Consider the following 57,671-nt stretch of genomic DNA (forward strand, 5'->3'; position numbering starts at 1 on the left):
AGGCGATGCCCCCTGATGGACACCGGAGTGAGGGGACGCCGAGCCTAGGCGAGGTGCCGTACGCTTGGGGCGAAGCCTTTTGCTTACTTTTCGGCGTCTGGAAAAGTGAGTCGCCGTCAGGGCGAAACCCTAAGTGGCCGTTACCGCAGAAATGGATATGTACACCTGCAAGAGATTGGTCGGCTGTCAGGCCGCCTTCGCGAGCAAGCCCGCTCCCACATTTTTGATTGGGGTACATCTGCGGGAGATGGGTCGGCTGTTAGGCCGCCATCGCAGGCAAACCAGCTCCCACATTTTTGATTGATGTACATCTGCGGGAGATGGGTCGGCTGTCAGGCCGCCTTCGCAGGCAAGCCAGCTCCCACAATTTTGATTGGTGTACATCTGCGGGAGATGGGTCGGCTGTTAGGCCGCCATCGCGGGCAAGCCAGCTCCCACAATTTTGATTGGGGTACATCTGCGGGAGATGGGTCGGCTGTAAGGCAGTCTTCGCGAGCAAGCCCGCTCCCACAGTTTTGATTGGTGTACATCTGCGGGAGATTGGTCGGCTGTCAGGCCGCCTTCGCAGGCAAGCCAGCTCCCACATTTTGATTGGTGTACATCTGCGGGAGATTGGTCGGCTGTCAGGCCGTCTTCGCGAGCAAGCCCGCTCCCACAGTTTTGATTGGTGTACATCTGCGGGAGATGGGTCGGCTGTCAGGCCGTCTTCGCGAGCAAGCTCGCTCCCACAGTGGAACGAGTACATTCATGGAATCCCGGGCAATAAAAAACCCGCTGAAAACACTTCAGCGGGTTTCTCATTTCAACGGCGGGAAGATCAGAAATCCTCCAACCGCCATACCTCGTAAGCCGGCGTCTCATAGGGATGACTCTGCTTCAGAGCCGCCACCACAACACCAATCAACTCATCGCTGACCACAAGCTCAACCTTCCACTCCTCCACCTGCTCGACCAGCCCCGCCTGACCAATAAACGGCTGACTACCGTCCAAAGGCCGAAACTGACCCAACCCAAGCACCTGCCACGAACAGTGATCATAGGCACCGATCCGCCCACCACCGGCAGCGAACACAGCACCCTTGACCACCTCAACATGGCTCTGAGGAACAAAAAAACTGAGCTTGTACACGGCGCTTAGTTCACCCACACACGAGCATTACGGAACATACGCATCCACGGCGCGTCTTCGTTCCACTCTTCCGAGCGCCACGAGTTCTGCACGGCGCGGAACACCCGCTCCGGGTGCGGCATCATGATGGTCACGCGACCGTCACGGCTGGTCAAACCGGTGATCCCGCGCGGCGAGCCGTTCGGGTTGGCCGGGTAGCGCTCGGTAACCTTGCCGTGGTTGTCGACGAAACGCATCGCCACGCAACCCGACAGATCGGCTTGCAGCAAGGCTTCTTCGCTGGCGAACTCGGCATGACCTTCACCGTGAGCGATGGCGATCGGCATACGCGAACCGGCCATGCCCTGCAGGAAGATCGAGTTCGATTCCTGAACCTGAACCATCGCCACACGGGCTTCGAACTGCTCGGAACGGTTGCGCACGAAGTGCGGCCAGAATTCACTGCCCGGGATCAGCTCGTGCAGGTTGGACATCATCTGGCAACCGTTGCACACGCCGAGGGCGAAGCTGTCGGTACGTTCGAAGAAGCCCTGGAACGCATCGCGAGCACGGCTGTTGAACAGCGCCGATTTCGCCCAGCCTTCACCGGCACCCAGTACGTCACCGTAGGAGAAGCCACCGCACGCCACCAGACCTTTGAACTCGTTCAGGTCGACACGGCCGGCCAGAATGTCGCTCATGTGCACGTCGATCGCATTGAAACCGGCGCGGTCGAACGCTGCTGCCATTTCCACCTGACCGTTGACGCCCTGCTCACGCAGTACGGCAACCTGTGGGCGAATGCCTTTCTTGATGTAAGGCGCGGCGACGTCCTGGTTCACGTCGTAGCTCAGCTTGGCGCTCAGGCCAGGGTTGTCTTCTTCCAGCAGCACGTCGAACTCTTGCTCGGCGCAGTCGGCGTTGTCACGCAGACGCTGGATCTGGTAGCTGGTTTCAGCCCACTGACGTTGCAGCAGACCACGCTGACCTTCGAACACGGTGTCGCCGTTGAAGGTGATGCTGATCTCGCTGTTGTTCATCGGCTGGCCGATCACCGACACGCAGTCGCCCAGACCTGCGGCGCTGAACTGCGCAAGGATATCCGGCGTCGAGTCCTGACGAACCTGGATGACAGCACCCAGTTCTTCGTTGAACAGGATCGCGGCGATGTCGGCCGAGGTTTCTGCCAGACCGTCGAGGTTCAGGCTCAGACCGCAGTGGCCGGCAAAGGCCATTTCCACCACGCTGGTCAGCAGACCACCGTCGGAACGGTCGTGGTAAGCCAGCAGGTGACCGTCGGCGTTGAGGCCCTGGATCACCGCGAAGAAGGCTTTCAGGTCTTCGGCGTCATCGACGTCCGGTGCCTGCTTGCCGAGCTTGCCGTGAACCTGCGCGAGGATCGAAGCGCCCATGCGGTTCTGGCCACGGCCCAGATCGATCAGGATCAGGTCGGTGGTGCCCTTGTCCATGCGCAGTTGCGGGGTCAGGGTCTGACGGATGTCAGTCACTGGCGCGAAACCGGTCACGATCAGGGACATTGGCGAAGTCACCGTCTTGTCGACGCCTTCGTCATTCCAGCGAGTGGCCATGGACATCGAGTCCTTGCCCACCGGAATGGTGATGCCCAGTTCCGGGCACAGTTCCATGCCGACCGCTTTCACAGTGTCGTACAGACGCGCGTCTTCGCCCGGGTGTCCGGCAGCCGACATCCAGTTCGCCGACAGTTTGATGTCGGAGATCTTGCCGATGCGCGAGGCCGCGATGTTGGTCAGGGTTTCGCCGATAGCCATGCGGCCCGACGCCGGAGCGTCCAGCAGTGCCAGCGGAGTACGCTCGCCCATGGCCATGGCTTCACCGGTGTAGACGTCGAAGCTGGTGGCGGTGACGGCAACGTCAGCCACTGGAACCTGCCACGGACCGACCATCTGATCACGGGCCACAAGGCCGGTGATGGTACGGTCGCCAATGGTGATCAGGAAGCTTTTGCTGGCCACGGCCGGGTGATGCAGAACGCGTTCGACGCAATCGGCAATGGCCAGTGTCGACGGATCGAAATCGTCGCCCAGTTCGGTTTCACGAACAGCCGAACGGTGCATGCGCGGGGCTTTGCCCAGCAGCACTTCGAGCGGCATATCCACAGGGCTGTTGCCGAAGTGACTGTCGGTGACAGTCAGTTGCGGCTCGGCAGTCGCTTCGCCGACAACGGCGAACGGGCAACGCTCACGTTCGCAGATCGCCTTGAAACGTTCGAAGTCGGCCGGGCCGACCGCCAGAACGTAGCGTTCCTGGGATTCGTTACTCCAGATTTCGTGCGGGGCCATGCCCGGCTCGTCGTTTGGAATGTTGCGCAGTTCGAAGCGGCCACCACGGTCGCCATCGTTGACCAATTCCGGGAAGGCGTTGGACAGACCGCCCGCACCCACGTCGTGGATGAAGCTGATCGGGTTCTTGTCGCCCAGTTGCCAGCAACGGTCGATGACTTCCTGGCAACGGCGTTCCATTTCCGGGTTTTCGCGTTGTACCGAAGCAAAGTCCAGATCGGCCGAGCTGGTGCCGGTGGCCATGGAGGAAGCCGCGCCGCCGCCCAGACCAATCAGCATCGCCGGGCCACCGAGCACGATCAGCTTGGAGCCCACGAGGATTTCGCCTTTCTTGACGTGTTCCTCACGAATGTTGCCCATGCCGCCGGCCAACATGATTGGCTTGTGGTAACCGCGCACTTCATCGCCACGCGGGGTGGTGATGGATTGTTCGAAGGTACGGAAGTAACCGGTCAGCGCCGGACGGCCGAATTCGTTGTTGAATGCAGCGCCGCCCAATGGGCCTTCGATCATGATGTCCAGCGCGGTAACGATGCGCTCGGGTTTGCCGTACGGCACTTCCCACGGCTGTTCGAAGCCCGGGATTTGCAGGTTGGACACGGTGAAACCGGTCAGACCAGCTTTTGGCTTGGCGCCGCGACCGGTAGCGCCTTCGTCGCGGATCTCGCCACCGGAACCGGTGGATGCGCCCGGGAACGGGGCAATCGCGGTCGGGTGGTTGTGCGTCTCGACTTTCATCAGGATGTGCACCGGTTCCTGCACCGCGCCGTACTGGCGGGTCTCAGGGTCCGGGAAGAAACGGCCAGCCACGCTGCCGACGATGACCGAAGCGTTGTCCTTGTAAGCCGACAGAACGCCTTCGCTGTGCATCACGTAGGTGTTCTTGATCATGCCGAACAGGCTTTTTTCCTGGCTCTCGCCGTCGATGTCCCAACTGGCGTTGAAGATCTTGTGACGGCAGTGCTCGGAGTTCGCCTGGGCGAACATCATCAGTTCGATGTCGTGCGGGTTGCGCTTCAAGCCAATGAAGGCGTTGACCAGGTAGTCGATCTCGTCTTCGGCCAGGGCCAGGCCCAGTTCGACGTTGGCTTTTTCCAGCGCGGCGCGACCGCCGCCCAGAACGTCGATTGCCGTCAGCGGCTTCGGTTCGGCGTGACTGAACAGGCCAGCAGCCTGTTCGAGGTTTTCCAGCACGATCTGGGTCATGCGGTCGTGCAGACCGTCGGCGATCAGCTGTGCTTGTGCATCGGTGAATTCACCGGTCACGTAGAAAGCGATACCGCGCTCCAGGCGCTGGATTTTCGCCAGGCCACAGTTGCGGGCGATATCGCTGGCCTTGCTCGACCAGGGCGAGATGGTGCCGAAACGTGGCAACACCAGGAACAGACGGCCGGCCGGCTCTTGTACCGGAACGCTGGGACCGTACTTCAGAAGGCGCGCTAGCACCTGCTGTTCGTCGCCGGTCAGGACGCCGGTGACTTCGGCGAAGTGAGCGAATTCAGCATACAAGCCACTGACAGCCGGAACCTTCTGGCTCAGTTGCTCAAGGAGTTTGCTGTGGCGAAAGGCAGAAAGGGCAGGAGCGCCGCGCAGGATCAACATCTTCGGGACAGCCTCGGAAGGGGGTGTGCTTTGAGGCCGTGCATTCTAGCCTAAACCGCCCGAGACAGCACCCGAAACGCTACACCCGGTATTGTCCGAACGTCGGCCCGGGGCTCAAATCCGGCAATCCATGCTCATCAAGGTCCGTGCCGGGGGTTATTTTGGTTATCACATTCCGGCCTGAGCGCCCGTTCTTGCGGGCTTGCGCCGGGTTTTGCACGCTCTAGCAGACAAGCCCTTTGCTGTCGAGATATGGCGGCCGTGGTCCTTTGCGTATACTGCGCAGATGTTTTCCCCAACGGCTTTGCGTCCGCGATTCGCCAAATGGCTCATCGCAACCGGACTCTTCCTGATGCTCAGTGGCTGTGTTGATAAACCCAACACACTGGAGCGCGTAAAGGAGGATGGCGTGCTGCGTGTGGTTACACGCAACAGTCCCGCCACCTACTTTCAGGATCGCAACGGTGAAACCGGCTTCGAATACGAGCTGGTGAAGCGCTTCGCCGACGATCTGGGGGTGAAACTCAAGATCGAAACCGCAGACAACCTCGACGACCTGTACGGTCAGTTAGGCAAACCTGGCGGCCCGGTGCTGGCTGCCGCCGGTCTGGTCGGCAGCGAGAAACGCAAACAGCAAGTGCGGTTTTCCCACTCGTATCTGGAAGTCACCCCACAGATCATCTACCGCAATGGCCAGTCCCGGCCGACCTCGGCAGCCGATCTGGTCGGCAAGACAATCATGGTGCTCAAGGGCAGCACCCACGCCGACCAACTGGCCGCGCTGAAAAAGAAATACCCCGGCATTGAATACGAAGAATCCGACGCGGTTGAGGTCGTTGACCTGCTGCGCATGGTTGATGAAGGTCAGATCGATCTGACACTGGTCGACTCCAACGAAGTCGCGATGAACCAGGTGTACTTCACTAACGCGCGGGTCGCCTTCGACCTGGGCGACGCCAGCAACCAGAGCTGGGCGGTCGCCGCCGGTGATGACAACAGCCTGCTCAACGAGATCAACGACTTCCTCGACAAGGCCGAGAAGAATGGCACCCTGCAACGGCTGAAAGACCGCTATTACGGGCATGTCGATGTACTCGGCTACATGGGCGCCTACACCTTCGCCCAGCACTTGCAGCAACGGCTGCCCAAATACGAGAAGCACTTCAAGGCTTCGGCCAAGGAGGAGAAAGTCGACTGGCGACTGCTCGCGGCAATTGGTTATCAGGAATCGCTGTGGCAACCGGCGGTCACCTCGAAAACCGGTGTTCGCGGCCTGATGATGCTGACCCAGAACACCGCGCAGGCCATGGGCGTGTCCAATCGACTGGACGCCAAGCAAAGCATCATGGGCGGCGCGAAGTACCTGGCCTACATGAAGGATCAACTCGACGACTCGATCCAGGAGCCGGATCGCACATGGTTTGCGCTGGCGGCCTACAACGTCGGCAGCGGTCACCTGGATGACGCCCGCAAACTCGCGGCCAAGGAAGGGCTGAATCCGAACAAGTGGCTGGATGTGAAAAAGATCCTGCCGCGCCTGTCGCAGAAACAGTGGTACAGCAAAACCCGCTATGGCTACGCCCGAGGCGGTGAGCCGGTGCATTTTGTGGCGAACATCCGGCGCTACTACGACATCCTGACGTGGGTCACGCAGCCGCAGCTTGAGGGCGATCAGGTCGCCCAAGGCAACCTGCATGTTCCGGGCATCGACAAGACCAAGCCGCCTGAAGAAAACCCACCGCTTTAATCAGGACAACCCCCAATCAAATGTGGGAGCGAGCTTGCTCGCGATGGCGTCTTAACATTCAACGAAGATGTTGACTGCAAGACTGCTATCGCGAGCAAGCTCGCTCCCACATGGGTTTTGTGTTTGGTGCTTAGGCTTTTGCTGCGGCGAGGATCAGCGCTTTCATCTCCGAAACAGCCGACTTGAACCCGACGAACAGTGCATGCGCCACCAGCGCGTGGCCGATGTTCAGTTCGTTGATGCCCTTGATCGCCGCGACCGCTTCGACATTGTGGTAGTGCAGACCGTGACCGGCGTTGACGATCAGGCCTTGCGTCAGACCGAACGCCACGCCATCCGCCACACGCTTCAGTTCTTCAGCCACCGCAGTCGGTGTTTCGGCGTCCGCATAACGTCCGGTGTGCAGTTCGATGGCCGGTGCGCCAACGCGTTTCGAGGCTTCGATCTGGCGCTCGTCGGCATCGATGAACAACGACACTTCACAGCCGATTTTCGACAGGCGATCCACCGCCGCCTTGATCCGCGCTTCCTGCCCCGCCACATCCAGACCGCCTTCGGTGGTCAGTTCCTGACGGGTTTCCGGGACCAGGCAAATGTGTGCGGGACGAATGCGCTCGGCGAACGCCATCATTTCCTCGGTGACGCCCATCTCGAAGTTCATGCGGGTTTGCAGCACGTCCTTGAGCAACAGCACGTCGCGCTCTTGAATGTGCCGGCGGTCTTCACGCAAGTGCACGGTGATGCCGTCAGCGCCCGCCTCTTCCGCGTCCAGCGCTGCTTTCACAGGGTCAGGGTAACGAGTCCCCCGGGCCTGACGCAGGGTGGCAACGTGGTCGATGTTCACGCCAAGAAGAATGCGATTGCTGGTGGTCACGGAAGCGCTCCAGAAGAAGAGAAAGTTCGGTGCACAGCATACACGTCAGGCTTATGGCTTTCGAAACAACTCGCGACTCACCAGCGGGCGACCGCCCAAGTGAACGGCCAACGCCTGACGCATCAAGCGCTTGGCGGCGGACAAGGCACCCGGCGCGCTCCAGTCGGCGTCGGCCATGGCCAGCAGTTCGGTACCGTTGAACAGACCGGGCTGCAACAGGTAGACCCGCTCCAGACCTGCATCGACCTGCAAGCGGTACAGGCCGTCGGGCGCGATTGGTTCACCGTGGATATCCGCGTTCAGCGCAAAGCCGTAGCCCAGGTCATCGAGCAGCCGCCATTCGAATGAACGCAACAACGGCTCCAGCGGACGCCCTTCGGCAAGGGCCAGCAAGGTCGCGGCGTAATGATCGAATACCGCAGGATGAGGATCTTCGGACGGCAGCAGGCGAATCAGCAGTTCGTTGAGGTAGAGACCGCTGAACAGCGCTTCACCATTGAGCCAGGTCGAGACGCCGGCGCTTTCCATGCGCCCGACATTCTTCAATTCACCGCGACCACGGAACTCGACTTCCAGCGGCACGAATGGCCGCGCCAGCGTTCCGGCCTTGCCCCGCGCACTGCGCAACACCGCCCGCAGCCGACCTTGCGGCGTGAGGAAGTCCACCAACGCGCTGTTTTCGCGGTAGGCACGGCTATGGAGCACGTAGGCAGGTTGGCCGAGGGGAGCTTGAGACATGAACGTCAGGGTTCTCAATAACGATGTGCAATTCTGCAAACAACCCAAAACCACTGTGGGAGCGAGCTTGCTCGCGATAGCGGCCAGTCAGTCAACATCAATGTTGAATATAGGCCCTCATCGCGAGCAAGCTCGCTCCCACAGTTGGATCTTTGTCTATCCAAGTGAAGCGATTACAGGTCGCCGTAACCCAGCGAACGCAGGGCGCGTTCGTCGTCGGACCAGCCGCCTTTCACTTTGACCCAAAGGTTGAGCATGATCTTGGAGTCGAACAACAGCTCCATGTCCTTGCGCGCTTCGGTGCCGATGCGTTTGATCCGCTCGCCCTTGTCGCCAATGATGATTTTCTTCTGACCGTCACGCTCGACGAGGATCAACGCATGGATGTGCAGGGTTTTCCCCTGCTGCTTGAACTCTTCGATTTCCACGGTGATCTGGTATGGCAGCTCGGCGCCCATCTGGCGCATGATTTTCTCGCGTACCAGTTCGGCGGCGAGGAAACGGCTGCTGCGGTCGGTGATCTGGTCTTCCGGGAAGAAGTGATCGTTTTCCGGCAGGTGACCGGCGATCACCCGCTCCAGCGCGTCGAGGTTGTGCCCGTGCTGCGCCGAAATCGGAATGATCTGTGCGTTCGGCAGTTGTTCCTGCAACCAGCTCAGGTGTGGCATCAGTTCGGCTTTGTCTTCGATGCGATCGGTCTTGTTCAGCGCCACGATCAACGGACCGGTCACGTACTGAACGCGCTCGAGCACCATCTGGTCTTCTTCGGTCCACTTGGTGCGATCAACCACGAAAATCACCACGTCGACGTCTTTCAACGCGGCCGAAGCGGTCTTGTTCATGTAGCGGTTGAGGGCTTTCTCGCCACCTTTGTGCATGCCGGGGGTGTCGACGTAGATCGCCTGCACATCGCCTTCGGTCTTGATCCCGAGCATGTTGTGACGGGTGGTTTGCGGTTTGCGCGAGGTGATCGCCAGCTTCTGACCCAGGATATGGTTCAGCAGCGTGGATTTGCCCACGTTCGGGCGGCCGACGATGGCGACATAGCCACAGCGAGTTGCAGTTGAATCAGTCATGGCCATTCTCCACGCCCAGGGCAATCAGTGCTGCAGCGGCCGCTACCTGTTCGGCAATACGACGACTCACACCCTGACCTCGGCTTTTTTCGTTCAGTAAGGTGATTTCGCATTCGACGAAGAACGTCCGGCAATGCGGCTCACCCTGGATATCTACCACTTCGTAACGCGGCAGTTCACAGGCACGCGACTGCAAGAACTCTTGCAGGCGGGTCTTTGGATCTTTGTTGGTGTCGACCAGCGTCAGGCTGTCGAACTCGGACGTCAGCCAGGCCAGCACGCGTTCGCGCGCCATGTCCATGCCGGCATCCAGGTAGATCGCACCGATCAGCGCTTCGAGGGCATCGGCGAGGATCGATTCCCGACGGAAACCGCCACTCTTCAACTCACCGGACCCCAGGCGCAGGTACTCGCCCAGGTCGAAACCACGCGCTAACACCGCCAGCGTCTCACCTTTGACCAGGCGTGCGCGCAAACGCGACAGCTGGCCTTCGCGAGCCAGCGGAAAGCGGTCGAACAGCGCTTCACCGGCGACGAAGTTGAGAATGGCATCACCGAGGAATTCCAGGCGTTCGTTGTTGCGCCCGGCAAAGCTGCGATGCGTCAGGGCCAGAACCATCAGTTCCTGGTCCTTGAAGGTATAACCGAGCTGACGCTCGAGACGGCTTAAAGAGACGCTCACGGTTTACCCACGCTGAGTTCGTGGTCGACGTCCATCACAGCAACGCTGCAAGGCTCTTGGACAATTAACGCTGTGTTCAAAAATTACATCCTGAATATCGTTGGCTTCATGCATCTGCGGCAACCTTCTGCTGGCTCCAGAAATGCATTCGGCGCTGTGTTCAACAGCGCCGTGGGTGATTACTTGATCAGGCCAACCCGCGAGAAGTTCGGCAGGTGACTGAGTTTGGGTTCCGGCCAGCTCATCCAGACTGCGAAGGCCTTGCCGACGATATTCTTGTCGGGAACCATGCCCAGCAGATCCTTGGGAATACTTGGATCATCCCAGTAGCGACTGTCGTTGGAGTTGTCGCGGTTGTCGCCCATCATGAAGTAGTGCCCGGCAGGCACGGTCCATTGATGGTCCGGGGTTGCACGGTAGCGGCTCATTTCCTTGCGGATCAGGTGCTCGGCGGCGCCGAGTTTTTCCTTGTAGAGCTCGGCACTGCCCAACGTACCCGGCTCGGAGCCGACCAGCTGCTCTGCGATCGACTCACCGTTGACGAACAGGCGCTTGTCGGCGGTGTAACGAATCTGATCGCCCGGCAGGCCCACTACACGCTTGATGTAGTTGACGTTCGGGTCGCTCGGGTAGCGGAACACCATCACATCGCCACGCTGCGGGTCACCGACCTGGATGACTTTCGTATCGAGCACCGGCAAGCGGATCCCGTACGAAAACTTGTTCACCAGAATGAAGTCGCCAACGTCCAGGGTCGGCTTCATCGAACCAGACGGAATCTGGAACGGCTCCACCAGGAACGAACGCAAGACCAGCACGATGAACAGCACCGGAAAGAACGATTTGCCGTATTCGACCAGCATCGGTTCTTTGTTCAGTTTCTCGACCACCATCATGTCCGGCTCGCCGACGCTGCCCTGATAAGAGCTGATGGCGGCACGCCGACGCGGCGCCAGAAAGATCAGATCGAGCAACGCCAACAGACCGCAAACGAAAACGGCGATGACCAGCAACAGCGGGAAATTTAGTGACATAGGACCTAACTATCCAACCTGAGCACAGCGAGGAAGGCTTCTTGTGGAATTTCCACGTTGCCGACCTGCTTCATGCGTTTTTTACCGGCCTTCTGCTTTTCCAACAGCTTGCGCTTACGGCTAACGTCACCACCGTAGCATTTGGCCAATACGTTCTTTCTGAGTGCCTTGACGGTTGTCCGCGCCACAATCTGCCCGCCAATGGCGGCCTGGATTGCCACGTCGAACATCTGCCGCGGAATCAGTTCTTTCATCTTCTCGGTCAACGCACGACCTTTGTAGTGCGCGTTGTCACGGTGCACGATCAACGCCAGGGCGTCGACTTTCTCACTGTTGATCAATACATCCAGCTTCACCAGATTAGCTGATTGATAACGATCGAAATGGTAATCCAGCGAAGCATAGCCGCGACTGGTGGATTTCAGACGATCGAAGAAGTCCAGGACCACTTCGTTCATCGGCAAATCGTAGGTCACCTGGACCTGGCTACCGAGGAACAGCATATCGTGTTGAATGCCACGCTTCTCGATACACAGGGTAATGACGTTGCCCAGGTGCTCCTGCGGCACAAGAATATTTGCCCGAACGATTGGCTCGCGCATGTCTTCAATGGACGACAGATCCGGTAGCTTGGACGGGTTATCGACGTAAATCGTTTCACCGGTTTTCAGCAACAACTCAAAAATAACCGTCGGCGCGGTGGTGATCAGGTCCAGGTCGTACTCGCGCTCCAGGCGCTCCTGGATGATCTCCATGTGCAGCATGCCGAGGAACCCGCAACGGAAGCCGAAGCCCAGGGCATCGGAGCTTTCCGGGGTGTATTGCAGCGACGAGTCGTTCAGGGTGAGCTTTTGCAGCGCTTCGCGGAAGTCTTCGAAGTCGTCGGAGCTGACCGGGAACAGACCGGCATACACCTGCGGCTGAATGCGTTTGAAACCTGGCAGCACGTCGACGTCTGGCGTCGAGCTCAAGGTCAGGGTGTCACCTACCGGCGCGCCGTGAATGTCCTTGATGCCGGCGATGATGAAACCTACTTCACCGGCTTTCAGATCAACGGTAGCAGTGTGCTTCGGATTGAACACACCGACGCTGTCGACCAGGTGGATCTTGCCGGTGGACTTCACCAGGATCTTGTCGCCCTTTTTCACGCGGCCGTGGCGCACGCGAACCAAGGAAACAACGCCCAGGTAATTGTCGAACCAGGAGTCGATGATCAACGCTTGCAGCGGATCTTCGATGTTGCCGGTCGGCGCGGGAATGGTGTGTACCAGGCGCTCGAGCACTTCATCGACACCCAGGCCGGTCTTGGCACTGCACTCGACTGCATCGGTAGCATCGATGCCGATGATTTTTTCGATTTCTTCTTTTACGCGGTCCGGATCGGCCTGTGGCAGGTCGATCTTGTTCAGGACCGGCATCACTTCCAGGCCCTGCTCGATCGCCGTGTAGCAGTTGGCAACCGATTGCGCCTCGACACCCTGGCCGGCATCGACCACCAGCAACGCACCTTCACAGGCCGCCAGCGACCGGCTGACTTCGTAGGTGAAGTCAACGTGGCCGGGGGTGTCAATGAAGTTCAGTTGGTACTTGATACCATCACGGGCGATGTAATACAGGGTAACGCTGTGAGCCTTGATGGTGATCCCGCGTTCACGCTCAAGGTCCATGGAGTCCAGTACCTGGGCTTCCATTTCGCGCTCGGCCAGGCCGCCGCACATCTGGATGAAGCGATCGGCCAGAGTCGACTTGCCATGGTCAATGTGGGCGATGATGGAGAAATTGCGGATATGACTCAAATCACTCACGGATCAACACTCAAAAAGGCTGCAGGCATAGCCCGCCGAAAAATAGCCGGGAATTGTACCTGATACACGACGCAAGCGTCACGTTCACAGGTCAACGGTATTGGATACAAAAACGCCCCGCTCTTGCGAACGGGGCATTTGAGTGTCAGCCGGGGCAGGAAATATCTGCGATCAACCGGCTCGGCGCAGCATCCAGAGACCGGCCACCGCACAGATACTGGCCGGAACCAGCACCGCGAACAATGGCGAGAAACCGAAGACCAGGCTTGAAGGCCCGAGCAAATCCTGAGCGATACGGAAGGTAAAGCCGACCAGTACACCCGTGAATACGCGCTGCCCCAGGGTCACCGAGCGCAGCGGGCCGAAAATAAAGGAAATCGCCATTAGCACCAGGGCAACAGTGACCAGCGGCTGCAACACCTTGACCCAAAACGCCAGCCAGTAACGGCCATTGTTCAGGCCCTGGTCCGCCAGATAGTGGATGTAACCCCACAATCCGCTGATCGACAACGATTCCGGCGTCATGATCACCGTGTTCAGCAGTTGCGGGCTCAACGGTACGTCCCAGCGTTCTTGCGGGGCCGTGACCACTTCGGTACTGCCGTCATGGAACACCGTGGTGGTGACGTCATTGAGCTGCCAATGATCTGTTTCGAACTGCGCACGCTTGGAGAAGCTCGAGGTCAGCATGTGACGCTCGCGGTCAAAACGATAGCGAGTCACACCGTACAGAATGCCATCCGGCTGCACCGAGTTGATGTGAATGAACTCATCACCCTGGCGGTGCCACATACCGTGCTTGGCGCTCTGCGCATCACCAATGCCCTGAGCCAGGGAGCGATTGGCCTGGGCCACGTTTTCCGCAGCGGGCGCAACGTACTCGCCGACCAGCACGCCTGCCAGCATCAACGCCAGCATCGGCTTCATCACCGCCCAGACGATCCGGCCGATGGACACGCCAGCGGCGCGCATGATGGTCAATTCACTGCTGCTGGCCAGGCTGCCCAGGCCGATCAGGCAGCCGATCAGTGCCGCCATCGGCAGCATGTCGTAGACCCGACGTGGCGCTGTCAGCGCCACGTAGCTCAATACATCGGTGAGGGTGTAGGTATCGGTGACATCACTCATCTCGTCGATGAATGCAAACAAGGTTGCCAGGCCCAGAATGATCCCCAGTACCGCCAGGATCGCCATGAAAACACTGCCACCAATGTAGCGATCGAGCTTAACCACGGGCCACCTCCAACGCACTGCGGCGACTCGCCATTTTCAAGCGCAACGGCTCCCAGTAGAGCAGTCCCAGGCCAATGACCAGGAATATTGCGTGAACCCACCACAGGCCCAGTGCCGGGGGGATCTTGCCTTTTTCCAGAGCACCGCGTGCGGCGATCAGGATCGTCAGATAAGCCATATATAGAAGAATCGCCGGCAGCAACTTGAGGAAACGTCCCTGACGCGGATTGACCCGCGACAGCGGCACCGCCATCAACGTCACGATAAACACCAGCAACGGCAGCGACAGACGCCACTCAAGCTCGGCGCGCGCACTCATATCCGGATTGTTCAGCAGGGTACGGGTCGGCATCGCATCGCGATCCGTCACCTCGTCGCTGACATCCGGTTTAGGCAGCAGCACGCCATAGGTGTCGTACTTGATGGCCCGGTAGTCGGCCAGCCCCGGCTGACCGTCGTAACGGTAGCCATTGTCGAGAATCAGGTAGCGGTTGCCGTCTTCCTTGATTTCCTGACGGCCCTTTTCGGCCACCAGTACGGAAATGCCGCGATCCTTCTGATCGGCGGAAAGACGCTTCTCCGAGATGAAGACGCCGCCCAGATTGATCCGGTCATCGGACATCTGCTCGGTGTAAGTCACCCGCGAACCATCGCGTAACGCCTGAAAACGGCCCGGCACCAGCGTGTCGAACTCAGTCATGGCGTCCTGCTTGTTCAGCAGCAACTGGAACTGATTGGCGCCTTGCGGTGCCAGGCTCAGGCTCAGCCAGGCCACGATCACGGCAACCAGCACAGCCGGAAACAGGGTCATGCCCAGCAGACGCTGCTGGCTCATGCCGGTCGCAGAGAGCACGGTCATTTCACTTTCAAGGTACAGGCGACCGTAGGCCAGCAGGATCCCGAGAAACAGCCCCAAAGGCAGAATCAGTTGCAGGAAACCCGGCAGACGAAAGCCCATGATCAGGAACAGTGAGCCTGGGTCCAGGGCGCCCGAGGCGGCCTGGGCCAGGAACTTGATGAAGCGCCCACTCATGATGATGACCAGCAGCACAGCGCTGACGGCGCTCAAGGTCAACAGGACTTCACGGGACAGATAACGGAAGACAATCAAACCAGACACTCCAGGGTTGTCAGGCTAAGGCGGCCAAACAAGCAAACATATCGGCGGCCCACAGGGCTGAGCCGTCGAAAAAGATCGCGCATTATCCTGTGATTGAACGCGCCTGTCACTGCGCACGCTCAAGCAACCGCGCAACGGCATAAAGATCACCTGCGCGAGGCTTGTCAGGCGCACGGAGCGAGGTTCAAACTGCGGCCTTTGTCGCTGGCACGAACCAGCGTCTTTCTATAGATAGGCAAACGTGTGCGCGCACTGCGTAACACGCTGCACTTTGACCATTTATTCAGGGACCCGGACATGGAACTGGTTGTAAAAAGCGTTAGCCCAGAAACGTTGAAAACCGCCACTCTGGTGGTCGCCGTCGGTGAAGACCGCAAACTCGGCAATGTAGCCAAACAGCTCGACGAGCTCAGCGGTGGCGCGATCAGCGCAGTTCTCAAGCGCGGCGACCTGGCCGGCAAAGTGGGTCAGAGCCTGTTGCTGCACAGCCTGCCGAACCTCAAAGCCGAACGCGTGTTGCTGGTTGGCGTGGGTAAAGACGCCGAGCTGGGCGACCGTCCGTTCCGCAAAATCATCGCCGGCGTACTGAACACCCTCAAAGGCCTGGGTGGCAGCGATGCCGCACTGGCGCTGGACGAAATCGTGGTCAAAGGGCGTGACAGCTACGGCAAGACCCGCCTGCTGGCCGAGACCCTGGTCGACGGCGAATACACCTTCGAGCAGTTCAAGAGCCAGAAGTCCGATCCGCGCGCCCTGAAGAAAATCACTCTGCTGACCATCAAGGCCGCGCAGGCTGAAGTCGAGCGCGCCGTGACTCACGCCACTGCAATCGCCAACGGCATGTCCTTTACCCGCGACCTGGGCAACCTGCCGCCGAACATCTGCCACCCAAGCTTCCTCGCCGAGCAGGCGAAGAACCTGGGCAAGGAGTTCAAGGGCCTGAAAGTCGAAATCCTTGATGAGAAACAAATCAAGGAACTGGGCATGGGTTCGTTCTACGCCGTCGGCCAGGGCAGCGCCCAGCCACCGCGCCTGATCGTCATGCAATACAACGGCGGCAAGAAATCCGAGAAGCCATACGCACTGGTTGGCAAGGGCATCACCTTTGACACCGGCGGCATCAGCCTCAAGCCTGGCGCCGGCATGGACGAGATGAAGTACGACATGGGCGGCGCAGCCAGCGTGTTCGGCACCTTGCGTGCCGTGCTCGAACTGAAGTTGCCGATCAACCTGGTGTGCATCCTGGCCTGTGCCGAGAACATGCCGAGCGGCAAGGCTTCGCGCCCTGGCGATATCGTCACCACCATGAGCGGCCAGACCGTGGAAATCCTCAACACCGACGCCGAAGGCCGTCTGGTGCTGTGCGATGCCCTGACCTATTCCGAACGCTTCAAGCCACAGGCCGTGATCGACATCGCGACCCTGACCGGCGCCTGCGTCGTCGCCCTCGGCGCCCATACTTCGGGCCTGCTGGGCAACAACGACGAACTGATCGGCCAACTTCTGAGCGCAGGCCAACAGGCTGACGACCGCGCCTGGCAATTGCCGCTGTTCGATGAGTATCAGGAACAGCTGGACAGCCCGTTCGCCGACATCGCCAACATTGGTGGCCCGAAAGCCGGCACCATCACGGCAGCCTGCTTCCTGTCGCGCTTCACCAAGAACCTGAAGTGGGCGCACCTGGACATCGCCGGCACGGCCTGGACCAGCGGCGGCAAGGACAAGGGCGCCACCGGCCGTCCGGTGCCATTGCTGACCCAATACCTGCTGGACCGCGCCAAAGCCTGAAACTGAAGATCCTGAACGGCGTCATCCACGGATGACGCCGCGCAGGCATCAGGAACCGCAATGACCAAAGTCGACTTTTATATCCTGCCCAGCGCCGATCCTTCAGCGCGGCTGGATTTTGCCTGCAAGCTCACCGAAAAAGCCTGGCGCATGGGCCACCGCATCTACCTGCATTGCAGCGATGCCGCCCAGCGTGACGATCTTGATGCACGCCTGTGGGCGTTCAAAGGCGAAAGTTTCGTGCCTCACGGCCCCGCCGAAAACGAACCGGACGGTTTGGTGGTGCTCGGCCTGGGAGACGATCCAGGACAACACCAGGACTTGCTGGTCAATCTCGACCTCAAAGTCCCGTCTTTTGCCCAGCGCTTTGCCCGTGTGGCCGAAGTGGTGGTTGAAGACCCGACTATTCGTCAGGCCGCGCGGGAGAGTTTCCGTTTCTACCGCGAACAGGGCTATCCTCTGCAAGATCACCGTTTACAGCGACTCTGAGCATACGATGGACACGTCAAACCCGCTGCAAAAGTCCGCACACCTGCTGGACGACCTCGAGTCGATCCGCCAGTTGCTCGGCGACGACAACCTGCAACCACCCCTGCTGACCGACACCGTCAAGCAAGTCAGTGGTGAAGGCCAGATTCCGATGTTGTTCGATAAGGTCGGCGGCAAACCGCAGGCTGAAGTCATCGAACCACCCGTTCCAACACCGGCGCCCGCTCCCGCGCCTGTCGCAGCTCCGGCTCCGGCTCCGGCTCCGGCTCCGGCATCATGCGTCCAGCAAGGCGCCGATGTCATGCTGCACCTGAACGACGAACTGCGCGCTGCCGCGCAATTGATCATGCAAGACGTGATCGACGACTTCGCCCCGCACATCGAAACCGAAATCAAACGCCGCCTGGATGCGCGAATGGAGCGGTTGTTGAGTCAGTACGAGTAACACCGATCTCCTGTGGGAGCGAGCCTGCTCGCGATAGCATCACCTCGGTTTCCTGAAAGACCGCGTCGCCTGCATCGCGAGCAAGCTCGCTCCCGCACTGGATCAGCGCTGAACTTGATGAAGCACCCGGTCCGCCCCTGCTCGCCCTTCGCCCCATGCCCCGCTATACTTCCCGGCTTTTCCTGAATAAATGCCAATAGGGTCCCGCCGCGCATGGATAAGACCTACCAGCCGCACGCCATTGAAACTTCCTGGTACAACACCTGGGAGTCCGAGAATTATTTCGCCCCGCAAGGTGCGGGCGATTCCTACACCATCATGATTCCGCCACCGAACGTCACTGGCAGCCTGCACATGGGCCATGGCTTCAACAATGCGATCATGGACGCGCTGATCCGTTTCCGCCGCATGCAGGGTCGCAATACCCTGTGGCAGCCGGGCACCGACCACGCCGGCATCGCCACGCAAATGCTGGTGGAGCGTCAGCTCGAAGCCAAGGGCCAGAATCGCCACGATCTGGGCCGCGAAAAATTCCTCGAGAAAGTCTGGGAGTGGAAGGATGAGTCCGGCGGCAACATCAGCCGTCAAATCCGCCGCCTCGGCTCGTCCGTCGACTGGAGCCGCGAGCGCTTCACCATGGACGACGGCCTCTCGGAAGCGGTCAAGGAAGCCTTCGTACGCCTGCACGAAGACGGCCTGATCTACCGCGGCAAGCGCCTGGTCAACTGGGACACCAAGCTGCACACGGCGATTTCCGACCTCGAAGTGGAAAACCACGACGAAAAAGGTTTCCTGTGGAACCTGAAGTACCCATTGGCCGACGGCGCCAAGACCGCTGAAGGCAACGATTACCTGATCGTCGCGACCACTCGCCCGGAAACCATGCTCGGCGACGCTGCCGTGGCGGTTAACCCGAACGATGAACGCTACAAAGCCCTGATCGGCAAATTTGTCGTGCTGCCACTGGTTGGCCGCCGCATCCCGATCATCGCTGACGATTACTGCGACCCTGAATTCGGCACCGGCTGCGTGAAAATCACCCCGGCCCACGATTTCAACGACTATGAAGTCGGCAAGCGCCACAACCTGCCGTTGCTGAACATCTTCGACAAGAACGCCGAGGTGCTGGCAGCAGCCCAGGTCTTCAACCTCGATGGCAGCGTCAACGAAGAAATCGACGGCACACTGCCCGCTGAATACGCCGGCCTCAACCGTTTCCAGGCGCGCAAGGAAATTGTTGCCGCGTTCGAAGCGGCCGGCCTGCTGGTCAGCGTCGACGATCACGCCCTGAAGGTACCGAAAGGCGACCGCTCCGGCACCATCATTGAGCCGTGGCTGACCGACCAGTGGTACGTTTCCACCAAACCGCTGGCCGAGCCTGCGATTGCTGCCGTTGAAGACGGCCGTATCGCCTTCGTGCCGAAACAGTACGAAAACATGTACTTCTCGTGGATGCGCGACATCCAGGACTGGTGCATCAGCCGTCAGCTGTGGTGGGGCCACCGGATTCCGGCCTGGTACGACGAGTCGGGCAAGGTCTACGTCGGCCGCGACGAAGCCGAAGTGCGTGCCAAGCACAACTTGGGCCCGGACGTTGCGCTGCAACAGGACAACGACGTGCTCGACACCTGGTTCAGCTCGGGCCTGTGGACCTTCTCCACGCTCGGTTGGCCGCAGCAGACTGAATTCCTGAAGAAGTTCCACTCCACCGACGTGCTGGTGACCGGCTTCGACATCATTTTCTTCTGGGTTGCCCGGATGATCATGCTCACCATGCATTTGGTGAAAAATGAAGACGGCACACCGCAGGTTCCGTTCAAGACCGTGTATGTGCATGGTCTGGTGCGTGATGGCCAGGGCCAGAAGATGTCCAAGTCCAAGGGCAACGTCCTGGATCCGCTGGACATCATCGACGGTATCGAGCTCGAAGCACTGGTGGAGAAACGCACCTCGGGCATGATGCAGCCGAAACTGGCGAAGAAGATCGAGAAGCAGACCCGCGACGAGTTCGCCGACGGTATCGCCAGCTACGGCACCGATGCCCTGCGCTTCACGTTCTGCTCGCTGGCTTCGACCGGCCGCGACATCAAGTTCGACATGGGCCGCGTCGAAGGCTATCGCAACTTCTGCAACAAGATCTGGAACGCCGCGCGCTACGTCCTGGACAAGGGCGAAGACTGCGGCCAGAACGGCGAAGCCTACGAGCTGTCGCTGGCGGATCGCTGGATCATTTCACAGCTGCAACGCACCGAAGCCGAAGTGACCCGTCAACTCGATCAGTTCCGCTTCGACCTGGCGGCACAAGCCTTGTACGAGTTCATCTGGAACCAGTACTGCGACTGGTACCTGGAACTCTCCAAGCCTGTGCTGTGGGACGAAAACGCAGCCGTAGAGCGTCAACGCGGCACCCGTCGCACACTGGTTCGCGTGCTGGAAGTCGCCTTGCGCCTGGCCCACCCGTTCATGCCGTTCATCACCGAAGAAATCTGGCAGCGCATTGCGCCGCTGGCCGGTATTCAAGGCAAGACGATCATGCTGCAACCTTGGCCAGTGGCCGTTGAGGCACGCATCGACCAGGCCGCCGAAGATGACATTGAATGGCTCAAGGGTCTGATGCTCGGCACGCGTAACATTCGTGGCGAGATGAACATCGGCCCGGGCAAGCCACTGCCGCTGTTCCTGAAGAACGTCAGCGCACAAGACCAGCGTCGCCTCACCGAGAACGAAGTCCTGCTGAAGAAGCTGGCCAAGCTCGAGTCGATCACCGTATTGGCTGCAGGCGAAGAAGCACCGTTGTCTGCTACCGCACTGGTGGGCGAGATGGAAGTGCTGGTGCCGATGGCCGGCCTGATCGACAAAAACGCCGAACTGGCGCGCCTGGACAAGGAAATCCAGCGCCTGCAAGGCGAAGTGCAGCGGGTTGGCGGCAAGCTGTCCAACGCTGGTTTCGTTGACAAGGCCCCAGCCGACGTCATCGAGAAAGAACGCGCCAAACTGGCCGAAGCCGAACAGGCTCTGGGCAGATTGGCCGAGCAACATGCGCGGATTGCCAGTTTGTAACGGCAACTCCAGCGATTAAAAAGGGAGGCCCGTGTGGCCTCCCTTTTTTATGCCTGCATTCCCCCAAACACCAACAATCCCTGTGGGAGCGAGCTTGCTCGCGATAGCGGTCTTCCAATCGACATCATTGTTGGGTGCCAGTCCGTCATCGCGAGCAAGCTCGCTCCCACAGTGTATGTTGGTTGTCTTTGCAATTGGGTTCACAAGCGCCGGATGTGGGACAATGCCCGCCACTTTGAGCCAAAACCCTGAATCGACTTCCCATGACCGCCCCTAGCAAACCCAAAGCCCCGCGCCAAAAGCCAAAACCTGCGACCCCGGCCAAAGCCGTCGAGCCGCGCGAGAAGGCCAGCCTGCACCCGCGCAACCGCCACCAGGGCCGTTACGATTTCCCGGCGCTGATCAAGACCACGCCTGAGCTGGCGAAGTTCGTGATCATCAATCCCTACGGCAAAGAAAGCATCGACTTCGCCAGCCCGGATGCGGTGCGGGTGTTCAACCGAGCGCTGCTCAAGTCGTTCTACGGCATTGCCCATTGGGACATTCCGGCTGATTACCTGTGCCCACCGGTGCCGGGGCGCGCCGACTATGTGCACTTCCTTGCGGACTTGCTGGCCAGCGTCAACGATGGCGAGATCCCTCGGGGCGCACCGGTCAAGGTGCTCGATATCGGCATGGGTGCCAACTGTGTCTATCCGTTGATCGGCTACAGCGACTATCGCTGGCACTTCCTCGGCTCGGAAATCGACCCGACGGCCGTGGCCGCCGCCAAAGCTATCGTGCAGTCCAACGGGCTGAACAAAGCCATTCAGTTGCGCCAGCAAACCAATCCCAAGCACATTCTGCTGGGCCTGCTCGAACCCGGCGAACGCTTTGACCTGACCATGTGCAACCCGCCGTTCCACGCCTCGATGGACGAGGCTACCAAGGGCAGCGAGCGTAAATGGCGCGCACTGGGCCGCGCCGACCCGAAGCGCAAGCTGCCGGTGCTGAACTTTGGTGGTCAATCGGCCGAACTGTGGTGTGAAGGTGGCGAAGCACGGTTTGTGACGCAACTGATCGCCGAGAGCGCACACTTTCCACACAAAGTGCTGTGGTTCAGCACCCTGGTCTCGAAAGCCTCAAACCTGCCTGCCATCCAGACCGCCCTGAAAAAGGCCGGCGCACTGGAAAGCCAGGTCGTGGAGATGTCCCAGGGGCAAAAGCAAAGCCGTTTTGTCGCCTGGACCTTCCAGACCAAATCCGAGCAGCAGGTCTGGCGCGAACGCTGGGTTCGCAAGAGCTGAGTAACTGACCAACGCAGATCAAATGTGAGAGCGGGCTTGCTCGCGAAAGCGGTGTGTCAGTCGACTTCAATGGTGACTGACACACCGCTTTCGCGAGCAAGCCCGCTCCCACATAGATTTGCAGCGTTTGCTGAATCGCGAGCACAAAAAAACCGTGCCCGGGTTGTCCCGGCGCACGGTTTTTTTTACTGCGGTCTTACTTGTTAACAGCGTCAGTCAGGCCTTTAGCCACGACCAGCTTGATAACTTTCTTGGCAGCGATTTCGATGGCAGCGCCAGTCGAAGGGTTGCGGCCGGTACGGGCAGGACGCTCGGTCACTTTCAGCTTGCCGATACCTGGCAGAGTGATTTCGCCGCCGTTTTCCAGTTGATCAGCAACGATTTGGCCCAGTTGGTCCAGAGCGTTACGCGCGGTGGTTTTTGGCGCGTCGATAGCTTCAGCAATATCGGCGATCAGTTGGTCTTTAGTAAGAGCCATGTGGTGTTCCTTCCCTATCAAATTCATATGGATTGCAGAGTGCAGTGTCAGCCATCGAGCCCGATCTTCTGGATCTGGCACCCTCGGCTACAACACCGACGGGTCGGGGTTATAGATGCCGAAATCAGGGTTTGGTTCGACCTGACAAATGCTGAATGCACGCTTAACGCAGTGACTTCGCGTAAGACCGGGCAAAACTAGCACAGAGACGGGGAAATATCCGCCTCTACCTACCCATTTGGTCAGCTTTATTGCTCTAAATCCGGAAAAAAGCGCATAAGCCCGGTCAGACACGCCTCGAATACCCTTCAAGCACCGCCAAAACCAGCAGGTGCGGTACACTGGGCACTTTTTCGGGGAGCACGCCCTCCTCTCTTCAATCAGCCGAGAAGCCCATGCCGATCCGTCATTGCATCGTCCACCTGATCGACAAAAAACCCGACGGCACTCCTGCAGTTCTCCACGCCCGCGACTCGGAACTGGCAGAGTCCACGGCCATCGAGAACATGCTCGCCGACCTCAACGAAAGCTATAACGCCAAACAAGGCAAGGCCTGGGGTTTGTTCCATGCCGAGTCCGGCGCGCATCCGTTCAGCGGCTGGCTGAAGGAGTACCTCGACGGCGGCAAGGACTTCACGGCGTTCAGCCGCGTTGCAGTGGAACACCTGCAAAAGCTGATGGAAGAGTCCAACCTGTCGACCGGCGGCCACGTGCTGTTTGCGCACTATCAGCAAGGCATGACCGACTACCTGGCCATCGCCCTGCTGCACCACAGCGAAGGCGTGGCGGTGACCGACCAGCTGGACGTGACACCGTCCCGCCACCTGGATCTTGGCCAGTTGCACCTGGCAGCGCGGATCAACGTGTCCGAGTGGCAGAACAACAAGCAGTCCAAGCAGTACATTTCGTTCATCAAGGGCAAGAACGGCAAAAAGGTTTCCGAGTATTTCCGCGACTTCATCGGCTGCCAGGAAGGCGTCGACGGTCCAGGCGAAACCCGCACCCTGCTCAAGGCGTTCAGTGATTTCGTCGAAAGCGAGGACCTGCCGGAAGAGTCCGCCCGCGAGAAGACCAAAACCCTGGTCGACTACGCCAGCAGCCAGGCCAAGCTCGGCGAGCCGATGGGCCTTGAAGAGCTGTCGGAACTGATCGACGAAGAACGCCCGAAAGCCTTCTACGATCACATTCGTAACAAGGACTACGGCCTGTCGCCAGAGATTCCGGCCGACAAACGCACCCTGAACCAGTTCCGCCGCTTCACCGGCCGCGCCGAAGGCCTGTCTATCAGCTTCGAAGCACACCTGCTGGGCTCGAAGATCGAGTACGACGAAGAAGCCGGCACGCTGATCATCAAGGGCCTGCCGACCCAGCTGACCGATCAGCTGAAGCGCCGCAACTGATGCTTAACGGTGTACTGAAGAAATTCCTGCTGATCCTGCTGGTGGTCGTGGTCTACCAGAACTGGGGCAAGATCGAGCGGGTGTTCAATCCATCGCAAGCGGTGTCCGAGCAGACCCAGGCCAACGCCAGGGTCGTGCTCTACGCCACCGACTGGTGCGGTTACTGCAAACTGACCCGGCGCTTTCTCGACCAGAAAGGCATTCCGTACCGCGAGTTCGACATCGAAAAAAATGCCGAAGCGCGCAAGGCCTATGAAGCGCTGGGTGGACGGGGGATTCCGATGCTGGATGTGAACGGCACATTGATTCGCGGTTATGAGCCTGAAGCGATCCTCACCGCCCTGAAATAACTGTGGGAGCAGCCGGTCGACGCTCGATTGCTCGCGATGACAGACTGGCATTCAACATGGATGTCGACTGCAATGACCTCATCGCGAGCAAGCTCGCTCCCACATTAGTTTGTCAGCGTGCCTCGATGCGGAATCCAAACCGCGGGAAGTGCACATGCACCAGTCCGCCGCGCTCATCTTCGCGGCGCAGGATCAGTTCTTCGCGCCCTGCAAACAGCAACTCACCTGCGACCGGATCAACGCCATAGTCAATCGCCGCAATGACTACTTGCTGGCCGGCCTTGAAGCCGCTTGGCTCATCGAATTGCTCATCCGGCAAAGCAGCGGGCGTTGAATGACGCGCAACCTCCAGCGCCTCTTCAGAGGTCATCTCGCTGAACGCCCCGTGCCCGAAGCCCATGACCCGAGCCAACCACGCCGATACCGCCGGATAAACATCGACCAACGGCGCAGTCACCGGTGTGCCCTTGAGGAACCACAACGGGTGAGCCATGGCGAAATCGGCAATCGAAGGTTCACCAAACAGATAGTCGCCGTCCTCACGCTCTAACTGTTGCTCAAGCCGCGCCATGATCGTCGGCCATTGATGCTTGGCCTGCTCGGCTGACAACCGCGTAGCGCTGCCACCGCTGAACAGCCCGGCACGGTCAGCAACAAAAGCCTTGATCGCCTCTGGAGACAACTTGGCAAAACGCACCGCCACCGATTCTGGCTGGAACACCAGGCTCACCGCGTGCTGAAACACCACCGAATCAGCCCAGGCAGCAAAGCTTGCAGTGATCATCTCCTGACCTTCCGGGAACAATGCAGGCGAAGCCTTTTCCTGTTCCAGGCGGCGGGCGATCAACGCCGTGTCGCAGTAGATATCGGCGCCAATTTGCAACACCGGGGTCTTGCGGTAACCACCGGTCAGGGCGGTCAAATCAGGTTTTGGCATCACTGGCGGGATCTTCACGGAACGCCAGGACAAGCCTTTGAAACCGAGCAACAGCCGGGTCTTTTCAGCAAAAGGGGACGTCGGGTAATGGTGGAGAATCAACTCTGACATGCTGGAGCCCGCTGCTGGTGTTAGGAGTCAGCAGCTTAGCGCGCAATCGAATAGCGGCCTACCCATCTGCCTGATGGGCACTTATCAGTCAGATTGATAAGCCCCCAGCAGCGCTCGCCACCAGGCATTCCTTGGCGCTTTTCTTGAGTTTTTTGATCAGGCGTTCCTGACGCAGCGCTTCGCTTTTATCGCGGCAGACTTCGGTGTACACCAATGCAACAGCCGGGCTGGAGAGGAAGAAACGCGCACCTTTGCCGCTTTGATGAGTGGCAAAACGCCGGACGGGATCGTCGCTGATCCCGCAGTACAGCGAACCGTTGGCCGCACGAACCAGATAGACAAACCAGGGTTTGCTCTGTGTGGCTGGAGTTGCAGGGTCGCTGACGGAGACTTCGCTCAAGGTGTTCACGTGACGATCAAGGCTTGTAGGAAACAAGCCGCGATCTTATCAGCGACTGGCCTGGAACGCCTTCAAGCCTTTCAAGGCTTGCGCGCGTACAGCGTTGCCCACCAGCGGTGTCCAACCCAGTAACAGACCTTTGAAACCCAATGCCTGACGCGACCAGCGCCACAGATCGAAATGGTCGTGGTGCTCGCAGATCTTGCCGTCACGAAAAACAAATCGCGCCTGAATGTCGTTGACCACCGTGTTGCCGGTCTGGCTGAACAGGTAGGTCGCCACCCAATGCGCACCGCCCGTGCGCTCGTCGGCGCGGACGTTATCGAAGGTCAGGGAAAAGTCTTTGGCGCGAGTCGTGAGCATGCGCCACATGTCGCCGGCATCGCGCCCACGCAGTTCGCCGAACGCCGGATCACTGAACACCACGTCGTCGGTGTAGCAGGCGCTCATGGCCTCGGCATCCAGCCGCTGAAAAGCTTGATAGAACTGGGTGATCAATGCGCGGTTGGCATCACTCATGGGCAGGCTCCCTGCATTGGCAAAAATGGCTTCGAAAGATGCCTGCACGATAATCTGCCAACGTCGGGAAAACTACCAGCATTCGCCACAGGAATACCGGTAGTACGCAAGCTTTAGACGCGCTCGCTTTCGACCTGTACGTACAGCGAACGCCCGGCACCGAGACCGGCGATAATCGCGCCGAGGCCAATGACCCCGAAGATCCAGCCCAGCGCGGTCCAGCCGCCGGTCCAGTCATGTACCAGACCGACTGCGAACGGGCCCATTGAGGCCAACGTATAACCGAACCCCTGGGCCATGCTCGACAGGTTGGCCGCCACATGGGCATCGCGCGAACGCAGTACGATCAGGGTCAGCGCCAGGCTGAACGTACCGCCCTGCCCCAATCCGAGCAGAATCGCCCAGCCCCACAGGCCTTCGATCGGCGCATAGAGGCAGCCGAACAGACCGCCGAGGGTCAGGAGCATGACGACGACGATCGCCAGCCGTTGATCTTTGCCGCGAGTCGCCAGCCATGGCGCAGCCAGCGAACTGGCCAACTGAATGATCACCGAACCGGACAGCACCAGCCCGGCCTGGGTCGGGGTCAGCCCCCGGCCGATCAGGATCGACGGCAACCAGCCAAAGACGATGTAGGCCAGCGAGGATTGCAGGCCCATGTACAGGGTCACTTGCCAGGCCAGTGGATCACGCAGCAAACCGCGTACCCGATACGCCACGTTGTGCGCGCCGTGTTTCTGGCCAACTTGCGGCAACCAGAACAGCGCCGCGACCAGCGCCGGGATCACCCAAAAGCCCAGGCCGAGCGCCCAGCTTTCGTCGAAATGCTGGCTCAAGGGCACCGTCGCACCCGCCGCCATGGCTGCGCCCAGGCACAGGGCCATGGTGTAAACGCCGGTCATGGTGCCCGCGTGTTTGGCAAAGTCACGTTTGACGATGCCCGGCAGCAGCACACCAATCACGCCAATGCTCGCGCCGGCCAGAACGCTGCCGGCAAACAGTCCGATCTCACCGAACGAACTGCGCAGAATGATCCCGCCAGCCAGCGCCAGCAAAATTCCCAATACCACTCGCTCGGCACCAAACCGCCGCGCCAGCAGCGGCGCCAGCGGCGCGAACAGCCCAAGGCAAAGCACCGGCAAGGTGGTCAGCAAACCCGCCTGAGCTGCCGACAGCCCGAGGCTTTTCGACACATCGCTAAGCAGCGGCGCCATGCTCGACAACGCCGGACGCAAGTTCAGCGCCACCAGAATCAGCCCCAGCAGCAACAACCACGGGCGACGTAAAACCGGATGGCTTTGCTGGACCTGTTCGTCATCGGCCTCGGCATCGATCAACAGCTCTTCAAGCTCAGCCGTGCGTTTGAGTGGGGTCGTGCTGTGGGTATTCGCCTGCTGGCTGGACATGAGGTTCTCGGTTTCAAGGTTCATTGATCAACTGCCGGGAAATGGCTTTGGCCCGTTCCGGATCGCGCTGCTCGACGGCATAGAGCAGTTCGATATGCAGGTCGAACACCTCTTGACGTCTGGGAGTGATGTTGAGGGTCTGGCGCAGTTGCGCGCCGATGATGCTGGAGAAATAGCGATACAACTCGCTCAGCGTCGGGTTATGCGCGGCGTCCACCAAACGACGATGGAACACCAGATCGCAAGCAATGTAGCTGTCGAGATCGCCGTGGTAGTGGCTGCCGCTGACACCCAAGGCTTTACGCAGTGCGATGAGGTCTTCATCGGTACGCCGCAACGCCGCCAGACCGATGGCCTCGACCTCGAGGATGTGCCGGGTTTCCCGGGCCTGCTCGTGGGAGCAGCGGGACAAGGCTTTCATCGTGTCGAGCGGGTCGACGACCGCCCGCAGGTAACTGCCATCGCCCTGGCGAATCTCGATCAACCCGGAAAACGCCAACACCCGCATGGCTTCGCGCACGGTGTTGCGGCTGATACCCAGCTCGGTCGCCAGCTCAGGCTCTGTGGGCAGGCGTTGGCCGACTGACCAGGTGCCGTTGTTGATGCGCAGGCGCAACTGTTCAAGGGCCTGATCGACCAGAGAACGCTTCACCAATGGGGATGTGTCTGTCATTGAATTCGCCCTTTCATCCAATCATAGGATGAATTTTCTGACATGTTAGTCAGCTTCGTCCGAGAGGGCAACGGGCTAGGGTTACAAAGCTGGAAAAGGAGCGGGATTTTCGATTAGTCAAAATTACCCTTTAAGGGTAATTTTATGAGCGGCGTCAGGGTTTCTTATGGAAAAGAGCACACCCCATTACGACTTGGCAGTAATTAAGGCGGATGTCAGACGGCTTGGGGGCAAGGCATTCACTAGCACTGCAAAAAGCGGCGGCTGGATACTCGGCTTAAGCGTTGTAGAAATGCAAGAGGTCATCTTTGAACTCCAACGACAGATGTTGTTCAAGTCGATGACCACCTATGACGATCATCGCGTCTGGCAAGACGTCTATCACATCAACTCATACGGTCTGGAGATTTACATCAAAGTGACATATCGCCCCGGCGGTGGCGCACCAGTAATCTCCTTCAAGGAGAAATTCCAATGAAAACCCAGCAGTGTTTCAGCTGTGGAGCCCGGGAAGGAATGCGACATTTCGAAGGTCGCGGCGAAACCATGAGCGTCAAAGGGATGGAGCGCCGCGTAGATGATCTATCTGGCTGGGAATGTCAGATATGCGGCGAAGTCGAGTTCGATCCCGGTTGTTCAGAGCGTCATTCGGCTGCGGGTGACGAACTGGTCATGGCAGCAAGGCAGATGATAGGCACCGAGATGAAGCGTATCCGCCGCAAACTGCATCTATCGCAAAAAGAAGCCGTGCAATTGTTGTCCGGCGGTGGACACAACGCGTTTTCCCGTTACGAGCGTGGAGAAATACTCCCGCCAAAGCCATTGATACTGCTGATGCGCCTGCTTGATCGCTATCCGTATTTGCTCGCCGATGCGAAATCACTGGGTGAAGAAGCGGACTTGAGGGGCTTCAAACATACCGTGCACAAGGAGCTCGAAACCCTCACGGTTTCCTGATCGAAAAAACAAACCCGGCACGAGGCCGGGTTTATTTTTGCGAGTCAGCCCGGCATCAATGCAGGATCTGGCTCAGGAACAGCTTGGTGCGCTCGTTCTGCGGGTTGTCGAAGAAGTCGTTCGGCGCAGCCTGTTCGACGATTTCGCCCTTGTCCATGAAGATCACGCGGTTGGCCACAGTCCGGGCAAAGCCCATTTCGTGGGTCACGCAGAGCATGGTCATGCCGTCTTCGGCCAGGCCGATCATGGTGTCCAGAACCTCTTTCACCATCTCTGGGTCGAGTGCCGAAGTCGGTTCGTCGAACAGCATGATTTTCGGCTTCATGCACAGCGCACGGGCAATCGCCACACGCTGTTGCTGACCACCGGACAATTGCCCCGGAAACTTGTGCGCCTGCTCTGGAATGCGTACGCGCTCCAGGTAATGCATGGCAATTTCTTCCGCCTTGCGCTTAGGCATCTTGCGCACCCACATCGGTGCCAGCGTGCAGTTCTGCAGGATGGTCAGGTGCGGGAACAGGTTGAAGTGCTGGAACACCATGCCGACTTCGCGACGAATCGCTTCGATCTGTTTCAGGTCGTTAGTCAGCTCTACGCCATCGACCACGATGCGGCCCTGCTGGTGCTCTTCCAGACGGTTGAGGCAGCGAATGGTGGTCGACTTGCCCGAACCGGACGGCCCGCACAGAACGATACGCTCGCCTTGCTTGACGTTCAGATTGATGTCTTTCAATACGTGGAACTGGCCGTACCACTTGTTCACGCCCTGCATCTGAATAATGCCTTCAGGGCTCACAGGCTGTTTGATCGCTTCACTCATCACAAAACTCCTAACGCTTGTGGCCAGTGTCCAGCTTGCGTTCCAAATGCATGGAATAGCGGGACATACCAAAACAGAAAATCCAGAACACCAGGGCCGCGAACACATAGCCTTCAGTGGCCATGCCCAGCCATTTCGGGTCGGCGGCGGCTTGTTTGACGCTGTTGAGCAAGTCGAACAGGCCGATGATGATCACCAGGCTCGTGTCCTTGAACAGCGCAATGAAGGTGTTGACGATGCCCGGAATCACCAGCTTCAGGGCTTGCGGCAGAATCACCAGGCCCATGCTGCGCCAGTAACCGAGGCCCATCGCTGCTGCGGCTTCATACTGACCTTTGGGAATCGCTTGCAGACCACCGCGCACCACTTCGGCCACGTAGGCCGACTGGAACAGGATCACCCCGATCAAGGCCCGCAGCAACTTGTCGAAGTTCATGCCCTCTGGCAGGAACAACGGCAGCATCACCGAGGACATGAACAGCACCGTGATCAACGGCACGCCGCGCCAGAATTCGATGAAGGTCACGCAGACCACGCGAATCGCCGGCATGTTCGAGCGACGCCCCAGCGCCAGCATGATCCCCAGCGGCAACGCGCCGACAATACCGACCGTGGCGATCACCAGGGTCAGCATCAGGCCGCCCCATTGACTGGTCGCAACGTTGGTCAGGCCAAGGATGTCACCGTGCAGCAGGATGTAGGCAACGATTGGATAAAGCACCAGAAAGCTCAGCCCGTACACCGCTTTACGCGGGAAGCGCGAGATGAACAACGGTGCCACGCCGATGATCGCCAACCACACGGTCAGGTCGACGCGCCAGCGCAGTTCGGGCGGGTAATACCCGTACATGAACTGGCCGAAACGCTGTTGAATGAATACCCAGCAAGCGCCTTCCTTGGTGCAATCGGCGCGCGTGGTGCCCACCCAGTTGGCATCCAGAATCGCCCAGTGCAGGATCGGCGGCACTACCAGATAAATCAGGTAGAACGCGAACAGCGTGAGCAGCGTGTTGATCCAACTGGAGAACATGTGCTCGCGCATCCACGCCACGATACCGATTCGGGTACCCGGCGGTGGCATGTCAGGTTTGAAAATATGAGTCGTCATGCGCGTTTCCTCACCGCTCGATCAGCGCAATGCGCTTGTTGTACCAGTTCATCAGCAGGGAAATGCTGATACTGATCGCCAGGTACACGCTCATGGTGATGGCAATAACTTCGATCGCTTGCCCGGTCTGGTTCAACACCGTGCCGGCAAACAACGAAACCATTTCCGGATAACCGATACCGGCGGCCAGCGAGGAGTTCTTCGCCAGGTTCAGGTATTGGCTGGTCAACGGCGGAATGATCACCCGCAAGGCTTGCGGGATGATGACCTTGCGCAGGGTTGGGCCATTGCGCAGCCCCAACGAACGCGCCGCTTCGGTCTGACCGTGGCTGACCGAGTTGATCCCGGAACGCACGATCTCGGCGATGAACGCCGCGGTGTACACCGTCAGGGCCAGGGTCAGGGCCAGCAGTTCCGGAATCAGCACCCAGCCACCGACAAAGTTGAAGCCTTGCAGCTTCGGCATTTCCCAATGCAGTGGCACACCGAAGATCAGCGCGCACAAGGCTGGAATCAGCAGAAACATCGCCAGGCCGGTCCAGAACTTGTGGAACGGCACGCCGGTCGCTTCGAAACGCTTGTTGGCCCAACGGCACATCAGCACGATAGCGACGATCGCCACCACGATGCTGATCACAAACGCCCAGAATCCGTTGGCCATCTGCGCGGCCGGCATGTTCAGGCCACGGCTGCTGACAAAGAAGGTGTCGGCGAAGTTATGGCTGTTGCGCGGCCCCGGCATGGTCAGGAACACCGCGAAGTACCAGAACAGGATTTGCAGCAGCGGCGGAATGTTGCGGAAAGTCTCAACGTAAACGGTTGCCAGCTTATTGATGATCCAGTTCTTCGACAGCCGTGCCACGCCAACGATGAACCCCAGAATCGTCGCCAGGATCACGCCGATAAAGGTCACCAGCAAGGTGTTGAGCAAACCGATGACAAACACCCGGGCATAGCTGTCCGATTCGGTGTAGTCGATCAGGTGTTGCGCGATGCCGAACCCGGCGCTGCGCTCCAGAAAGCTGAAACCGGAGGTAATGCCCCGGTGTTGCAGGTTGGTTTGAGTGTTGTTGAACAGGTACCAACCCATCGAGATCACCGCGACAATCGTGATGATCTGAAACAGCCACGCACGCACTCGAGGATCGCTGAGGCTAAGCCTCTGCTTTGGTGCGCCGATTGAATTTTGCATGAAGTGCCCCAGAAATAATGGAACAGAACATCACCCGGTGGTTGGCCCACCGGGTGATAGAACCATCAGCGCACTGGTGGTGCGTATTGAATGCCGCCGTTGGTCCACAGCGCATTCAGGCCACGGTCGATTTCCAGCGGAGTGCTCTTGCCGAGGTTTTTCTCGAAGACTTCGCCGTAGTTACCGACCTGCTTGACGATTTTCACCACCCAGTCTTTCGGCAGCTTCAGATCTTTACCGTACTCACCGTCAGTGCCCAGCAGACGGGCGACGTCCGGGTTCTTGGTCGCCTTGGCTTCAGCCTCGACGTTTTTCGAAGTGATACCGGCCTCTTCGGCGTTGAGCATTGCGTAACCAACCCAACGAACGATCGCCAGCCACTCATCGTCACCGTTACGTACGACTGGACCCAGAGGCTCTTTGGAGATGGTTTCCGGCAGAACTACGTAATCTTTAGGCGAAGCCAGTTTGCTGCGCTGTGCATACAACTGGGACTTGTCGGAGGTCAGCACGTCGCAACGACCGGATTCCAGCGACTTGGCGCTTTCATCGGAGGTGTCGAAAGTAATCGGGGTGTACTTCAGGCCGTTGGCACGGAAGTAGTCGGACACGTTCAGCTCGGTGGTGGTACCGGCTTGAATACAGATGGTCGCACCATCCAGTTCCTTGGCACTTTTCACGCCCAGCTTGCTGTTGGCCAGGAAGCCTACGCCGTCGTAATAGGTAATGAAGCCAGGAAACTTCAGGCCCATGCCCGCGTCACGGGAACTGGTCATGGTGGAGTTGCGCGACAGCATGTCGATTTCGCCGGATTGAAGCGCAGTGAAACGCTCCTTGGCATTCAACTGGCTGAACTTGACCTTGGTCGCATCGCCGAATACCGCAGCAGCCACAGCACGGCAGTAGTCAGCATCGATACCGACGATCTTGCCGGTAGAGTCAGGAACCGAGAAGCCTGGCAAACCATCGCTCACGCCGCACTGCACGAAACCCTTCTTCTGCACTGCATCCAGGGTTGCACCCGCCTGAGCGAACCCGCTGACACCGAGTACTGCGGCCGCAGTCACGACTGCCAGGGTGGATTTCAACATCTTCATTCAAACCTCCAGTTTTGCTCTTGTTGTGTCGGAGCTTGAGTCCTGCCGCACCCTTATGAGGCACTGTTGACCCGTGTTGGCTTTTTATTGGGTCAAGCGGCGTAAGACCTTAGCTATGAGTCTAGTAGGAGAAAATCCACTTATGGATAACTCACTTCTCACCAATCGGCCGAACGGGCTGTAGCCCTTTCACGTTCGCGAAGCCCGTAGCGGCCACTGGCGAACATCCATCACCGGATTCTTTGCTATCCCACAGCCAGCAGTACACTGATAGTGTTACCGCCAGACGCAGGATTACTTGCACCGGTTTTTCCATAGCAAGGCCCGTACCAGACTGGTCGCCAAAGCAATTCAGCGATTGGTCAAGACAAAAACTTTCGTTATTGCGACATACTTTTAACTGATCGACCCCTCGTGCACTTTGAGGTCGCACTCAAAGAAAGCGAGCGCACAACATTGGAGCAAACATGACCCAGCCCCTTATTCTTCAGCCCGGCAAGCCTGTTGATGCCTGTGTAATCTGGCTGCACGGCCTGGGCGCCGACCGCTATGACTTCTTGCCAGTCGCCGAAGCCCTGCAGGAAAACCTGTTGACCACCCGCTTCGTCCTGCCCCAGGCACCGACCCGCGCAGTGACCATCAATGGTGGTTACGAGATGCCCAGCTGGTACGACATCAAGGCCATGAGCCCCGCCCGCAGCATCAGTCACGAAGAGCTGGAGGTGTCGGCCCAAACCGTCATAACGCTGATCGAAGAGCAGCGAGCCAGCGGAATAGACGCCTCGCGGATTTTCCTTGCGGGGTTTTCCCAGGGCGGCGCAGTGGTGCTGCACAGCGCTTTCCTGAGATGGCAGGGACCGCTGGGGGGCGTACTTGCCCTCTCCACTTATGCGCCAACGTTCAGCGATGAACTGGAGCTTTCAGCCAGCCAGCAGCGGATCCCCGTGTTGTGTCTGCATGGCCAATACGACGATGTGGTGCAGAACTCCATGGGACGCAGTGCGTACGAGCATTTGAAGACCCGTGGTGTCACCGTGACATGGCAGGAATACCCAATGGGTCACGAAGTGTTACCCGAAGAAATTCGCGATATTGGTGTCTGGCTCGCGGACCGCTTGCGCTAATACGGAAACTTCCTGTAGCTGTATGAGCAACACACTACGCCGCGCCCGTTTCTTGCATTACACTGGCCGGCGTACATTCCTTAACCAATTGATGAGATGACCGTGCTCAAAGCACTCAAGAAAATGTTCGGTAAAAGCGAGGCTGAGCAGCTCGCGCCCAGCTCCAGCGCACCTTCCCACACCTCCAGCAACCGCACCGACGGTCATCAGCCTGGCCGGACCGCAGCTGTCGCGGCACCGAAACATACGCCCGAGAACACTGCGGCCGCCGAGCCTGTTGCGGACAAACCGCGCAGCGAGACGCCAAAACCTGCACAACCGCGCCGCGAACGCGCGCCGAAACCGCCCGTAGTCGCCTGGAAACTCGAAGATTTCGTCGTCGAACCCCAGGAAGGCAAAACCCGTTTCCACGATTTCAAACTGGCCCCGGAACTGATGCACGCCATCCAGGACCTGGGTTTCCCGTACTGCACGCCGATCCAGGCGCAGGTATTGGGTTTCACCCTGGCCGGCAAAGACGCCATCGGTCGCGCCCAGACCGGCACTGGCAAAACCGCCGCGTTCCTGATCTCGATCATCACCCAGCTGCTGCAAACCCCACCGCCGAAAGAGCGCTACATGGGCGAGCCTCGGGCGCTGATCATTGCACCGACCCGTGAGCTGGTGGTGCAGATCGCCAAGGACGCGGCCAATCTGACCAAGTACACCGGCCTCAACGTGATGACGTTCGTTGGCGGTATGGACTTCGACAAGCAACTCAAACACCTCGAAGCCCGCCACTGCGACATCCTCGTCGCGACCCCGGGCCGTCTGCTGGACTTCAACCAGCGCGGCGACGTGCACCTGGACATGGTCGAAGTGATGGTGCTCGACGAAGCCGACCGGATGCTCGACATGGGTTTCATCCCACAAGTGCGTCAGATCATTCGCCAGACCCCACCGAAAAGCGAACGTCAGACCCTGCTGTTCTCCGCCACCTTCACTGAAGACGTGATGAACCTGGCCAAACAATGGACCACCGACCCGTCCATCGTTGAAATCGAATCCGAGAACGTTGCCAGCGAAAACGTCGAACAGCACATCTACGCCGTTGCCGGCGCCGATAAATACAAGCTGCTCTACAACCTGGTCACCGACAACGGCTGGGAGCGAGTGATGGTCTTCGCCAACCGCAAGGACGAAGTGCGGCGCATCGAAGAACGCCTGGTGCGTGATGGCGTCAACGCGGCCCAACTGTCGGGCGACGTGCCACAGCACAAGCGCATCAAGACTCTGGAAGGATTCCGCGAAGGCAAGATCCGCGTACTGGTGGCCACCGATGTTGCCGGTCGCGGGATTCACATCGACGGCATCAGCCACGTGATCAACTTCACCCTGCCGGAAGTGCCGGACGACTACGTCCACCGCATTGGTCGTACCGGGCGTGCTGGCGCCGATGGCGTGTCCATCAGCTTTGCCGGTGAAGATGACTCCTACCAGCTACCGTCCATCGAGGCGTTGCTGGGTCGCAAGATCAGTTGCGAAACCCCGCCGACTCATCTGCTACGCCCTGTAGAGCGCAAGCGTCCGTAATTTTCGGTCACACAGCTCTCCCCCCAAAAGAAGGCGCAGCCGGCAACGGACTGCGCTTTTTTTACGCCTGGATATTGCCAAACAGAACAATAAGTCCACAATGGACAAATTAGTTTACTTGCGAATCCACGGAGCATCCACATGCCCAGCACACCTTATGTGATCGCCAAACCCCAGGCCCGCGAACTGCTTGAGCAGGTCGACGTGCCGAAAATCCTGCGCAAGCTGTTCCGCGATCTGGCCGCGGGTCAGGCCGTGCAACCGGCCCAGCAACTGGTGGAGTTTCCGCAAGGTGCCGGTGACTTCATCAACTACCTCGGGGTGTTGGCCGAAGACGGTGTATACGGCGTGAAAACCTCGCCCTACATCGTGCGCCAGGAAGGTCCGCTGGTGACCGCCTGGACGCTGCTGATGTCGATGCAAACCGGCCAGCCGCTGTTGCTCTGCGATGCCGGCGAACTGACCACCGCGCGCACCGCCGCGACCACTGCCGTCGCCATTGATGCCCTTGCCCTGCCGCACGCCACGCGCCTGGCAATCATCGGCAGCGGCCCGGTCGCCCAGGCTCACCTGCATTACGCGAGGAACGTGCGGGATTGGCAAAGCATCAGCCTTTATTCGCCGAATCTGGCGAACCGGAATCCGCAATTGCTCGCACAACTGACGGCCATCGACTCGCGCCTGAAGGTGTTCGATAGCCGCGAAGCCGCGATCCAGGACGCCGACGTGATCATGCTGTGCACCTCGTCTGCCGGCCCCGTCATCGATCCACGGACCTTGAGCAAAGCGACACTGATTACCTCCATCAGTACCAACGCAGTGCGTGCCCATGAGGTGCCGCCTGCAACGCTGAGTGAAATGCAGGTCTATTGCGACTATCGCCTGACCACTCCAGATTCCGCCGGTGAAATGCTGATCGCCAGTGAACAACATGGCTGGGACAAGAGTGCGATCGCGGGCGACCTGGCCGAACTGCTGAGCGAACAGACGCCACGTCCGGCTTATGATCGCCATGTGTTCTTCCGTTCCATCGGTCTGGGCCTGGAAGACATCGCCTTGGCCAACGCCCTTTATCAGTTGCAATACCAGAACTGAAACCAAACGCTTTCCCTTGTGGGAGCGAGCTTGCTCGCGATTGCATCACCGCTGTTTGTCTGAACGATTGCGGCGTCTGCATCGCGAGCAAGCTCGCTCCCACAGGAGGTCTCTACAATTTCAGGATTGCGCCCCCACAGGAGACGTTCATGACCCAGGCAGACTTCATCATCATCGGCGGCGGTATCGCCGGTGCTTCCACCGGTTTTTGGCTGTCGCAACACGGTCGGGTCATCGTGCTCGAACGCGAATCCCACCCGGCCTATCACTCCACCGGACGCTCGGCCGCGTTGTACTCCGCCGCTTACGGTACGCCGCAAGTGCGCGCACTGACCCAGGCCAGCCGGGACTTTTTCGATGCACCGCCGGCCGGTTTCTGTGAACACCCGCTGCTGACCCCGCGCGGCGAGATGACAGTCGACTTCACTGGCGACCCGGACGAGCTGAACAACCAGTACCTGAGCGCCAAGGCGACCGTGCCGCAGATGCAACGGCTCAGCGCCGACGAAGCCTGCGCGCGCATCCCGATCCTGCGTCGCGAGAAGGTTCACGGGGCGATCTACGACCCTACCGCCACGGACATCGACACCGATGCCCTGCATCAAGGCTACCTGCGCGGGATTCGACGCAATCAGGGCGAAGTGCACACCGACAGCGAAGTCCTGAGCCTGACGCGTGATACCGACAATCTCTGGCAAGTGAAAACCGCCCAGCAGACCTTCAGCGCACCGATCATCATCAATGCGGCCGGTGCCTGGGCCGACCAACTCGGTGAAATGGCCGGTGCCAAGCCTCTGGGCCTGGTCCCCAAGCGTCGCGCAGCCTTTATCTTCGCCGGCCCTGAAGGGGTGGATATCCACGACTGGCCGATGCTGGTCAGCCTCGACGAATCGTTTTACATGAAGCCCGATGCCGGAATGTTCCTCGGTTCGCCGGCCAATGCCGATCCGGTCGAGCCGCATGATGTGCAGCCCGAAGAGCTCGACATCGCCATGGGTATTTACCAGATCGAAGAAGCCACCACCCTGACCATCCGCCGACCGACCCGCACCTGGGCCGGCTTGCGCAGCTTCGTCGGCGACGGCGATCTGATCAGCGGATTTGACCCGCACGTGCCAGGGCTGTTCTGGGTGGCCGCGCAGGGCGGTTACGGCATTCAAACCTCGCCCGCCATGGGTCAGGCCAGTGCCGCGCTGGTTCGTGGCGAAGCCTTGCCGGAACAACTCAGCCGCTTTGGCCTCAGCGCCGCAATGCTCTCCCCTTCCCGCCTCGGCTGAACCTGCCGCCGAGGTGACGTCTGACCCCGATTACGGCAAACTCCCAGCGCCCCTTTCTCTACGGGGCGCTGATTGCCTGGAGCAACACCCATGACCCCACCTCTTCAAGATCCCGCACTGGATAACTACCGGGCGATCGCCGACGCCATTGCCACGCTGTTTTTCCCCCACGCCGAGGTGGTGCTGCACGACCTGCGCACGCAGAAAATCGACTATATCGCCAACAACCTGTCCAAACGTGAAGTCGGTGACGATGCCGCACTGGAGGACATGCTCAGTGAAGAAGTCAGCGAGCGGAATATCGGCCCGTACGAAAAGCTCAATTGGGATGGGCAAAAGATCCGCAGTCTCAGCAGCGTGCTGCGCGACAGTGAAGGGCATCCGATTGCCGTGCTGTGCATCAACCTGAATATCTCGCTATTTGAAAACGCCAAGGCGGCGCTGGATCTGTTTCTCTCACCGAGCAAGTTGATCCCGCAACCCGACGCGCTGTTTCGCGACGACTGGCAGGAGCGCATCAACACCTTCCTGCATAACTGGCTGCGAGAGCGGCAACTGGGTCTGAATATGCTGACCCGCGAGCACAAACGCGAGCTGGTGTTGGCGTTACACGCCGAAGGGGCCTTCAAGGGTAAAAGCGCCTCCAATTATGTGGCCAATGTGCTGAACATGGGGCGGGCGACGGTGTACAAGCACTTGAAAGAGTTGAAAGGCTGAAACCTGACCTGAGAGGTGTGTTGGCTGATAGGGCCTCATCGCGAGCAGGCTCGCTCCCACACTAGTTCTGTATCGATCACAAAATCTGTGTCTTGTAGAGATCAAATGTGGGAGCGGGCTTGCTCGCGAAGAGGCCATAACATTCAACATTGGTGTTGACTGTCAGACCGCCTTCGCGAGCAAGCCCGCACACACTAGATCTGTGAAGACTGATCAGTCGCCGTAGATATCCGACTTGAAGTACTTGGCTTCAATCTTCTGGTATTCGCCATTGGCGCGAATCCCGTCGATGGCATTGTTCAATTGGCTAACCAATTCGGTGTTGCCCTTGCGCACGGCAATCCCGGCGCCTTCACCCACGTATTTCGGGTCCTTGAGCTCCGGCCCGACAAAGGCGTAGCCCTTGCCGCGTGGCATCGACAGGAAGTCGCTCAGCGGAATGGTATCGGCGAAAACGCCGTCCAGACGCCCGGCGGCCAGGTCCATGTAGATTTCTTCATTGTTGCCGTAACGGGCCACCTTGATGCCCTTGGGCTCGAAAACTTCCGTGGCGTAACGGTCGGTGGTGGTTGCCCGTTGCACACCAATGGTCTTGCCCTTGAGGCTTGCGTACTGGTCATCAACCACCGCACCGTCCTTCATCACCAGCCGCGATGAGGTGAAGTAGTACTTGTGAGTGAAGTCCACCGACTTTTTACGGTCTTCGTTAATAGTCATGGATGACAGCGCTGCGTCGATTTTCTTCACCTTGAGCGAAGGAATCAAACCGTCGAACTCGCCCTCGACCCACTCGCACTTGACCTTCATCTGCGCACACAACGCGTTGCCGATGTCGTAGTCGAAACCGGTGATTTTTCCATCCGAGGTCTTGGAGGCGAACGGCGGATACGCCGCTTCGATACCGATGCGCAGGGTTTTCTCGGCGGCAAACAGACTGCTGCACGCCAACAGGCTCAGGGCCAGACCACCGATCAGGGGGAGCTTCTTCATGTTCGTTTTCTCGCGGGTTGTTGTTGGTTTGGCAAGACAGAAGAAAGAGAAACGGGAAACAGCTTTTTTGTACTTATAATTCCATACTGGACTTTTATGTATTTCCCGTCAATCAGGCGTGCGCAGTTCTTTGCGCCTCTGGTCGGTGAGGTGAATCTGGAGGAAATTCGGTGTTGTTGATGGCCCTATCGCGAGCAAGCTCGCTCCCACAGTGAATCTTCGTCGCACACAAAATTTGTGTCTGATGGGGATCAACTGTGGGAGCGAGCTTGCTCGCGATGGCGGATAGACAGCCAACAAAGAAACAGCAGGTTACTGGCTACTTCCAGCGATCAGCCGCCGCATGATCACTGTCGCGCCCTTCCACCCAACGCGGGCCGTCGCTGGTGTTTTCCTTCTTCCAGAACGGTGCACGGGTTTTCAGGTAATCCATGACAAAGGCGCAGGCGTCGAATGCCGCCTGGCGATGGGCACTCGCCGCGCCGACGAAGACGATCGGTTCGCCCGGCTCCAATGCGCCGATGCGATGCAGCACTTCCAGCTTGAGCAGCGGCCAGCGTTGCTCGGCCTCGACGGCAATCTTGCCGAGGGCCTTTTCGGTCATGCCCGGGTAGTGTTCAAGAAACATCCCCGCCACATCGAGCCCGTCGTTGAAATCGCGGACATAACCGACAAAACTCACCACCGCACCGACACCGACATTCGCCGCGTGCATCGCATTGACTTCAGCGCCGGGGTCGAACGCCGTGGACTGCACGCGAATCGCCATGGGTCAGCCTCCGGTAACAGTGGGAAAAAACGCCACTTCATCGCCATCGACGAGCGGTTCGTCGAGCTGGCACAAGTCTTCATTACGCGCGCACATCAGGTTCTGCTCGCTCAGCACCTCGGCGCCCTCGCGTTGCGCCAACAGCAAACGCACATCGTCGACCGAAGCGAAATCACCTTCGACGCTCAACGAATCAACGCCCAGCGCCTCGCGGTAACGGGCGAAAAACCTCACCGTCAGCTTCATTGATCGGCCACCTGGTAATGCCCGCTCTTGCCGCCGAGCTTCTCCAGCAGGCGCACGGTTTCGATGACCATGCCACGGTCCACGGCCTTGCACATGTCGTAGATGGTCAACGCGGCAACGCTGGCGGCGGTCAGCGCTTCCATCTCCACCCCGGTCTGTCCGGACAGTTTGCAACGGGCGACGATGCGTACTGCATCGAGGCCTTCGGCACTCAGTTCGACCTTGACGCTGGTGAGCATCAACGGATGGCACAGCGGGATCAAATCGGAGGTTTTCTTTGCCGCCTGAATGCCGGCAATGCGAGCCACGGCAAACACGTCACCTTTGGGGTGACCACCGCTGACAATCATTTGCAGGGTTTCAGGAAGCATACGCACAAGCGCTTCGGCCGTGGCTTCACGGAACGTCACGGCTTTTTCGGTGACGTCGACCATATTGGCGCGACCTTGGGAATCGAGATGAGTCAGCACAGCCTTACTCCTGATCAGGAGCACCGATTGTAAACCCGCGGGTCAAATTTTCGCGAGTTTGATTGCAAGACCACCACAAACCAATGTGGGAGCGAGCTTGCTCGCGATAGCCGTCTGAGATTCAGCAATGATGTTGACCGAGACGCCGCCATCGCGAGCAAGCTCGCTCCCACAGGGGTTATGTTTCGGGCATAAAAAAAACGGGTGCCCTGGAGGGCACCCGGTTCTGGTGAGACGTTTACAGATGAGATTCGGCGTATTCGGCCAGAATCGAACGTGGCACCCCTTGCAGGGTGATGTGCACCCCGTTGGGGAAGTCCTTGAAGCGTTCAGTCAGGTAAGTCAGTCCGGAGCTGGTCGCGGACAGGTAAGGGGTGTCGATCTGCGCCAGGTTGCCCAGACACACCACTTTGGAACCGGCGCCGGCACGGGTGATGATGGTTTTCATCTGGTGCGGGGTGAGGTTCTGGCATTCGTCGATCAGGATCAGGCTTTGCTGGAAGCTGCGGCCCCGGATGTAGTTGAGGGATTTGAACTGCAACGGCACTTTGCTGAGGATGTAGTCGACGCTGCCATGGGTGCTTTCGTCATCCATGTGCAAGGCTTCGAGGTTGTCAGTGATTGCTCCCAGCCAAGGCTCCATTTTTTCCGCTTCGGTGCCCGGCAGGAAACCGATCTCCTGGTCCAGGCCCTGTACGCTACGAGTGGCGATGATGCGCCGGTAGCGCTTGCTGACCATGGTCTGCTCGATTGCCGCAGCCAGCGCCAGGATGGTTTTACCCGAACCCGCAGCACCCGACAGGTTGACCAGGTGAATGTCCGGGTCGAGCAAGGCGTACAGCGCCAGGCTCTGATAGATGTCGCGTGGTTTCAGGCCCCAGGCTTCCTGGTGCAACAGGGGCTCCTGATGCAGGTCGAGGATCAGCAGCTTATCGACCTGGATTTCCTTGATCCAGCCGACAAAGCCCTGTTCGTCGATGATGAACTCGTTGATATGCACGGCCGGCAAGTTGTCGATCAACTGTACCTGGTGCCAGGTACGGCCATGGTCCTGACGGGTTTCGACCTTGCTCACACGGTCCCAGAACGAGCCCGTCATGTTGTGATAGCCGTTAGGCAGCAACGACACGTCGTCAACCAACTGGTCAGTGCTGTAGTCCTCGGCCGCGATCCCGCAAGCCCGGGCCTTGAGGCGCATGTTGATGTCTTTGGTCACCAGTACCACACGCAGTTCCTTGTCACGCGCGTGCAGGTCGATCAACTGGTTGATGATGATGTTGTCGTTCAGGTGTTCGGGCAGAACGATGTTCGGCTCGGTACGTTTGCTCATCAGAATCGACAGCAAACCCTTGGGCCCGCTTTTTCCGCGCTGAATCGGCACACCCTGTTCAACGTCTTCGGGAGAAGCGTCGCCCAGCGTATTGTCGATCAGGCGAATGGCCTGACGACATTCGGCCGCAACGCTGTGATGGCCGCTCTTGAGCTTGTCCAGCTCTTCAAGAACGGTCATCGGGATGGCAACGTGGTGTTCTTCGAAGTTCAGGAGCGCGTTTGGATCGTGGATCAATACGTTGGTATCGAGTACATAAAGGATTGGCAGGTTGGAGGGGCTACGTCCGTGATCATCCATACTCGGTCACCTTTGTGGGAGCCAGTCGACGCAATACCATGACAGTGCTGCGCCTCGAAGTGGCCACCGAATTCACCTGCCGTACTGAAATGAACTGCACGACTGAAGTGAACTGCACACGCGGGGGGTCTTGGAAGACGCCACCTGTGTTGCAGGTTTCGGCGGTCTGTCTTCGTAATACTCCAAAACCCATGACAGAAAAAAGCACTTTGACGCTTTTTTGAAGTTTATTTTTCAGAGTGACGAAAAGCCCTTGGCGCGCCGCGCCGGCACCGTTAAAGTCGGAAGTCCGTCTGTATCGAAATCCCTCCCAAAATTCCCCCTGCCCCACTGTTTCCCGGCATTTTTTTGGGGCAGGGCGCGTTTCAGCGAAAAGCGTCCTGACAATCTTCCCAACCGATCCCGCTTTGCGCAGTGTGCGTCAACAGCCAGGGCAGCGCCGTTTTCACCACGTCCTGTTTGACGTTGAAATTGATCACCCCGTGGCGCCACAACAGCATCAATGTCAGCACCCGCTGCGCGCTCTGCTCAGCCGTAAGCTGACGACTGCCGTCCGCCGGATCGATATCCCACAGCGCAACCTGCACCCCCTGAGCCTTGAAGAAACCCTGCGCATCGGCACGACGCTGGCCATTGGGCGGGCGGAACAACGGCACGAAGTTCTCTGGCAGTTTGCTCTTCACCAGTTCGACGCTGCGAGTCACTGAATACTGCCAATCCTGCCAATGGCTGTGGGAGCGGAATTCCCAGCCCTGCACGCCGATGCATTGCTTTGAGTACAACGCTTGCAGCTCGGCCACCGAATGTTGTGCCAGACGGTTCTGGATATCGCTGCCCAAAACAAAGAACGTCCCGCTCAGGTTCGCCTTGCGCAGGTACTCGGCCAGCCACGCGGTGTTGTCCGGCGCGAGGTTGGCGGCGCTGTCGAAACTCAGCACAAACAAGCGGTCGTTGAGCTCATCGCCGTTACGCTCGTAGTCACCGAACAGTTCGACTTCGCTGCTGGTCTGCGGAAACAGCGCGGCCTTGCGCAATTGTTCGTCCAGATAGCGCTCGTGAAAATGCCGGCTCGGCTCGGCCCATCGGGCGTAATAGGAGTCTTCGCCGAGTTCGAACTTGGCGGCCTGCTCGCGCAGGGTGTCCATGTCTTCGACCAGAAAACAGAAGGACGCATCCTGATCGCAGCTCTGCTGGGCAAAGTTATAGTTGGCAAGCAAACGCTTCCACAGGCGCGCGCGCAGTGCGTTGATCGACTCGAGGTTGATCATGCGCAACCCCAGGCGCTGCTTTAAAGCAGCTTCATCCAGCGACTCACTGGCGAGCAAGGCCCGGGCGAAGGTGAGGATTTCCGCGCGTGAAGCGACATCGAACAGGGTCGGGTTGCCGAGCTGCTCCGGCCACGTGCTGCGGTCCAGCGTGGCGGGGTCGTTGGGCGCGGCATAGGCACTTATGCTGAACAAACAGGCACAAAACAGTAAAGCGATACGCAAAGGGATGTCTCCATAACAAAACCCGCGCGGCACTATAGCTGATCCAAACCAGATTCCCGCAGCGGCACCGATCTACTGTGGGAGCGAGCTTGCTCGCGATGGCATCACCTCGGTTTTGTCGATAAACCGAGTTGCCTGCATCGCGAGCAAGCTCGCTCCCACAAAAAGCCCACACACAGGTTTTGCAGATAGCCACCGATCACCTATGGCCTTGATAGCTGGAGTCAACCGGGACAACCCCCTAGAATCCCCGCACGATTAAAGGAGACAACTTCATGCTGATGGTGATTTCCCCCGCCAAGACCCTCGATTACGAAACACCGCCGGCCACCCAGCGCTTCACTCAACCGCAATACCTGGACCATTCCCAGGAGCTGATCCTGCAATTGCGCGAGCTGAGCCCGGCACAGATCAGCGAGTTGATGCACGTTTCCGACAAGATCGGCGGCCTCAACGCCGCGCGCTTCGGCAGCTGGACCCCGGCGTTCACACCAGCCAACGCCAAGCAGGCACTGCTGGCGTTCAAGGGTGACGTGTACACCGGCATGAATGCCCAGACCTTCAGCGAAGCCGATTTCGACTACGCCCAGCAACACTTGCGCATGCTCTCGGGCCTCTACGGCCTGCTGCGCCCGCTGGACCTGATGCAACCGTATCGGCTGGAGATGGGCACCAAACTGGCCAATGCCCGCGGCAAGGATCTGTACGCCTTCTGGGGCACGCAAATCAGCGAATGGCTGAACGAAGCCCTGGCCGAGCAAGGCGATGACGTGCTGCTCAACCTGGCCTCCAACGAGTACTTCTCGGCGGTCAAACGCAGCGCCTTGAACGCCCGGATCATCAACACCGAGTTCAAGGACCTGAAGAACGGCCAGTACAAGATCATCAGCTTCTACGCAAAGAAAGCCCGCGGGATGATGAGCCGTTTCGTGATCCAGGAACGCATCAATGACCCGGCTGCGCTCAAGCAATTTGACGTGCAGGGTTACCGCTACAGCGCCGAACAGTCGAAACCCGACAACCTGGTTTTCCTGCGCGACCACGCCCCGGAATAACGCATAACGAAGGCGCACGACATTGATCAATGTGCGTGCGCCGAAACGTGGTTTCCCCTCTACATCTCCCCGCCCAACTCGTCATTATTTTGACGCCAAAAACACATCATTTCCATTTATGAAATTTCTTTCACTCGACAAGCGTGATTTTTTTCAGTAGTGGCACGCATTTTTTTCAAGCGTAGTGGCAAAAAACTATTCACGCTAGTTAACTCCCCATTAATAAAGGCCGAAACGGTAAGTGCTATCAATATGAGAGCAGTGCCATCTTTTGCAATATTTCAGGAAATTTCAAAAATCGGGATAAGCCGCCATGAACTATCTGAAAATACACCGCTCATACCACCGGTAACGATTATCTCTGAGCGTGTACGAGATAACTTACGCAGAGTGCCGTCCCTATCGCCAAGTTGTCATATTCAACTTTGCTTTCAGGCCACTTATTTGGAGTAACAGGAGATAACGCACCATTACTATCCCCTACAAGGCCAAGGCTGCCCCCCCTGTAAACGTGCTCACCTGAGCACCTGAGTGCTTGATATTGCTGGCTTTATGCCAACTTTCAAGTACCACCAGCCTTTTGCACCACGGTATTCACAAGAAATGCCGGCTGCAGTTCAGGGCACGCCTTCACTATCAGGCCAAGTTTCGCACACCTTGAGTGCATTTATTTAGACACTCGGAATTGAGTATGCCTGCACACGGTATTGTGGTGCCTGCCATCCACACTTCCGAGTGCACTTCGACCGCTGAACACTATTAACTTCGCGCCTTTAATGGCGTGATAAATACAGAGGTAATTGCGATGCGCATCAGCATATTTGGTTTGGGTTACGTCGGCGCAGTCTGTGCCGGTTGCCTGTCTGCACGAGGCCACGAAGTGGTTGGCGTGGACATTTCCAAAGACAAGATCGACCTGATCAATGCCGGTAAATCTCCGATCGTTGAACCGGGTCTGGGCGAACTGCTGACCCAGGGCATCCAGACCGGTCGTCTGCGCGGCACTACCAACTTCGCAGAAGCCATCCGTGACACCGACCTGTCGATGATCTGCGTTGGTACGCCGAGCAAGAAGAACGGCGATCTGGAACTCAACTACATCGAATCGGTGTGCCGCGAGATCGGTTTTGTCCTGCGTGACAAAACCACCCGCCACACCATCGTGGTCCGCAGCACCGTGTTGCCGGGCACCGTGAAAAACGTGGTGATCCCGATCCTCGAAGACTGCTCGGGCAAAAAGGCCGGCGTCGACTTCGGCGTTGCCGTGAACCCCGAGTTCCTGCGTGAAAGCACCGCGATCAAGGACTACGACCTGCCGCCGATGACGGTCATCGGCGAGTTCGACAAGGCCAGCGGTGACGTTCTGCAATCGCTGTACGAAGAACTCGACGCGCCGATCATCCGCAAGGACATCGAAGTCGCCGAGATGATCAAGTACACCTGCAACGTCTGGCACGCCACCAAAGTGACCTTCGCCAACGAGATCGGCAACATCGCCAAAGCGGTCGGTGTCGATGGTCGCGAAGTGATGGAAGTGGTCTGCCAGGACAAGACCCTCAACCTGTCCCAGTACTACATGCGCCCGGGTTTCGCGTTCGGCGGCTCGTGCCTGCCAAAGGACGTGCGCGCCCTGACCTACCGCGCAAGCTCTCTGGACATCGAAGCGCCGCTGCTCAACTCGCTGATGCGCAGTAACGAATCCCAGGTGCAGAACGCCTTCGACATCGTTTCCAGTCACGACAAACGCAAAGTCGCCCTGCTCGGCCTGAGCTTCAAGGCCGGCACCGATGACCTGCGCGAAAGCCCGTTGGTGGAGCTGGCGGAAATGCTGATCGGCAAGGGTTACGACCTGAGCATCTACGACAGCAACGTCGAATACGCCCGCGTCCACGGTGCGAACAAGGATTACATCGAGTCGAAGATTCCTCACGTCTCGTCCTTGCTCAACGCGGACTTCGACTCGGTGATCAACAACTCCGACGTGATCATCCTCGGTAACCGCGACGAGAAGTTCCGCGCCCTGGCCGAGACCGCACCGCACGGCAAGCAAGTGGTCGACCTGGTCGGGTTCATGACCAAAGCCACCAGCGTCAGTGGCCGCACCGAAGGGATCTGCTGGTAACCGCCGTTCCCCGTAGGCGCTGGTTCTGCCAGCGCCTACGACTGCTCATCGCCGAAACACAATGGATGCAGATTATGCACAGGCTAAAGCATCGCCTACTTCAGGCTGCCGGTTGGCTGTTTTACCTCAGTTTGCTGATGGGCATCGCCATGGCGCTGCCGGTGAGCACCTTCGACTCGCAGTCCAAGGACTTCATTTTCCTGATTGGCGCCGTCGGTATCTGGCGCTATTCGATGGGTGCCACGCACTTTGTGCGCGGCATGCTGTTTCTCTACGTGGTCTACCCGCACCTGCGGCGCAAAGTGCGCAAGCTCGGCAAGGCGGCAGACCCGTCCCACGTCTTTTTGATGGTCACCAGTTTTCGTATCGACGCGCTGACCACCGCGCAGGTCTACAGCTCGGTGATTCGCGAGGCCATCGAGTGCGAACTCCCGACCACAGTGGTCTGCTCGATCGTGGAAATGTCCGATGAACTGCTGGTGAAAAGCCTCTGGGCCAAAATGAACCCGCCAGACCGGGTCAAGCTCGACTTCGTGCGCATCCCCGGCACCGGCAAACGCGATGGCCTGGCCTTCGGTTTTCGCGCCATCTCGCGCCACCTGCCGGACGACCGCGCGGTCGTGGCGGTGATCGATGGCGACACCGTGCTCGCCGAAGGCGTAGTGCGTAAAACCGTGCCGTGGTTCCAGCTGTTCGGCAATGTCGGCGGCCTGACCACCAACGAATTTTGCGAAGTGCGCGGCGGCTACATCATGAGCGAATGGCACAAGCTGCGCTTCGCCCAGCGCCACATCAACATGTGCTCGATGGCCCTGTCCAAGCGCGTGCTGACCATGACCGGGCGCATGTCGGTGTTTCGCGCCAGCGTGGTCACCGACCCGGACTTCATTGCCGACGTCGAAAGCGACTCACTGCAACACTGGCGCCTGGGTCGCTTCAAGTTTCTCACCGGCGACGACAAGTCCAGCTGGTTCAGCCTGATGCGCCTGGGTTACGACACCTTCTACGTGCCAGACGCGGCGATCAACACCGTTGAACACCCGCCGGAAAAGAGCTTCATCAAGGCCAGTCGCAAACTGATGTTCCGCTGGTACGGCAACAACCTGCGGCAGAACTCCCGGGCACTGGGCCTGGGGATGAAACGCCTGGGCCTGTTCACCTCGGTGGTGCTGTTCGATCAACGCGTGTCGATGTGGACCTCGCTGTTGGGCCTGACCGTGGCGCTGATCGCCAGCTTCAAATACGGCACTGCGTTCATCCTCGTGTACCTGCTGTGGATCGGCATCACCCGCCTGATCCTGACCCTGTTGCTCTCCTGCTCGGGACACAAGATCGGCCCGGCCTACCCGGCGATTCTTTATTACAACCAGATCGTTGGCGCGCTGGTGAAGATCTACGTGTTCTTCCGCCTCGACCAACAGTCCTGGACCCGTCAGGACACCAAATTGACCCGTGATCTGGCCAGCTTTCAACGTTGGTTCAACACCTGGTCGTCTCGGACCATGACCTTCTCCGCCGGCAGCATCTTCGTCGCCGTGCTGCTGTTGATGGTCTGACCTGCCTTGCCTGAATTAACGAGGAAATACCCCCTATGAATACCGCCGCGAACATCAACGTAGTGCATGAATCCGAAGCCCAACGCCAACACGCCCGCGTGAAAATCCCGGCCAAGTTGCGCTTCGTCGGACCCGACCGTACACCTGTGGACGCACGCCTCATCGACTTGTCCGCCGGCGGCCTGAGCTTCAATGCCGGGCAGATACCGCTCAAGGTCGGGGATGTGCACAAGGGTCGCCTGCAATTCCTGATCGACAACCTCGGCCTGGCCATGGACGTCGAGATACAGATTCGCTCGTTCGACCGCCAGACCGGCCGCACCGGTTGCCAGTTCCAGAACCTCGAACCGCAAGACATCTCGACCCTGCGCCACCTGATCACGTCGCACCTGTCCGGTGACATCGTGACCATGGGCGACGTGCTGGCGACCCTGCAACGCGACAACTTCACCAAGGCACGCAAGGTCAAGGACGGTGGCCACGGCATGAGCGCTTTCGGGCGCTTGCGGGCAGTGACCTTCAGCCTGGGGATTTTCGTCGTCGGCCTCGCAGCGTTCGGCTTCGTTTTCAAATCGGTGTACGGCATGTACTTCGTCAGCCACGCCCAGGCCGGTCTGGTCAGCGTTTCCGGCATGAACGTCACGATGCCTCGCGACGGCACCGTCCAAAGCCTGATCAAAACCGATGGCGTTGCCGCCAAGGGCGCGCCGCTGGCGACGTTCAGCACCAGCATGCTCGATGTACTTAAAGGGCATCTGGACGAAAACCAGTTGCAGCCAGCCAAGGTTGAAGAGCTGTTCGGCAAGCAGATGACCGGCACCCTCACCTCGCCCTGCGATTGCACCGTGGCCCAACAAATGGTCGCCGACGGTCAGTACGCGAGCAAAGGCGACGTGATCTTCAAACTGGTGCCGCAGGGCAGCCAGGCCAGTGTCGAAGCACGCTTCTCCTATCGCCAGTTCGCTGACGTGCGCCCGGGTACGAAGGTGAGCTTCCAGATCGCCGGCGAAGACACTACGCGCACCGGCACCATCGTCAGCAGCACCAGCCTGAAAAGCGAAGACCTGTCGTCCGACATCCGCGTGCAGATCAAACCTGACGCGCCGCTGGACAGCACCTTCGCCGGTCGCCCGGCAGAAGTCAGCAGCAACCGCGGCCCTTCCTTGAACTGGCTGATCGACAAAGCCATGGCCGCGGGTCTTTAAGCGGAGGACATGCCTGTGACCACTCCACCTATCCTCAACACACCGCAATCCCTGTGGGAGCGAGCTTGCTCGCGATGGGATCACTGCGGGGCCTCAGACGAACCGCGTCAGCCGCATCGCGAGCAAGCTCGCTCCCACATGGGTCATGCGTTCTGCGCACTGGCGTTGGCAGTCAGCCTCAGCGGTTGCGCCGGCCTGCCCGACCAGCGTCTGGCCAATGAAGCCCTGAAGCGCGGCGACACCGCGCTCGCGCAGCAGAACTACAAACAACTGGCCGACCTGGGTTACAGCGAAGCACAGGTCGGGCTAGCCGATATTCAGGTGGAAAGCCGCGACCCGGCGCAGATCAAAGCCGCCGAAGCGACCTACCGTGCTGCCGCCGATACCTCGCCGCGAGCGCAAGCGCGCCTGGGTCGTCTGCTGGTGGCCAAACCGGGATCGACCGAAGCCGAGCAGCACGAGGCCGAAGGTCTGCTGAAGAAAGCCTTTGCCAATGGCGAGGGCAACACCCTGATTCCGTTGGCCATGCTGTACCTGCAATATCCCCACAGTTTCCCGAACATCAACGCCCAGCAGCAGATTAACCAATGGCGCGCCGCCCGCTACCCGGAAGCCGGTCTGGCGCAAGTGCTGCTGTATCGCACGCAAGGCACTTACGACCAGCACCTGGATGACGTCGAGCGCATCTGCAAAGCGTCGCTGAACACCACTGACATCTGCTACGTCGAGCTGGCCACGGTCTATCAGAAACGTGCCCAGCCGGAACAACAGGCGCAACTGCTCAAGCAACTGCAAGCCGGTTACAGCCTTGGCAAAGTTTCCGCCCAACGCATGGACAGCGTGGCCCGCGTGCTCGGCGATGCCAGCCTTGGCAAACCGGACGAAAAAACCGCGCAAACCATGCTCGAGCAAATCGCCCCCGGCTACCCGGCGTCCTGGGTCAGCCTGGCGCAGTTGCTCTACGACTTCCCCGAACTGGGTGACGTCGCCAAGATGATGGAATACCTCGAAAACGGCCGCGCCGCCGATCAACCGCGCGCCGAACTGTTGCTGGGCAAGCTCTACTACGAAGGCAAATGGGTGCCGGCCGACGCCAAGGTCGCCGAGCAACACTTCCAGAAAGCCGTGGGCAAGGAAGTCGCCGCCGATTACTACCTCGGCCAGATCTACCGCCGTGGCTACCTGGGCAAGGTCTATTCGCAAAAAGCCCTGGACCACTTGCTGACCGCTGCGCGCAATGGCCAGAACAGTGCCGACTTCGCCATCGCCCAGTTGTTTTCCCAAGGCAAGGGCACCCAGCCCAACCCGCTGAACGCCTATGTCTTCAGCCAATTGGCCAAGACACAAAACACCCCGCAAGCCACCGAGCTGGCGCAAACACTCGAAGCCCAATTGCCGCCTGCGCAACTGGCCGAGGCCCAACGCCTGTTGAAACAGGAACAGGCCACACGTGGCGCCTTGAGCCATAGCACGTTGCAAGTCGAGGCCCTGCAAGAAAAAGACGGCGAGGAATCCCTATGAAGCTCAATCCATTCGTTCAAGCCGGAATCGGCCTGTCCTTCGCCCTGTTGTGGTCCTGCCCGACACTGGCAGCAATGACTGACACCAAGAACTACGGCCTGGAAATGAAAGTCACCGGCCAGTCCGAAGACGACAGCGACCTCGGCACCCTGCCCGGCGGCGACGTCAATGGCGTTGCCCTGGACCTGCGTCCATGGGTTTACGGTGAAAGCGGCAACTGGAGCGCCTACGCCATGGGCCAGGCCGTGACCTCGACCGATATCATCGAAACCGACACCTTGCAGTCCGACACGCAAGGCGCTCAGAGCAGCGGCAACAACGGTCGCCAGAGCAAGAAAAACTACCTGGCAATGCGCGAGTTCTGGATCGGTTACAGCGGCCTGACGCCCTACCCCGGCGAGCAGCTGAAACTCGGTCGCCAACGCCTGCGCAACGACGACGGCCAATGGCGCGACACCAACATCGAAGCGCTGAACTGGACCTTCGACACCACCCTGTTGCGGGCCAACGTCGGCGTCGCCGAACGCTTCAGCGAGTACCGCACCGACCTCACTGAACTCGCGCCCAAGGACAAGGATCGCCTGCACGTGTTCGGCGATATCGCGACCCAATGGACGCCCGGTCAGTGGGTCGGCGTGCGTGCCCATCACACCCATGATTCCGGCAAGCTCGACTACCCGACACCCGGCGAAGCCCCCGACTCGCTCGCCAAGAAACAGAACGGCGACCTGAGCTGGCTCGGCGTGGAAGCCAACAGTGACGCCTACAACTGGCGCAACACCAACACGGTCAACTACTGGGCCAGCCTCACCGGCATGAGCGGCAACCGTGACACCGTCAACCCATTGAACGCCGATGGCAGCCGCCCGATCGATGCCTCAAAAAGCGCTGACGTCAGCGGTTGGGCCACGGACCTGGGCGTGCGTCTGCGCCTCGATCCGCAATGGCAAGTCGGCGCGGCCTACGCCCGTGCCAGCGCGGACTACGAGCAAAACGGCCTGCAGAGTAACCGTTCGAACTACACCGGCACGCGCTCGCGGGTTCACCGCTTTGGCGAGGCCTTCCGTAGCGACATGAACAACATGCAGAGCGCCACGCTGTTCGGTTCCTGGATGCTGCAGGACGATTACGACGCCAGCCTGGTCTACCACAAATTCTGGCGTGTCGACGGCAACAAGCCGGTCGGCAGCAACGGCATCAACGCGGTAGAAAACAACTACGACGACGTCACCGGCGCGCTGCTGTCCAGCACCTCGTTGCCGCTGGTAGACGGCAAGACTGACCTCGGCCAGGAAGTGGATCTGGTGGTCACCAAGTACTTCAAGCAGGGCCTGTTGCCGGCCGGCCTGAGTCAGTCGATCGATGAGCCCTCGGCGCTGGTGCGCTTTCGTGGCGGTGTGTTCAAGCCGGGTGACGCCTACGGCAAACAGGTCGACTCGTACATGCACCGTGCGTTCATCGACGTGATCTGGCGCTTCTGATGCGAGCCGCCAAGGGAGTGCCCCAGATGAATCACCCAGCGCTCAAAGGCTCGCTCAGCCTGTTGGCCGCCGCGATGCTGCTGGCGAGCTCAGCGGTTTTCGCCAACGTCGAGCCGCCAGCACCGGTGCCAAAAGGGCAGCAAGTGACTGTGGCCAAAGGACTGCAACAGGCCAAGACCTACACCGTCAGCAGCGCGCCGACCGCATCGCTGGAACTCGCGGCACCAAAACTGCCCGACCTGTCCGGCTACACCGCGCAAGCCGTCGCGGCGAAGATCGTGCGCAGCAAGGCCGGCAAAGTCAGCGTGCGCCGGATGATGCAGGAAGACGCCTTGAAGGACTTCATCGGCGGCGATAACAAGATGGCTGAATGGGTGGTGCGTCAACACGGCATTCCTCAGGCGATCTTCATCGACGACGGTTACGTCAACCTCAAGGACCTGACTCAGAAGCTGCCCAAGCAATACTTCAGCGAGACCTCACCGGGCGTGTTCCTCGCCAGGCTGCCGATTGTGGTCGGGCAAAAAGGCATCCTCGAAATCGACCAACAGACCCAGGAGTTGCGTCTGTCCGAAGAGGCCGGTTCATTCATGGTCAACGACGGCCAGCTGTTTGTGCGTGACAGCAAAATCACTGGCTGGCGCGAGAAGGACAATGGCCCGGCGACCTTCCGTTCGCCCAAGGATTTCCGTCCGTTCCTGCTGGCCTGGGGCGGCACACAGACCTACATCGTCAACAGCAAGCTGGCCAGTTTCGGTTACTCCAACAGTAAGTCCTACGGCGTGAGTATTTCCCAGTACACGCCGAACATGGCCAAGGTGCTCAAGCGCCCGGAACCGACCGGCTGGATCATCGGCTCCGAGTTCTCGGACATGTGGTACGGCTTCTACTGCTATGAAACCCGCGACTTCGTGGTCAAGGGCAACACCTACCGCGACAACATCGTCTACGGCATCGACCCCCACGACCGTTCCCACGGCTTGATCATCGCCGACAACACGGTGCATGGAACGAAGAAGAAGCACGGCATCATCATTTCCCGCGAAGTGAACGACAGCTTCATCTTCAACAACCGCAGTTACGACAACCACCTCTCGGGGCTGGTGATCGACCGTAACAGCGTCAACAACCTGATCGCCTACAACGAGATCTACCGCAACCACACCGACGGCATCACCCTCTACGAGAGTGCCGACAACCTGCTGTGGGGCAACAAGGTGATCAGCAACCAGCGCCACGGCATCCGCATTCGTAACAGCGTGAACATTCGCCTCTACGAAAACGTCGCCATGAACAACGGCCTGACCGGGGTCTACGGGCACATCAAGGACCTCACCGACACCGACCGCGACATCAAGCTCGACCCGTTCGATGCCGAGGTCTCGCTGATCGTCGTCGGTGGCGAACTGGCGGCCAACGGCAGCGGACCGCTGTCCATCGACTCGCCATTGAGTGTCGAGCTGTACCGGGTGTCGATGCTCGCCCCGACCAAATCCAGCGGCATCAGCTTCTCGGGGATCCTTGGCGAACGCCAGGATGAAATTCTCGACCTGCTGGTGCGCCAACAGAAAGCCGTGCTGATCGACCCCGTCGAACGCCAGACCGAAATGCGCGACTGAGGATGACTTTCATGAAACCCCATTTGATCAAACTGTTCAGCCTCGCCGGCCTGACTGCCGCAATGTTTGCCGCCAGTGATGCGGCGAATGCAGACGACGCCAAGGCGCCGAGCTTCAGCGCCGAACCCTGCTGCAACCTGTGCCCGGAAGCGCACGACGCGAAGAACTACACCACGCGTTATCAGCAAAACTTCACCACCCTGGTGCAAGCGCAAGGCGACTGGTTGTTCCGCACCCAGGAAGACCTGCGCACCGAATTCAACACCACGCCCGAAGGCTATCGCCGGCTCAAGCAACTGCATGACGCCTTCAAGAGCAAGGGTGTTGAATTGGTGGTGGTGTATCAGCCAACCCGTGGACTGGTGAACCGCAACAAGCTCAACCCGCAAGAGAAAGCCGCGTTCGACTACGACAAGGCGCTGAAAAACTACCAGGGCATGCTCGGGCGTTTCGCCGAAATGGGCTACGTGGTGCCGGACCTGTCGCCGCTGACCAACGAATCGCTGCCAGACACCCTGCCCGCCCACGATTTCTACTTCCGTGGCGACCAGCACTGGACGCCTTACGGTGCCCAGCGCACGGCGAAAATCGTTGCCGAGAAGGTCAAGCAGCTCCCGGCCTTCGCCGGCATTCCCAAGCGCGAATTCGAGACCAAGCGGTCCGGGCGCATGGGCAAGACCGGCACCCTGCACAACATGGCCGGGCAGCTCTGCGGTACCAGTTACGCGATCCAGTACATGGACCAGTTCACCACCGAGCCTAAGGGTGAAGCAGCAGACGGCGACCTGTTCGGCGATTCCGGCAACCCGGAAATTACCCTGGTCGGCACCAGTCACAGTGGCAAGAACTACAACTTCGCCGGGTTCCTCGAAGAGGCCATCGGTGCCGACATCCTGAACGTCTCCTTCCCCGGCGGTGGTCTGGAAGGTTCGATGCTGCAGTACCTGGGCAGTGAAGACTTCCAGAAGAAGCCGCCGAAAATCCTCATCTGGGAATTCTCGCCGCTCTATCGCCTCGACCAGCAAACCATCTACCGCCAGATGATGGCGCTGCTCGATAACGGCTGCGAAGGCAAAGAGCCACGGATGTCCGGCAGCACCACGCTGAAGCCGGGCAAAAACGAGTTGATGGTCAACAGCAAGAACATGGACCTGCGCAACAGCGACCATCAGGTCGACATCCGCTTCGCCGATCCGTCGGTGAAAACCCTGCAAGCCACCCTCTGGTACATGAACGGTCGCCACGAAGATATCAAGATCGATAAACCCCACACCGCAGATACCGACGGGCGTTTCGCCTTTGAATTGCGCACCGATGAAGACTGGGCCACGCAGAACCTGCTGGCGGTCGAAATCCAGGGCCCGGAAGCGGGTGCTGCGCCACAAAAAGTCGAAGCGAAAATCTGCAAACGCAACGTGTTCCCGGGCGCTGAGCAACGTACCGCTCAGGTCGGGCAATGAGGTCAGTCATGCGAAACTCGAAACTGAAAACCCTGCTTGCTCCTTCGCTCCTGAGCCTGGCGATGTTCGCCGGGGCGACCCACGCCGCCACGCCGCTGCGCCCGCCGCAGGGTTATTTTGCGCCTGTGGATAAATTCAAGAACGGCGACAACAGCGAAAGCTGTGATGCGACGCCGACGCCGTACACCGGCGCCCTGCAATTTCGCAGCAAATACGAAGGCTCAGACAAGTCCCGGTCGACCCTGAACGTCGCGTCGGAAAAAGCCTTTCGCGACACCACGTCCGACATCACCACACTCGAGCGCGGCACCAGCAAACGGGTGATGCAGTTCATGCGCGACGGTCGTCCGGAACGGCTGGAATGCACGCTCAACTGGCTCACCGCCTGGGCCAAGGCCGATGCGTTGATGTCCAGG

50 protein-coding genes (1 of these 50 running past the window's edge) are annotated in these 57,671 nt (G+C 59.2%); 24 read left to right on the forward strand and 26 right to left on the reverse strand.

Features of this window, described 5'->3' with window-relative positions:
• Nucleotides 1-817 precede the first annotated feature (817 nt).
• Nucleotides 818-1,129, reverse strand: coding sequence for a YqfO family protein (locus tag AC1DIG_RS12630; RefSeq protein WP_054593868.1), 312 nt, complete (start codon nucleotides 1,127-1,129; stop codon nucleotides 818-820).
• Between the two features lie 5 nt (nucleotides 1,130-1,134).
• A complete protein-coding gene (purL, locus tag AC1DIG_RS12635) occupies nucleotides 1,135-5,031 on the reverse strand; it encodes a phosphoribosylformylglycinamidine synthase (RefSeq protein ID WP_477767578.1) in 3,897 nt (1,298 codons plus the stop codon).
• A gap of 286 nt (nucleotides 5,032-5,317) precedes the next feature.
• On the opposite strand from purL, the gene mltF reads away from it, so the two are divergent.
• Nucleotides 5,318-6,778 carry a membrane-bound lytic murein transglycosylase MltF gene (gene mltF, locus AC1DIG_RS12640; protein ID WP_477767579.1) on the forward strand — a complete coding sequence of 487 codons (1,461 nt, stop codon included), beginning with the start codon at nucleotides 5,318-5,320 and terminating at the stop codon, nucleotides 6,776-6,778.
• Between the two features lie 130 nt (nucleotides 6,779-6,908).
• On the opposite strand, the gene pdxJ is transcribed toward mltF, so the two are convergent.
• The 8 genes from pdxJ to lptF all read right to left on the reverse strand — a co-directional run bounded on the left by pdxJ (nucleotide 6,909) and on the right by lptF (nucleotide 15,331).
• Nucleotides 6,909-7,652, reverse strand: a complete 744-nt coding sequence (pdxJ, locus tag AC1DIG_RS12645) for a pyridoxine 5'-phosphate synthase (RefSeq protein ID WP_477767580.1) — start codon at nucleotides 7,650-7,652, stop codon at nucleotides 6,909-6,911.
• Nucleotides 7,653-7,703: 51 nt separating this feature from the next.
• Nucleotides 7,704-8,390 (reverse strand): DNA repair protein RecO, encoded by a 687-nt coding sequence (gene recO / locus AC1DIG_RS12650; protein WP_477767581.1) that lies wholly within the window; start codon nucleotides 8,388-8,390, stop codon nucleotides 7,704-7,706.
• Between the two features lie 173 nt (nucleotides 8,391-8,563).
• Nucleotides 8,564-9,466, reverse strand: a complete 903-nt coding sequence (era, locus tag AC1DIG_RS12655; protein WP_054593873.1) for a GTPase Era — start codon at nucleotides 9,464-9,466, stop codon at nucleotides 8,564-8,566.
• Entirely contained in the window at nucleotides 9,459-10,148 is a 690-nt protein-coding gene (gene rnc, locus AC1DIG_RS12660) for a ribonuclease III (protein WP_019691997.1), read from the reverse strand. Before rnc ends, era begins: the two co-directional genes overlap by 8 nt.
• Nucleotides 10,149-10,327: 179 nt before the next feature.
• Nucleotides 10,328-11,182, reverse strand: coding sequence for a signal peptidase I (lepB, locus tag AC1DIG_RS12665; protein ID WP_477767582.1), 855 nt, complete (start codon nucleotides 11,180-11,182; stop codon nucleotides 10,328-10,330).
• A gap of 5 nt (nucleotides 11,183-11,187) precedes the next feature.
• A complete protein-coding gene (gene lepA, locus AC1DIG_RS12670) occupies nucleotides 11,188-12,987 on the reverse strand; it encodes a translation elongation factor 4 (protein ID WP_427534419.1) in 1,800 nt (599 codons plus the stop codon).
• 171 nt (nucleotides 12,988-13,158) lie between these two features.
• A complete protein-coding gene (gene lptG, locus AC1DIG_RS12675) occupies nucleotides 13,159-14,220 on the reverse strand; it encodes an LPS export ABC transporter permease LptG (RefSeq protein ID WP_477767583.1) in 1,062 nt (353 codons plus the stop codon).
• Entirely contained in the window at nucleotides 14,213-15,331 is a 1,119-nt protein-coding gene (gene lptF / locus AC1DIG_RS12680) for an LPS export ABC transporter permease LptF (protein ID WP_477767584.1), read from the reverse strand. Before lptF ends, lptG begins: the two co-directional genes overlap by 8 nt.
• A gap of 306 nt (nucleotides 15,332-15,637) precedes the next feature.
• Between lptF and AC1DIG_RS12685 the strand changes: the two genes are divergently transcribed.
• From AC1DIG_RS12685 to rlmF, 5 genes are all read left to right on the forward strand, one after another.
• Entirely contained in the window at nucleotides 15,638-17,128 is a 1,491-nt protein-coding gene (locus AC1DIG_RS12685) for a leucyl aminopeptidase (RefSeq protein WP_477767585.1), read from the forward strand.
• Nucleotides 17,129-17,188: 60 nt separating this feature from the next.
• Nucleotides 17,189-17,617, forward strand: a complete 429-nt coding sequence (locus AC1DIG_RS12690; RefSeq protein ID WP_123585119.1) for a DNA polymerase III subunit chi — start codon at nucleotides 17,189-17,191, stop codon at nucleotides 17,615-17,617.
• Nucleotides 17,618-17,624: 7 nt separating this feature from the next.
• Complete coding sequence (locus tag AC1DIG_RS12695; RefSeq protein WP_477767586.1) at nucleotides 17,625-18,062, forward strand: DNA polymerase III subunit chi; 438 nt, start codon at nucleotides 17,625-17,627, stop codon at nucleotides 18,060-18,062.
• A gap of 213 nt (nucleotides 18,063-18,275) precedes the next feature.
• Entirely contained in the window at nucleotides 18,276-21,122 is a 2,847-nt protein-coding gene (locus AC1DIG_RS12700; RefSeq protein ID WP_477767587.1) for a valine--tRNA ligase, read from the forward strand.
• A gap of 263 nt (nucleotides 21,123-21,385) precedes the next feature.
• Entirely contained in the window at nucleotides 21,386-22,408 is a 1,023-nt protein-coding gene (rlmF, locus tag AC1DIG_RS12705) for a 23S rRNA (adenine(1618)-N(6))-methyltransferase RlmF (protein ID WP_477767588.1), read from the forward strand.
• Between the two features lie 196 nt (nucleotides 22,409-22,604).
• Here rlmF and AC1DIG_RS12710 read toward each other — a convergent pair whose 3' ends face one another.
• A complete protein-coding gene (locus tag AC1DIG_RS12710; protein ID WP_007905514.1) occupies nucleotides 22,605-22,886 on the reverse strand; it encodes an HU family DNA-binding protein in 282 nt (93 codons plus the stop codon).
• A gap of 395 nt (nucleotides 22,887-23,281) precedes the next feature.
• Between AC1DIG_RS12710 and yejK the strand changes: the two genes are divergently transcribed.
• Both yejK and AC1DIG_RS12720 read left to right on the forward strand, forming a co-directional pair.
• Nucleotides 23,282-24,286 carry a nucleoid-associated protein YejK gene (gene yejK, locus AC1DIG_RS12715; protein ID WP_054593883.1) on the forward strand — a complete coding sequence of 335 codons (1,005 nt, stop codon included), beginning with the start codon at nucleotides 23,282-23,284 and terminating at the stop codon, nucleotides 24,284-24,286.
• Nucleotides 24,286-24,636 carry a glutaredoxin family protein gene (locus AC1DIG_RS12720; RefSeq protein ID WP_477767589.1) on the forward strand — a complete coding sequence of 117 codons (351 nt, stop codon included), beginning with the start codon at nucleotides 24,286-24,288 and terminating at the stop codon, nucleotides 24,634-24,636. The genes yejK and AC1DIG_RS12720 overlap by 1 nt, the downstream gene beginning before the upstream one ends.
• 112 nt (nucleotides 24,637-24,748) lie before the next feature.
• Here AC1DIG_RS12720 and AC1DIG_RS12725 read toward each other — a convergent pair whose 3' ends face one another.
• The 5 genes from AC1DIG_RS12725 to AC1DIG_RS12745 all read right to left on the reverse strand — a co-directional run bounded on the left by AC1DIG_RS12725 (nucleotide 24,749) and on the right by AC1DIG_RS12745 (nucleotide 28,682).
• On the reverse strand, nucleotides 24,749-25,684 hold the full coding sequence (locus tag AC1DIG_RS12725; RefSeq protein ID WP_477767590.1) for a glutathione S-transferase family protein: 936 nt from the start codon (nucleotides 25,682-25,684) through the stop codon (nucleotides 24,749-24,751).
• A gap of 88 nt (nucleotides 25,685-25,772) precedes the next feature.
• Nucleotides 25,773-26,093 carry a GIY-YIG nuclease family protein gene (locus tag AC1DIG_RS12730; RefSeq protein ID WP_477767591.1) on the reverse strand — a complete coding sequence of 107 codons (321 nt, stop codon included), beginning with the start codon at nucleotides 26,091-26,093 and terminating at the stop codon, nucleotides 25,773-25,775.
• A gap of 39 nt (nucleotides 26,094-26,132) precedes the next feature.
• Nucleotides 26,133-26,603 carry a nuclear transport factor 2 family protein gene (locus tag AC1DIG_RS12735; protein ID WP_054593887.1) on the reverse strand — a complete coding sequence of 157 codons (471 nt, stop codon included), beginning with the start codon at nucleotides 26,601-26,603 and terminating at the stop codon, nucleotides 26,133-26,135.
• Between the two features lie 113 nt (nucleotides 26,604-26,716).
• A complete protein-coding gene (locus AC1DIG_RS12740) occupies nucleotides 26,717-28,033 on the reverse strand; it encodes a CynX/NimT family MFS transporter (RefSeq protein ID WP_477767592.1) in 1,317 nt (438 codons plus the stop codon).
• Nucleotides 28,023-28,682: a FadR/GntR family transcriptional regulator gene (locus AC1DIG_RS12745; protein ID WP_477767593.1), complete on the reverse strand. Its 660-nt coding sequence runs from the start codon at nucleotides 28,680-28,682 to the stop codon at nucleotides 28,023-28,025. The genes AC1DIG_RS12740 and AC1DIG_RS12745 overlap by 11 nt, the downstream gene beginning before the upstream one ends.
• Nucleotides 28,683-28,848: 166 nt before the next feature.
• Between AC1DIG_RS12745 and AC1DIG_RS12750 the strand changes: the two genes are divergently transcribed.
• Together AC1DIG_RS12750 and AC1DIG_RS12755 are read left to right on the forward strand one after the other, a co-directional pair.
• The gene (locus AC1DIG_RS12750; RefSeq protein WP_477767594.1) at nucleotides 28,849-29,160 is read left to right on the forward strand and encodes a type II toxin-antitoxin system MqsR family toxin; all 312 of its coding nucleotides are present in this window, start codon (nucleotides 28,849-28,851) and stop codon (nucleotides 29,158-29,160) included.
• Nucleotides 29,157-29,639, forward strand: coding sequence for a type II toxin-antitoxin system MqsA family antitoxin (locus AC1DIG_RS12755; RefSeq protein ID WP_477767595.1), 483 nt, complete (start codon nucleotides 29,157-29,159; stop codon nucleotides 29,637-29,639). The genes AC1DIG_RS12750 and AC1DIG_RS12755 overlap by 4 nt, the downstream gene beginning before the upstream one ends.
• 55 nt (nucleotides 29,640-29,694) lie before the next feature.
• On the opposite strand, the gene AC1DIG_RS12760 is transcribed toward AC1DIG_RS12755, so the two are convergent.
• The 4 genes from AC1DIG_RS12760 to AC1DIG_RS12775 all read right to left on the reverse strand — a co-directional run bounded on the left by AC1DIG_RS12760 (nucleotide 29,695) and on the right by AC1DIG_RS12775 (nucleotide 33,856).
• Nucleotides 29,695-30,459 (reverse strand): amino acid ABC transporter ATP-binding protein, encoded by a 765-nt coding sequence (locus tag AC1DIG_RS12760; protein WP_010444394.1) that lies wholly within the window; start codon nucleotides 30,457-30,459, stop codon nucleotides 29,695-29,697.
• A gap of 10 nt (nucleotides 30,460-30,469) precedes the next feature.
• Nucleotides 30,470-31,567 carry an amino acid ABC transporter permease gene (locus AC1DIG_RS12765; protein WP_477767596.1) on the reverse strand — a complete coding sequence of 366 codons (1,098 nt, stop codon included), beginning with the start codon at nucleotides 31,565-31,567 and terminating at the stop codon, nucleotides 30,470-30,472.
• Between the two features lie 10 nt (nucleotides 31,568-31,577).
• Nucleotides 31,578-32,759 carry an amino acid ABC transporter permease gene (locus tag AC1DIG_RS12770; protein ID WP_477767597.1) on the reverse strand — a complete coding sequence of 394 codons (1,182 nt, stop codon included), beginning with the start codon at nucleotides 32,757-32,759 and terminating at the stop codon, nucleotides 31,578-31,580.
• A 65-nt stretch (nucleotides 32,760-32,824) separates the two neighbouring features.
• Nucleotides 32,825-33,856, reverse strand: a complete 1,032-nt coding sequence (locus tag AC1DIG_RS12775) for an amino acid ABC transporter substrate-binding protein (RefSeq protein ID WP_477767598.1) — start codon at nucleotides 33,854-33,856, stop codon at nucleotides 32,825-32,827.
• A gap of 467 nt (nucleotides 33,857-34,323) precedes the next feature.
• Here AC1DIG_RS12775 and AC1DIG_RS12780 point away from each other — a divergent pair, with 467 nt between their 5' ends.
• From AC1DIG_RS12780 to AC1DIG_RS12800, 5 genes are all read left to right on the forward strand, one after another.
• Complete coding sequence (locus AC1DIG_RS12780) at nucleotides 34,324-34,980, forward strand: alpha/beta hydrolase (RefSeq protein WP_477767599.1); 657 nt, start codon at nucleotides 34,324-34,326, stop codon at nucleotides 34,978-34,980.
• A gap of 96 nt (nucleotides 34,981-35,076) precedes the next feature.
• Nucleotides 35,077-36,552: an ATP-dependent RNA helicase RhlB gene (gene rhlB / locus AC1DIG_RS12785; RefSeq protein WP_477767600.1), complete on the forward strand. Its 1,476-nt coding sequence runs from the start codon at nucleotides 35,077-35,079 to the stop codon at nucleotides 36,550-36,552.
• 141 nt (nucleotides 36,553-36,693) lie between these two features.
• Nucleotides 36,694-37,647 carry an ornithine cyclodeaminase family protein gene (locus AC1DIG_RS12790; RefSeq protein WP_477767601.1) on the forward strand — a complete coding sequence of 318 codons (954 nt, stop codon included), beginning with the start codon at nucleotides 36,694-36,696 and terminating at the stop codon, nucleotides 37,645-37,647.
• Nucleotides 37,648-37,796: 149 nt separating this feature from the next.
• Nucleotides 37,797-38,924, forward strand: coding sequence for an NAD(P)/FAD-dependent oxidoreductase (locus AC1DIG_RS12795; protein ID WP_477767602.1), 1,128 nt, complete (start codon nucleotides 37,797-37,799; stop codon nucleotides 38,922-38,924).
• Between the two features lie 90 nt (nucleotides 38,925-39,014).
• Nucleotides 39,015-39,641 (forward strand): helix-turn-helix transcriptional regulator, encoded by a 627-nt coding sequence (locus AC1DIG_RS12800; protein ID WP_477767603.1) that lies wholly within the window; start codon nucleotides 39,015-39,017, stop codon nucleotides 39,639-39,641.
• Between the two features lie 213 nt (nucleotides 39,642-39,854).
• On the opposite strand, the gene AC1DIG_RS12805 is transcribed toward AC1DIG_RS12800, so the two are convergent.
• From AC1DIG_RS12805 to AC1DIG_RS12830, 6 genes are all read right to left on the reverse strand, one after another.
• A complete protein-coding gene (locus AC1DIG_RS12805; protein WP_427532032.1) occupies nucleotides 39,855-40,631 on the reverse strand; it encodes an ABC transporter substrate-binding protein in 777 nt (258 codons plus the stop codon).
• Nucleotides 40,632-40,950: 319 nt separating this feature from the next.
• A complete protein-coding gene (moaE, locus tag AC1DIG_RS12810; RefSeq protein ID WP_071551749.1) occupies nucleotides 40,951-41,400 on the reverse strand; it encodes a molybdopterin synthase catalytic subunit MoaE in 450 nt (149 codons plus the stop codon).
• A gap of 3 nt (nucleotides 41,401-41,403) precedes the next feature.
• A complete protein-coding gene (locus AC1DIG_RS12815; protein WP_019691956.1) occupies nucleotides 41,404-41,646 on the reverse strand; it encodes a MoaD/ThiS family protein in 243 nt (80 codons plus the stop codon).
• Nucleotides 41,643-42,116: a cyclic pyranopterin monophosphate synthase MoaC gene (moaC, locus tag AC1DIG_RS12820; RefSeq protein ID WP_054593900.1), complete on the reverse strand. Its 474-nt coding sequence runs from the start codon at nucleotides 42,114-42,116 to the stop codon at nucleotides 41,643-41,645. The genes AC1DIG_RS12815 and moaC overlap by 4 nt, the downstream gene beginning before the upstream one ends.
• 238 nt (nucleotides 42,117-42,354) lie before the next feature.
• Complete coding sequence (locus AC1DIG_RS12825) at nucleotides 42,355-43,746, reverse strand: PhoH family protein (protein ID WP_054593901.1); 1,392 nt, start codon at nucleotides 43,744-43,746, stop codon at nucleotides 42,355-42,357.
• A gap of 365 nt (nucleotides 43,747-44,111) precedes the next feature.
• The gene (locus AC1DIG_RS12830) at nucleotides 44,112-45,236 is read right to left on the reverse strand and encodes a polysaccharide deacetylase family protein (protein ID WP_477767604.1); all 1,125 of its coding nucleotides are present in this window, start codon (nucleotides 45,234-45,236) and stop codon (nucleotides 44,112-44,114) included.
• Between the two features lie 275 nt (nucleotides 45,237-45,511).
• On the opposite strand from AC1DIG_RS12830, the gene yaaA reads away from it, so the two are divergent.
• The 9 genes from yaaA to AC1DIG_RS12875 form a co-directional block, all read left to right on the forward strand.
• Nucleotides 45,512-46,291: a peroxide stress protein YaaA gene (gene yaaA, locus AC1DIG_RS12835; protein ID WP_054593903.1), complete on the forward strand. Its 780-nt coding sequence runs from the start codon at nucleotides 45,512-45,514 to the stop codon at nucleotides 46,289-46,291.
• 805 nt (nucleotides 46,292-47,096) lie between these two features.
• Nucleotides 47,097-48,413, forward strand: coding sequence for a nucleotide sugar dehydrogenase (locus AC1DIG_RS12840; protein WP_477767605.1), 1,317 nt, complete (start codon nucleotides 47,097-47,099; stop codon nucleotides 48,411-48,413).
• Nucleotides 48,414-48,487: 74 nt separating this feature from the next.
• Complete coding sequence (alg8, locus tag AC1DIG_RS12845; protein ID WP_477767606.1) at nucleotides 48,488-49,969, forward strand: mannuronan synthase; 1,482 nt, start codon at nucleotides 48,488-48,490, stop codon at nucleotides 49,967-49,969.
• Nucleotides 49,970-50,004: 35 nt separating this feature from the next.
• Entirely contained in the window at nucleotides 50,005-51,174 is a 1,170-nt protein-coding gene (locus tag AC1DIG_RS12850; protein WP_477767607.1) for a PilZ domain-containing protein, read from the forward strand.
• Between the two features lie 9 nt (nucleotides 51,175-51,183).
• Nucleotides 51,184-52,695, forward strand: a complete 1,512-nt coding sequence (algK, locus tag AC1DIG_RS12855; RefSeq protein ID WP_477767608.1) for an alginate biosynthesis TPR repeat lipoprotein AlgK — start codon at nucleotides 51,184-51,186, stop codon at nucleotides 52,693-52,695.
• Nucleotides 52,692-54,176 (forward strand): alginate export family protein, encoded by a 1,485-nt coding sequence (locus AC1DIG_RS12860; protein WP_477767609.1) that lies wholly within the window; start codon nucleotides 52,692-52,694, stop codon nucleotides 54,174-54,176. The genes algK and AC1DIG_RS12860 overlap by 4 nt, the downstream gene beginning before the upstream one ends.
• Before the next feature lie 26 nt (nucleotides 54,177-54,202).
• Nucleotides 54,203-55,795 carry a mannuronan 5-epimerase AlgG gene (gene algG, locus AC1DIG_RS12865; RefSeq protein WP_477767610.1) on the forward strand — a complete coding sequence of 531 codons (1,593 nt, stop codon included), beginning with the start codon at nucleotides 54,203-54,205 and terminating at the stop codon, nucleotides 55,793-55,795.
• An 11-nt stretch (nucleotides 55,796-55,806) separates the two neighbouring features.
• A complete protein-coding gene (locus tag AC1DIG_RS12870; protein ID WP_477767611.1) occupies nucleotides 55,807-57,255 on the forward strand; it encodes an alginate O-acetyltransferase in 1,449 nt (482 codons plus the stop codon).
• Between the two features lie 8 nt (nucleotides 57,256-57,263).
• A protein-coding gene (locus AC1DIG_RS12875) for a mannuronate-specific alginate lyase (RefSeq protein WP_477767612.1) crosses the window boundary here: on the forward strand, nucleotides 57,264-57,671 show its 5' portion. It continues 717 nt past the right edge of the window; only the first 408 of its 1,125 coding nucleotides appear in the window; its start codon is at nucleotides 57,264-57,266; the stop codon falls past the right edge of the window.

The organism is Pseudomonas sp. 05N431 (assembly GCF_056397005.1).

Coding starts and splice junctions, on each gene's coding strand:
- yejK (WP_054593883.1), top strand. CDS start 23,282: ATGCCGATCCGTCATTGCATCGTCCACCTGATCGACAAAAAACCCGAC.
- AC1DIG_RS12750 (WP_477767594.1), top strand. CDS start 28,849: ATGGAAAAGAGCACACCCCATTACGACTTGGCAGTAATTAAGGCGGAT.
- AC1DIG_RS12795 (WP_477767602.1), top strand. CDS start 37,797: ATGACCCAGGCAGACTTCATCATCATCGGCGGCGGTATCGCCGGTGCT.
- purL (WP_477767578.1), bottom strand. CDS start 5,031: ATGTTGATCCTGCGCGGCGCTCCTGCCCTTTCTGCCTTTCGCCACAGC.
- alg8 (WP_477767606.1), top strand. CDS start 48,488: ATGCACAGGCTAAAGCATCGCCTACTTCAGGCTGCCGGTTGGCTGTTT.
- rhlB (WP_477767600.1), top strand. CDS start 35,077: ATGACCGTGCTCAAAGCACTCAAGAAAATGTTCGGTAAAAGCGAGGCT.
- AC1DIG_RS12720 (WP_477767589.1), top strand. CDS start 24,286: ATGCTTAACGGTGTACTGAAGAAATTCCTGCTGATCCTGCTGGTGGTC.
- AC1DIG_RS12815 (WP_019691956.1), bottom strand. CDS start 41,646: ATGAAGCTGACGGTGAGGTTTTTCGCCCGTTACCGCGAGGCGCTGGGC.
- AC1DIG_RS12735 (WP_054593887.1), bottom strand. CDS start 26,603: ATGAGTGATGCCAACCGCGCATTGATCACCCAGTTCTATCAAGCTTTT.
- AC1DIG_RS12740 (WP_477767592.1), bottom strand. CDS start 28,033: ATGAACCTTGAAACCGAGAACCTCATGTCCAGCCAGCAGGCGAATACC.
- AC1DIG_RS12800 (WP_477767603.1), top strand. CDS start 39,015: ATGACCCCACCTCTTCAAGATCCCGCACTGGATAACTACCGGGCGATC.
- AC1DIG_RS12745 (WP_477767593.1), bottom strand. CDS start 28,682: ATGACAGACACATCCCCATTGGTGAAGCGTTCTCTGGTCGATCAGGCC.
- AC1DIG_RS12760 (WP_010444394.1), bottom strand. CDS start 30,459: ATGAGTGAAGCGATCAAACAGCCTGTGAGCCCTGAAGGCATTATTCAG.
- AC1DIG_RS12710 (WP_007905514.1), bottom strand. CDS start 22,886: ATGGCTCTTACTAAAGACCAACTGATCGCCGATATTGCTGAAGCTATC.
- moaE (WP_071551749.1), bottom strand. CDS start 41,400: ATGGCGATTCGCGTGCAGTCCACGGCGTTCGACCCCGGCGCTGAAGTC.
- AC1DIG_RS12775 (WP_477767598.1), bottom strand. CDS start 33,856: ATGAAGATGTTGAAATCCACCCTGGCAGTCGTGACTGCGGCCGCAGTA.
- AC1DIG_RS12805 (WP_427532032.1), bottom strand. CDS start 40,631: ATGAAGAAGCTCCCCCTGATCGGTGGTCTGGCCCTGAGCCTGTTGGCG.
- AC1DIG_RS12790 (WP_477767601.1), top strand. CDS start 36,694: ATGCCCAGCACACCTTATGTGATCGCCAAACCCCAGGCCCGCGAACTG.
- AC1DIG_RS12700 (WP_477767587.1), top strand. CDS start 18,276: ATGGATAAGACCTACCAGCCGCACGCCATTGAAACTTCCTGGTACAAC.
- era (WP_054593873.1), bottom strand. CDS start 9,466: ATGACTGATTCAACTGCAACTCGCTGTGGCTATGTCGCCATCGTCGGC.
- AC1DIG_RS12770 (WP_477767597.1), bottom strand. CDS start 32,759: ATGCAAAATTCAATCGGCGCACCAAAGCAGAGGCTTAGCCTCAGCGAT.
- algG (WP_477767610.1), top strand. CDS start 54,203: ATGAATCACCCAGCGCTCAAAGGCTCGCTCAGCCTGTTGGCCGCCGCG.
- AC1DIG_RS12825 (WP_054593901.1), bottom strand. CDS start 43,746: ATGGATGATCACGGACGTAGCCCCTCCAACCTGCCAATCCTTTATGTA.
- lepB (WP_477767582.1), bottom strand. CDS start 11,182: ATGTCACTAAATTTCCCGCTGTTGCTGGTCATCGCCGTTTTCGTTTGC.
- AC1DIG_RS12685 (WP_477767585.1), top strand. CDS start 15,638: ATGGAACTGGTTGTAAAAAGCGTTAGCCCAGAAACGTTGAAAACCGCC.
- AC1DIG_RS12860 (WP_477767609.1), top strand. CDS start 52,692: ATGAAGCTCAATCCATTCGTTCAAGCCGGAATCGGCCTGTCCTTCGCC.
- AC1DIG_RS12840 (WP_477767605.1), top strand. CDS start 47,097: ATGCGCATCAGCATATTTGGTTTGGGTTACGTCGGCGCAGTCTGTGCC.
- AC1DIG_RS12870 (WP_477767611.1), top strand. CDS start 55,807: ATGAAACCCCATTTGATCAAACTGTTCAGCCTCGCCGGCCTGACTGCC.
- AC1DIG_RS12780 (WP_477767599.1), top strand. CDS start 34,324: ATGACCCAGCCCCTTATTCTTCAGCCCGGCAAGCCTGTTGATGCCTGT.
- AC1DIG_RS12850 (WP_477767607.1), top strand. CDS start 50,005: ATGAATACCGCCGCGAACATCAACGTAGTGCATGAATCCGAAGCCCAA.
- yaaA (WP_054593903.1), top strand. CDS start 45,512: ATGCTGATGGTGATTTCCCCCGCCAAGACCCTCGATTACGAAACACCG.
- AC1DIG_RS12695 (WP_477767586.1), top strand. CDS start 17,625: ATGGACACGTCAAACCCGCTGCAAAAGTCCGCACACCTGCTGGACGAC.
- AC1DIG_RS12690 (WP_123585119.1), top strand. CDS start 17,189: ATGACCAAAGTCGACTTTTATATCCTGCCCAGCGCCGATCCTTCAGCG.
- AC1DIG_RS12725 (WP_477767590.1), bottom strand. CDS start 25,684: ATGTCAGAGTTGATTCTCCACCATTACCCGACGTCCCCTTTTGCTGAA.
- AC1DIG_RS12755 (WP_477767595.1), top strand. CDS start 29,157: ATGAAAACCCAGCAGTGTTTCAGCTGTGGAGCCCGGGAAGGAATGCGA.
- AC1DIG_RS12765 (WP_477767596.1), bottom strand. CDS start 31,567: ATGACGACTCATATTTTCAAACCTGACATGCCACCGCCGGGTACCCGA.
- recO (WP_477767581.1), bottom strand. CDS start 8,390: ATGTCTCAAGCTCCCCTCGGCCAACCTGCCTACGTGCTCCATAGCCGT.
- algK (WP_477767608.1), top strand. CDS start 51,184: ATGCCTGTGACCACTCCACCTATCCTCAACACACCGCAATCCCTGTGG.
- rlmF (WP_477767588.1), top strand. CDS start 21,386: ATGACCGCCCCTAGCAAACCCAAAGCCCCGCGCCAAAAGCCAAAACCT.
- mltF (WP_477767579.1), top strand. CDS start 5,318: ATGTTTTCCCCAACGGCTTTGCGTCCGCGATTCGCCAAATGGCTCATC.